General features: G+C 74.1%; 46 protein-coding genes (1 of these 46 running past the window's edge). 27 read left to right on the forward strand and 19 right to left on the reverse strand.

Translation table 11 applies throughout. From position 1 onward, the window contains the following. Positions 1-81 precede the first annotated feature (81 nt). Positions 82-447, forward strand: a complete 366-nt coding sequence (locus WA762_RS03215) for a Scr1 family TA system antitoxin-like transcriptional regulator (RefSeq protein WP_335932707.1) — start codon at positions 82-84, stop codon at positions 445-447. Between the two features lie 315 nt (positions 448-762). Beyond that, a complete protein-coding gene (locus tag WA762_RS03220; protein ID WP_335932708.1) occupies positions 763-1,332 on the forward strand; it encodes a type 1 glutamine amidotransferase domain-containing protein in 570 nt (189 codons plus the stop codon). 69 nt (positions 1,333-1,401) lie between these two features. Here the strand turns inward: WA762_RS03220 and WA762_RS03225 are convergent, their stop codons facing one another. The 3 genes from WA762_RS03225 to WA762_RS03235 all read right to left on the reverse strand — a co-directional run bounded on the left by WA762_RS03225 (position 1,402) and on the right by WA762_RS03235 (position 3,094). Beyond that, positions 1,402-1,668, reverse strand: coding sequence for a GlsB/YeaQ/YmgE family stress response membrane protein (locus WA762_RS03225; protein ID WP_335932709.1), 267 nt, complete (start codon positions 1,666-1,668; stop codon positions 1,402-1,404). A 201-nt stretch (positions 1,669-1,869) separates the two neighbouring features. Beyond that, the gene (gene hypB, locus WA762_RS03230) at positions 1,870-2,655 is read right to left on the reverse strand and encodes a hydrogenase nickel incorporation protein HypB (protein WP_335932711.1); all 786 of its coding nucleotides are present in this window, start codon (positions 2,653-2,655) and stop codon (positions 1,870-1,872) included. 109 nt (positions 2,656-2,764) lie between these two features. Then, on the reverse strand, positions 2,765-3,094 hold the full coding sequence (locus tag WA762_RS03235) for a hydrogenase maturation nickel metallochaperone HypA/HybF (protein ID WP_335932712.1): 330 nt from the start codon (positions 3,092-3,094) through the stop codon (positions 2,765-2,767). Positions 3,095-3,273: 179 nt separating this feature from the next. On the opposite strand from WA762_RS03235, the gene WA762_RS03240 reads away from it, so the two are divergent. The 14 genes from WA762_RS03240 to WA762_RS03300 all read left to right on the forward strand — a co-directional run bounded on the left by WA762_RS03240 (position 3,274) and on the right by WA762_RS03300 (position 17,605). After that, positions 3,274-4,329 (forward strand): NADH-quinone oxidoreductase subunit B family protein, encoded by a 1,056-nt coding sequence (locus WA762_RS03240; RefSeq protein ID WP_335932713.1) that lies wholly within the window; start codon positions 3,274-3,276, stop codon positions 4,327-4,329. A gap of 75 nt (positions 4,330-4,404) precedes the next feature. Continuing rightward, positions 4,405-6,177, forward strand: a complete 1,773-nt coding sequence (locus tag WA762_RS03245; protein ID WP_335932714.1) for a nickel-dependent hydrogenase large subunit — start codon at positions 4,405-4,407, stop codon at positions 6,175-6,177. A gap of 1 nt (position 6,178) precedes the next feature. Next, on the forward strand, positions 6,179-7,198 hold the full coding sequence (locus WA762_RS03250) for a NifU family protein (protein ID WP_335932715.1): 1,020 nt from the start codon (positions 6,179-6,181) through the stop codon (positions 7,196-7,198). Beyond that, positions 7,195-7,890 carry a DUF5947 family protein gene (locus WA762_RS03255; RefSeq protein ID WP_335932716.1) on the forward strand — a complete coding sequence of 232 codons (696 nt, stop codon included), beginning with the start codon at positions 7,195-7,197 and terminating at the stop codon, positions 7,888-7,890. The genes WA762_RS03250 and WA762_RS03255 overlap by 4 nt, the downstream gene beginning before the upstream one ends. Next, the gene (locus tag WA762_RS03260; RefSeq protein ID WP_335932717.1) at positions 7,887-8,573 is read left to right on the forward strand and encodes a DUF6084 family protein; all 687 of its coding nucleotides are present in this window, start codon (positions 7,887-7,889) and stop codon (positions 8,571-8,573) included. Before WA762_RS03255 ends, WA762_RS03260 begins: the two co-directional genes overlap by 4 nt. After that, entirely contained in the window at positions 8,570-10,168 is a 1,599-nt protein-coding gene (locus WA762_RS03265; protein WP_335932718.1) for a hypothetical protein, read from the forward strand. The genes WA762_RS03260 and WA762_RS03265 overlap by 4 nt, the downstream gene beginning before the upstream one ends. Then, positions 10,165-10,284: a DUF6893 family small protein gene (locus WA762_RS35625; RefSeq protein ID WP_443080504.1), complete on the forward strand. Its 120-nt coding sequence runs from the start codon at positions 10,165-10,167 to the stop codon at positions 10,282-10,284. Before WA762_RS03265 ends, WA762_RS35625 begins: the two co-directional genes overlap by 4 nt. Next, positions 10,281-10,940 carry a hydrogenase maturation protease gene (locus tag WA762_RS03270; RefSeq protein ID WP_335932719.1) on the forward strand — a complete coding sequence of 220 codons (660 nt, stop codon included), beginning with the start codon at positions 10,281-10,283 and terminating at the stop codon, positions 10,938-10,940. Before WA762_RS35625 ends, WA762_RS03270 begins: the two co-directional genes overlap by 4 nt. Before the next feature lie 2 nt (positions 10,941-10,942). Next, positions 10,943-13,519 (forward strand): carbamoyltransferase HypF, encoded by a 2,577-nt coding sequence (gene hypF / locus WA762_RS03275; RefSeq protein ID WP_335932720.1) that lies wholly within the window; start codon positions 10,943-10,945, stop codon positions 13,517-13,519. A gap of 136 nt (positions 13,520-13,655) precedes the next feature. Continuing rightward, the gene (locus WA762_RS03280) at positions 13,656-13,952 is read left to right on the forward strand and encodes a HypC/HybG/HupF family hydrogenase formation chaperone (RefSeq protein ID WP_335932722.1); all 297 of its coding nucleotides are present in this window, start codon (positions 13,656-13,658) and stop codon (positions 13,950-13,952) included. Next, positions 13,949-15,052: a hydrogenase formation protein HypD gene (gene hypD / locus WA762_RS03285; protein WP_335932724.1), complete on the forward strand. Its 1,104-nt coding sequence runs from the start codon at positions 13,949-13,951 to the stop codon at positions 15,050-15,052. Before WA762_RS03280 ends, hypD begins: the two co-directional genes overlap by 4 nt. After that, positions 15,049-16,176: a hydrogenase expression/formation protein HypE gene (hypE, locus tag WA762_RS03290; RefSeq protein WP_443080505.1), complete on the forward strand. Its 1,128-nt coding sequence runs from the start codon at positions 15,049-15,051 to the stop codon at positions 16,174-16,176. Before hypD ends, hypE begins: the two co-directional genes overlap by 4 nt. Next, positions 16,177-16,899 (forward strand): DUF6390 family protein, encoded by a 723-nt coding sequence (locus WA762_RS03295; protein WP_335932726.1) that lies wholly within the window; start codon positions 16,177-16,179, stop codon positions 16,897-16,899. A gap of 49 nt (positions 16,900-16,948) precedes the next feature. After that, positions 16,949-17,605, forward strand: coding sequence for a dienelactone hydrolase family protein (locus WA762_RS03300; RefSeq protein ID WP_443080506.1), 657 nt, complete (start codon positions 16,949-16,951; stop codon positions 17,603-17,605). An 85-nt stretch (positions 17,606-17,690) separates the two neighbouring features. Here the strand turns inward: WA762_RS03300 and WA762_RS03305 are convergent, their stop codons facing one another. From WA762_RS03305 to WA762_RS03315, 3 genes are all read right to left on the reverse strand, one after another. Continuing rightward, positions 17,691-19,022: an MFS transporter gene (locus tag WA762_RS03305; protein ID WP_335932728.1), complete on the reverse strand. Its 1,332-nt coding sequence runs from the start codon at positions 19,020-19,022 to the stop codon at positions 17,691-17,693. Between the two features lie 118 nt (positions 19,023-19,140). Continuing rightward, complete coding sequence (locus WA762_RS03310) at positions 19,141-20,496, reverse strand: 2-oxo acid dehydrogenase subunit E2 (protein ID WP_335932729.1); 1,356 nt, start codon at positions 20,494-20,496, stop codon at positions 19,141-19,143. Positions 20,497-20,533: 37 nt separating this feature from the next. Then, on the reverse strand, positions 20,534-22,720 hold the full coding sequence (locus tag WA762_RS03315) for an alpha-ketoacid dehydrogenase subunit alpha/beta (RefSeq protein WP_335932731.1): 2,187 nt from the start codon (positions 22,718-22,720) through the stop codon (positions 20,534-20,536). A 306-nt stretch (positions 22,721-23,026) separates the two neighbouring features. Between WA762_RS03315 and WA762_RS03320 the strand changes: the two genes are divergently transcribed. From WA762_RS03320 to WA762_RS03330, 3 genes are all read left to right on the forward strand, one after another. Beyond that, positions 23,027-23,839, forward strand: coding sequence for a GntR family transcriptional regulator (locus tag WA762_RS03320; RefSeq protein WP_335932733.1), 813 nt, complete (start codon positions 23,027-23,029; stop codon positions 23,837-23,839). Further along, positions 23,781-24,578 carry an SDR family NAD(P)-dependent oxidoreductase gene (locus WA762_RS03325; protein ID WP_335932736.1) on the forward strand — a complete coding sequence of 266 codons (798 nt, stop codon included), beginning with the start codon at positions 23,781-23,783 and terminating at the stop codon, positions 24,576-24,578. Before WA762_RS03320 ends, WA762_RS03325 begins: the two co-directional genes overlap by 59 nt. Positions 24,579-24,639: 61 nt before the next feature. Continuing rightward, a complete protein-coding gene (locus WA762_RS03330) occupies positions 24,640-25,443 on the forward strand; it encodes an SDR family NAD(P)-dependent oxidoreductase (RefSeq protein ID WP_335932737.1) in 804 nt (267 codons plus the stop codon). A 145-nt stretch (positions 25,444-25,588) separates the two neighbouring features. On the opposite strand, the gene WA762_RS03335 is transcribed toward WA762_RS03330, so the two are convergent. The 5 genes from WA762_RS03335 to WA762_RS03355 form a co-directional block, all read right to left on the reverse strand. Further along, entirely contained in the window at positions 25,589-25,825 is a 237-nt protein-coding gene (locus tag WA762_RS03335) for a phosphopantetheine-binding protein (RefSeq protein WP_335932738.1), read from the reverse strand. 5 nt (positions 25,826-25,830) lie between these two features. Next, positions 25,831-26,463, reverse strand: coding sequence for an isochorismatase family protein (locus WA762_RS03340; RefSeq protein WP_335932740.1), 633 nt, complete (start codon positions 26,461-26,463; stop codon positions 25,831-25,833). Positions 26,464-26,475: 12 nt separating this feature from the next. After that, positions 26,476-28,272 carry a (2,3-dihydroxybenzoyl)adenylate synthase gene (locus tag WA762_RS03345; protein ID WP_335932741.1) on the reverse strand — a complete coding sequence of 599 codons (1,797 nt, stop codon included), beginning with the start codon at positions 28,270-28,272 and terminating at the stop codon, positions 26,476-26,478. Continuing rightward, positions 28,269-29,483, reverse strand: coding sequence for an isochorismate synthase (locus WA762_RS03350; protein ID WP_335932742.1), 1,215 nt, complete (start codon positions 29,481-29,483; stop codon positions 28,269-28,271). The genes WA762_RS03345 and WA762_RS03350 overlap by 4 nt, the downstream gene beginning before the upstream one ends. A 133-nt stretch (positions 29,484-29,616) precedes the next feature. After that, positions 29,617-30,498 carry a 2,3-dihydro-2,3-dihydroxybenzoate dehydrogenase gene (locus WA762_RS03355; RefSeq protein WP_335932743.1) on the reverse strand — a complete coding sequence of 294 codons (882 nt, stop codon included), beginning with the start codon at positions 30,496-30,498 and terminating at the stop codon, positions 29,617-29,619. A gap of 118 nt (positions 30,499-30,616) precedes the next feature. On the opposite strand from WA762_RS03355, the gene fhuB reads away from it, so the two are divergent. Together fhuB and fes are read left to right on the forward strand one after the other, a co-directional pair. Then, positions 30,617-32,935, forward strand: coding sequence for a Fe(3+)-hydroxamate ABC transporter permease FhuB (gene fhuB / locus WA762_RS03360; protein WP_335932744.1), 2,319 nt, complete (start codon positions 30,617-30,619; stop codon positions 32,933-32,935). 102 nt (positions 32,936-33,037) lie between these two features. Next, complete coding sequence (fes, locus tag WA762_RS03365) at positions 33,038-34,273, forward strand: enterochelin esterase (protein WP_335932746.1); 1,236 nt, start codon at positions 33,038-33,040, stop codon at positions 34,271-34,273. A gap of 129 nt (positions 34,274-34,402) precedes the next feature. Here fes and WA762_RS03370 read toward each other — a convergent pair whose 3' ends face one another. The 3 genes from WA762_RS03370 to WA762_RS03380 form a co-directional block, all read right to left on the reverse strand. Further along, complete coding sequence (locus WA762_RS03370; RefSeq protein ID WP_335933015.1) at positions 34,403-35,884, reverse strand: DHA2 family efflux MFS transporter permease subunit; 1,482 nt, start codon at positions 35,882-35,884, stop codon at positions 34,403-34,405. 65 nt (positions 35,885-35,949) lie between these two features. Further along, complete coding sequence (locus WA762_RS03375) at positions 35,950-36,171, reverse strand: MbtH family protein (RefSeq protein ID WP_335932748.1); 222 nt, start codon at positions 36,169-36,171, stop codon at positions 35,950-35,952. A gap of 6 nt (positions 36,172-36,177) precedes the next feature. Continuing rightward, the gene (locus WA762_RS03380; RefSeq protein ID WP_335932749.1) at positions 36,178-43,575 is read right to left on the reverse strand and encodes an amino acid adenylation domain-containing protein; all 7,398 of its coding nucleotides are present in this window, start codon (positions 43,573-43,575) and stop codon (positions 36,178-36,180) included. Between the two features lie 151 nt (positions 43,576-43,726). Here WA762_RS03380 and WA762_RS03385 point away from each other — a divergent pair, with 151 nt between their 5' ends. Further along, the gene (locus tag WA762_RS03385; RefSeq protein ID WP_335932750.1) at positions 43,727-44,899 is read left to right on the forward strand and encodes a M20 family metallopeptidase; all 1,173 of its coding nucleotides are present in this window, start codon (positions 43,727-43,729) and stop codon (positions 44,897-44,899) included. A 74-nt stretch (positions 44,900-44,973) separates the two neighbouring features. Here the strand turns inward: WA762_RS03385 and WA762_RS03390 are convergent, their stop codons facing one another. Beyond that, positions 44,974-45,969: an ABC transporter substrate-binding protein gene (locus WA762_RS03390; RefSeq protein ID WP_335932751.1), complete on the reverse strand. Its 996-nt coding sequence runs from the start codon at positions 45,967-45,969 to the stop codon at positions 44,974-44,976. A gap of 382 nt (positions 45,970-46,351) precedes the next feature. Here WA762_RS03390 and WA762_RS03395 point away from each other — a divergent pair, with 382 nt between their 5' ends. Together WA762_RS03395 and WA762_RS03400 are read left to right on the forward strand one after the other, a co-directional pair. Next, positions 46,352-47,425, forward strand: coding sequence for a sporulation protein (locus WA762_RS03395; protein ID WP_335932753.1), 1,074 nt, complete (start codon positions 46,352-46,354; stop codon positions 47,423-47,425). Further along, on the forward strand, positions 47,425-47,643 hold the full coding sequence (locus WA762_RS03400; protein ID WP_335932755.1) for a twin-arginine translocase TatA/TatE family subunit: 219 nt from the start codon (positions 47,425-47,427) through the stop codon (positions 47,641-47,643). Before WA762_RS03395 ends, WA762_RS03400 begins: the two co-directional genes overlap by 1 nt. A gap of 190 nt (positions 47,644-47,833) precedes the next feature. Here the strand turns inward: WA762_RS03400 and WA762_RS03405 are convergent, their stop codons facing one another. Continuing rightward, positions 47,834-50,239, reverse strand: a complete 2,406-nt coding sequence (locus tag WA762_RS03405; protein WP_335932756.1) for a hypothetical protein — start codon at positions 50,237-50,239, stop codon at positions 47,834-47,836. A 290-nt stretch (positions 50,240-50,529) separates the two neighbouring features. Between WA762_RS03405 and WA762_RS03410 the strand changes: the two genes are divergently transcribed. Continuing rightward, on the forward strand, positions 50,530-52,164 hold the full coding sequence (locus tag WA762_RS03410; protein WP_335932757.1) for a chitobiase/beta-hexosaminidase C-terminal domain-containing protein: 1,635 nt from the start codon (positions 50,530-50,532) through the stop codon (positions 52,162-52,164). An 80-nt stretch (positions 52,165-52,244) separates the two neighbouring features. On the opposite strand, the gene WA762_RS03415 is transcribed toward WA762_RS03410, so the two are convergent. Beyond that, entirely contained in the window at positions 52,245-52,781 is a 537-nt protein-coding gene (locus tag WA762_RS03415) for a DoxX family protein (RefSeq protein ID WP_335932759.1), read from the reverse strand. 361 nt (positions 52,782-53,142) lie between these two features. Between WA762_RS03415 and WA762_RS03420 the strand changes: the two genes are divergently transcribed. Continuing rightward, on the forward strand, positions 53,143-55,158 hold the full coding sequence (locus WA762_RS03420; RefSeq protein ID WP_335932761.1) for an NADPH-dependent 2,4-dienoyl-CoA reductase: 2,016 nt from the start codon (positions 53,143-53,145) through the stop codon (positions 55,156-55,158). A gap of 152 nt (positions 55,159-55,310) precedes the next feature. Further along, positions 55,311-55,877 (forward strand): PadR family transcriptional regulator, encoded by a 567-nt coding sequence (locus tag WA762_RS03425; protein WP_335932762.1) that lies wholly within the window; start codon positions 55,311-55,313, stop codon positions 55,875-55,877. A gap of 117 nt (positions 55,878-55,994) precedes the next feature. Here the strand turns inward: WA762_RS03425 and WA762_RS03430 are convergent, their stop codons facing one another. Beyond that, positions 55,995-57,029 (reverse strand): DMT family protein, encoded by a 1,035-nt coding sequence (locus WA762_RS03430; protein WP_335932764.1) that lies wholly within the window; start codon positions 57,027-57,029, stop codon positions 55,995-55,997. Then, positions 57,026-57,671: the 3' portion of a phosphatase PAP2 family protein gene (locus tag WA762_RS03435; RefSeq protein WP_443080507.1), read on the reverse strand. 290 nt of this gene lie beyond the right edge of the window; the window shows 646 of its 936 coding nt (coding positions 291-936); its start codon lies off the right edge, out of view; its stop codon occupies positions 57,026-57,028. Before WA762_RS03435 ends, WA762_RS03430 begins: the two co-directional genes overlap by 4 nt.

Genomic DNA, 57,671 nt, shown 5'->3' on the forward strand with positions numbered 1-57,671 from the left:
CATCCTCACACCAGTCCATGAAAGTGCATGATGGGATTTCACGAGGCTTCTAGCTGCACGATCCCGCCGACGGACGCGGTGATGAAGCATCTGAAGACGGACGGGCCGAAGCGCCAGGAGCTGGAGCTGCTGCTGTCCCGGGCCCAGGAACCGGAGTGGTTCCAGAGCAGGTTCGGCGACTTCACAGCCGACTGCCTGCGGCGGCTCCTCGGCCTGGAGTCGATGGCCATCGGTCTCACCGTCTACGACGTCCGCCTGGTGTCGGGCCTGCTGCAGACACGGGACTACGCGAGTCGCGTCATCCGCACCGATCTGCGCCTCACGGAGTGGGACAGCCCGGCGATGGCGATGCGCGTCGCCCTGCGCCAGGAGCGACGGCATGCGGGCGAACGCGCCGGGGAATCCTCCCGAACGCGTGCGTTCAAAGGCGTCCGGGTCTGCTCTTGAGCGCTCGTTTGCGCTCATTGACGAGGGTGTGCGGACCGGCTTGTCCGGTCGTCATCGTGCATCCGAATCACACCATGGAGGCGGCTTTTCCGGCATTCGGCCCTCGAACGTATGCGAGACGCGACGCGCCGGAGCAGTGCCGGGCGGAGATGCGGGGGCCCGTGCGCGGGGCGAGCATCGAAGGAAGGGCGGGAAGGACCACGACGCCCCGGGGCACCGGAAGAGCCCGGGACGCGCGGACGCCTCGGGCCGCGTGGCGTGTCCGGCCGGGACGCCGTCTTCGACGGGCATGGGAGCGAAAGGGAGGTTCGGAACATGGCCGACAAAGAAGCGGGCACACGAAAGGTGCTGGCGATCGTCACGAACTACGGCGTCGAGCAGGACGAACTCCTCGTGCCCCGGGACCATCTCCGGGACGCCGGCGCCGAGGTGGACGTCGCCGCGGTGTCGGCGGGCGATGTCCAGACGCTCGTCCACGACAAGAACCCGGGCCGAAAGGTGCGGCCCGACCGCACTCTCGACGAGGTGGACCCGGATGACTACGACCTGTTGCTGGTGCCGGGCGGCACGTTGAACGCCGACACCCTGCGCCTCCAGAAGTCAGCGGTCGGCATCATCCGGTCCTTCGTCTCCTCCGGCCGGCCGGTGGCGGCCATCTGCCACGGGCCGTGGGCCCTGGTGGAGGCCGGTGTCGTCGAGGGGAAGTCGATGACGTCGTACCCCTCCCTCAGGACGGACGTCCGCAATGCCGGCGGTGAATGGGCGGACGAGCCGGTGATCAGGGACGATTCCCGCGGCTGGACCCTCATCACCTCGCGGCGGCCGGCCGATCTCAAGCCGTTTCTCCGGGAAGTGGACGCGGCGCTCGCCGTCGGCGCCCGGTGAACCGGCTCCGCGCGCCCCGGCCCGCCGGGCGCGGCGGGCCGGGGCGGCGGCTGTGGAGGGGCGGGCCGGTCAGCGCGTGTGGCGCCCGGTGAGAAGCCGGTAGAGGGCCAGAACGATGACGGACCCGACGACGGCGGCGATCCAGGTGGAGAGATGGAAGAAGCCGTTGATCGAGTGCACGCCGAAGATGACCTTTCCGAGCCAGCCGCCCAGCAGGCCACCGGCGATCCCGATCAGCATGGTGATCAGACACCCGCCGGGATCCTTGCCCGGCATCAACGCCTTGGCGATCGCACCGGCCAGCAACCCGATCACAGCCCAAGCGATGATGCCCATCGCACACGCTCCCTTCGTCAAAGCCTCTCGGTCGGCGGAACGCCGCCAACCCTCCTGGTGCCCCGTACCGGATTCCGCAAACTCGCTGGCCACCGCCCTGCCGGGGGCGGATCCGGCGGCGCCGCCGGGGCCCCTTCGCCCTGCCGGGCCGCCCCGACCGCCGTGACGGCGCCTCAGGCCGCCGCGCCCCCGCACCCCGGCTCACCGCGGGTCCCGGCACCGGCCCTCCAGCCAGTCGTACCAGTCCCGCATCCCCTCACCGGTGGTCGCCGAGACCCTGAGCACCCGCAGGTCCGGGTTGACGGACCGGGCGTACTTCTCGCACTGGTCGGTGTCGAAGTCGACATACGGCAGCAGATCGATCTTGTTGATGATCAGAAGGCCCGCGGCCGCGAACATATGGGGGTACTTGATCGGCTTGTCCGTTCCCTCCGTGACCGAGATGATCACGGCCCGTCCGCTCTCGCCGAGGTCGAAGAGGGCGGGGCAGACCAGGTTGCCCACGTTCTCGATCAGGAGCAGCGAGCCGTCCTCCGGCGCGAGCGCGGTGAGCGCGCCGCGCACCATCTCCGCGTCGAGGTGGCAGCCGGCGCCGGTGTTGACCTGCACGACGGAGCCGCCCGCGCCTCCGATGCGCTCCGCGTCGAGCATCGTCTCCTGGTCCCCCTCGATCACCGCGACCGGGCGGCCGTGGCCGGTCAGCTCCCTGATGGTGCGTTCGAGGAGGGTGGTCTTGCCCGCGCCGGGCGAGCTCATCAGGTTCACCGCCACGATGTCCCGCTCGGCGAGCCAGGAACGGTTCCGTGCGGCCAGGTCGTCGTTCTTGGCGAGCACCCGTTGTTCGAGCGTGATGGTGTCGCCGCCCTGCGGGCTCGGGCCGCGGCCGCGGCGGCCGGGCGCGTGACCGTCGTGCGCGTGGTCATGGGCACGGCCGCCGTGCGCGTGGCCGCCCCGGTCGTGGTGCTCGTGTTCGTGGTCCTCGCCCATCCGGTCCGGGCCGTGCGGGTGCGGGTGCGGCCGGGTGAGCCCCGTGATCCGGGGTCCGCCGCCGCCTTCGCCACCGCCGTCCGCGCAACCACACGTACCGCACATTCCGTCAGCCCACTCTCATAGAGACGATCTGCAGCTCCCGGCCCGACACGACGTCCACGTCGGAACTGCCGCACGGACACAGCAATACAAGATCGTCCAGGGAGAAGTCCTTCTCACACGCCCGGCAGTGCGCCCTTCCGGGGACATGGTCGATTTCGAGGACCGCGCCCTCAGCGACCGTTCCCGAGGTGGTGAGGTCGAAACAGAACCGCATCGAATCGGGCACCACGGCCGTCAGCCTTCCGACGCGGATCCGGACGGCGCGCACCGGCCTGCCGGCCGCGCGCTCGCACACCGCGTCCACCATGCTCTGGGTAATTGACAATTCATGCACTGCTGTCCCGTTTCCCGAATTTCACTCACGTGGACGCGGCCACCGAGAGGGAAAAGCCATCCTCGGAGAACCTCATGTTGACAGAGCTCTCCGGCTGCTTCTAGATGGTAACCAATCCGCATGACACCCCACACACTTGTTCACTCTCGGGCGGTTTCGACACCGGAAGGCAGCGGATTATGCCGACAGAAGCAGCGACAAAAGCAGAGAACACCCTCATCCATGTGCTGTGGATCAACGCGGGGCTGAGCTGCGACGGGGATTCGGTCGCACTGACCGCGGCCACGCAGCCCAGCATCGAGGAGATCGCGCTCGGCGCGCTGCCCGGTCTGCCGCAGATCGCCGTGCACTGGCCGCTCATCGACTTCGAGTGCGGCCCGGACGGGGGCGCCGACGATTTCCTCGAATGGTTCTTCAAGGCCGATCGCGGCGAACTGGACCCGTTCGTCCTGGTCGTCGAGGGGTCGATCCCCAACGAGCAGTTGCACGACGAGGGCTACTGGTCGGCCTTCGGCAACAATCCGGCGACCGGACAGCCGATGACCACCAGCGAATGGCTCGACCGGCTGGCCCCGAAGGCCACCGCGATCGTCGCGGCCGGCACCTGCGCCACGTACGGCGGGATCCACGCCATGGCGGGCAATCCGACCGGCGCGATGGGGGTGCCGGACTACCTGGGCCGGGACTGGAAGTCCAAGGCCGGGGTGCCGGTCGTGTGCGTCCCCGGCTGCCCCATCCAGCCGGACAACCTGTCGGAGACGCTCACCTATCTGCTCTACATGGCCACCGATCAGGCGCCGATGATCCCCCTCGACGAGGCGCTGCGCCCGACCTGGCTGTTCGGCCGGACGGTGCACGAGGGCTGCGACCGGGCCGGTTACTACGAGCAGGGTGATTTCGCGACGGAGTACGGCACGCCCGAATGCATCGTGAAACTCGGATGCTGGGGGCCGGCCGTGAAATGCAATGTGCCCAAGCGGGGCTGGATGAATGGAATCGGCGGGTGCCCCAATGTCGGTGGAATCTGCATCGGCTGCACCATGCCCGGATTCCCCGACAAATTCATGCCGTTCATGGACGAACCGCCGGGCGGCAAGCTCTCCACGAATGCCGTGGGTCTGTACGGCTCGACCATGCGGCGGCTCCGGAGCATCACCACCCACACTCTGGACCGTGAGCCGAAATGGCGGAAGCGCGGCCGGAGACTGACGACCGGCGCCACCCGCACCTGGTGATCCCGCGACCACGACCCACCGGGTGAGCACCGCGGCCCACCCGGTAAGCACCGAGACGGAAGAAGAGGCGGCCCCATGACGGCGATCAGCCAGGGCAAGGACGAACTGGTGGAGATGGCGTGGGACCCCATCACCCGTATCGTCGGAAGTCTGGGCATCTACACGAAGATCGATTTCAAGCAGAAGACCGTGGCCGAGTGCCACAGCACCAGCTCCATCTTCCGCGGCTATTCGGTCTTCATGAAGGGCAAGGACCCGCGCGACGCCCATTTCATCACGAGCCGGATCTGCGGAATCTGCGGCGACAACCACGCCACGTGCTCCTGCTACACGCAGAACATGGCCTACGGCGTGAAACCGCCGCACCTCGGCGAGTGGATCGTGAATCTCGGCGAGGCCGCCGAGTACATGTTCGACCACAACATCTTCCAGGAGAACCTGGTGGGGGTCGACTACTGCGAGAAGATGGTCGCGGAGACCAACCCCGGCGTCCTCGAACAGGCCAACCGCACGCCCTCCCCGCACGCCGGGGACCACGGGTACCGGACCATCGGCGACATCATGCGCTCGCTGAACCCCTTCAGCGGGGAGTTCTACCGCGAGGCCCTCCAGGTCAGCCGCATGACCCGGGAGATGTTCTGCCTGATGGAGGGCCGGCATGTGCACCCCTCCACGCTCTACCCCGGCGGGGTGGGCACGGTGGCGACGGTTCAGCTGATGACCGACTACATGACCAGGCTCCAGCGGTACGTGGAGTTCATGAAGAAGGTCGTGCCGATGCACGACGACCTCTTCGACTTCTTCTACGAGGCTCTTCCGGGGTACGAGCAGGTCGGCAACCGCCGCGTCCTCCTCGGCTGCTGGGGCTCCTTCCAGGACCCGGAGCACTGCAACTTCTCGTACGGGGACATGACCGACTGGGGCCGGAAGATGTACGTGACCCCCGGCGTCGTCGTCGACGGAAAGCTCGTCACCACCGACCTGGTGAAGATCAACCTCGGCATCCGCATCCTGCTCGGCTCCTCCTACTACCGGGACTGGGAGGAGCAGGAACTGTTCGTGACGCACGACCCGCTCGGCAATCCGGTCGACCGGCGGCACCCCTGGAACCAGCACACCAACCCGCAGCCGCAGAAGCGCGACCTGGACGGCAAGTACAGCTGGGTCATGTCGCCGCGCTGGTTCGACGGCACGGACTACCTCGCGCTGGACACCGGCGGCGGTCCGCTGGCCCGGCTCTGGGCCACGGCGCTGGCGGGCCTGGTCGACATCGGGTACGTCCGGGCCACCGGCAGCAGCGTGAAGATCAACCTTCCGAAGACGGCGCTCAAGGGCCCCGTCGAGCTGGAGTGGCACATTCCCCGGTGGAGCAACACCCTCGAACGCAACCGGGCGCGCACCTACTTCCAGGCGTACGCCGCGGCGTGCGCGCTGCACTTCGCCGAGAAGGCGCTCGCGGAGATCCGGGCCGGGCGGACCAGGACATGGGAGAAGTTCGAAGTGCCGGAGGAGGGCATCGGCTGCGGCTTCACCGAGGCCGTGCGCGGGGTGCTGTCGCACCACATGGTGATCAGGGACGGCAAGATCGCCAACTACCACCCCTATCCGCCGACCCCGTGGAACGCGAGCCCGCGCGACACCTTCGGGACGCCCGGACCCTACGAGGACGCGGTGCAGGGCCAGCCGATCTTCGAGGAGAACGACCGGGAGAACTTCAAGGGCATCGACATCATGCGCACGGTGCGCAGTTTCGACCCCTGTCTGCCGTGCGGCGTGCACATGTATCTGGGCAAGGGCAAGAAGCTGGAGCTGCTGCACTCGCCCACCCAGTCCGCGGGCAGTGAGTGACATGACGGAGCGGCAGACATCCGGGACGCCGTCCCCCGGGGCCCGGCGGGCGTCCGGCGAGGAGAGCTGGCGGACGGCCGGTGAACGCATCGAGAGCCTGCTCGCCGCGAGCGCGGCGGGAGGCGTCGCCGCCCGCGAGCGCGGCGAGGAACTGGTCCGGCTCGTCAGCGACTTCTACGGCGCCGGGCTGGAGCGGCTGCTCGACCTGATCCACGAGCACGGCGGACTGGACGACGAGGTCCTGGCCGCCCTGGCCGCCGACGAACTGGTGGCCGGCATGCTCCTGGTGCACGGACTCCACCCGTACGACGTGGAGGGCCGGATCGAGAGCGCGCTGGAGGGCGTGCGGCCGTATCTGGGCTCGCACGGCGGCGACGTGGAGCTGCTCGGCGTCACGGAGGACGGGACCGTGCGGCTGCGGCTGCTGGGCACCTGCGACGGCTGCCCGTCGTCGTCTGCCACCCTCGCGCTCGCCGTGCGCGGCGCGGTCGAGTCGGCGGCGCCGGAGATCACCGCCATCGAGGTCGAGTCCGGCGACGCGACCGGGGACGCCGGGGAGTCCCCGGCCGCGGGCGCGGCCGGGCCGCTGGTGCCGGTGGACGCGCTGTACACCCGGCTGCACGAGACGGATCCGCGCGGTGGGGGCGCCGACGGCGCGGGCGCGGCCTGGCAGCCGGCGCCGTCCCTGCTGGACCTGGCGGCCGGCGGCGTCGCGCGTCTGGACGCCGCCGGATTTCCCCTGGTGGCCTGCCGGATCGGCGCGGAGCTGTTCGCGTTCCGCGACCGGTGTGCCCGGTGCGAACGGCCCATGGAGGGTGCGACGCTGACCCGGCGCCTGGGCGGCGGCCCGGGCGACGGGGTGCTGCGGTGTTCCGCCTGCCGCGCGCACTACGACGTGCGGCGGGCCGGGGTCTGTCTCGACGCGGACGCCGGCTCGGCGCACCTGGATCCGCTGCCGCTGCTGACCGACGGCGCGTCGGTGTCGGTCGCCGTGCCGACCGCGACCGCGGGCGTCTCATGAGCGCGCCCGCGGACCGGGCCAGGTCCCCGGTCGGCGTGCTGCTCCGGGTCGGCCGCGACCGCCCCGCACCGGCCGCCGGGGAACGCTGCGACATGTGCGCCGTGCCGGTCGGCGAGGAGCACCGGCATGTGGTGGACCTGGAGAGCCGCGGCCTGATGTGCTGCTGTCCGGCCTGCCATCTGCTGTTCGCCGACGACGGAGCGCGGCTGCGGCACCGCGCGGTCCCCGACCGGTATCTGAGCTTCGACGGGGTCCCGCTGGACGCGCGGGCGTGGGACGAGCTGGGGATCCCGGTGGGACTGGCCTTCCTGTTCCACAACTCCGCGCAGGGCCGCACCGTCGCCTTCTACCCGGGCCCGGCCGGGGCGACCGAGTCCGAGCTGCCGCTCGACGCCTGGTCCGGGCTGGTGGCGGCGGCCCCCGGGCTCTCGACGCTGCGCCCCGACGTGGAGGCGCTCCTCGTCCGGCGCGCCGACGCCGGCGGCGCGGGCGTGACCTCGTGCCACCTGGTCCCGATCGACGCCTGCTACGAGCTGGTCGGCCGGCTGCGCACGCTGTGGCGCGGCTTCGACGGCGGCCGGGAGGCGCACGCCGCGCTGGACGCGTTCTTCGAACGGGTCGGGGCCCGCAGCCGGCCCGCGAGCGCCGACCGGACGCCCGCGCGGCCGACGGACCCGTGCGGCGCCTCATGACCGGGCCCGCCGCTCCCGGCCTGGAGTTCTCCGTGCTCCGGATCGTCGCCGAGCCGTACTCGGCGGCGCCGCAGCTGACCGCGCGGCTGAGGATCGAGGACGGCACGGGCGAACGGATCCATGCGATCGTGCTGCGCTGTCAGGTCCGCATCGAACCACAGCGCCGCCCCTACGACCGGACCGAACAGGAGGCGTTGCGGGGCCTGTTCGGCGAGCGGCGGCGGTGGTCGGAGACGCTGCGTCCGTTCCTGTGGATGCAGTGCGGCGCGACGGTGCAGGGTTTCACCGGCTCCACCGAGACCGATCTCGCGCTGCCCTGCAGCTACGACTTCGATGTGATCGGCTCCCGCTATCTGCACGCGCTGGGCGACGGGACGGTGCCGGTCACGCTGCTGTTCTCGGGAACCGCGTTCACCGAGGGGGACGGCCGCGGCGGGTTCCGCGTGCGGCCGGTGCCCTGGGACTGCGAGGCGAGGTACGAGCTTCCCGTCGGGGTGTGGCGGCAGCTGATGTCGTTCCACTTCCCGCACTCCGGCTGGATCAGGCTCGACCACGACGTCCTCGCCGCCTTCGCCGGGTTCCGGGAGCGCCGCGGGCTGATCAGCTGGGACGAGACGGTCCGTACGTTGTTGTCGGAGGCCGGCGGCGCGACCACCGGGGAGCTCGACGAGGTGATCCAGTGACCCGGGCGACCGGAGTGAATCCCGTGGACCTCGACCCGGTCCGTCAGGTCGCGGACGCGGTGCTGTACGAGGGCTATCTGCTCTACCCGTACCGGGCCGGCGCCCGCAAGAACCGGTCGCGGTGGCAGTTCGGGGTCCTCGGGCCGCCCTCCGCGGCGCCCGGGAGCTTCGCCGAGGAGCCGGGCATGGCGATGGAGTGCCTGCTCTCGGTCCCGTCCGGCGCGCGGGCCGGGGCCGGGGTGTCGGTCCGGCTGCGTTTCCTCCAGCACCAGGTACGCCGGGTGCGGCGGCGGGACGCGGACGGCGGACACACCGACGTCCCCGGGCTCACGGTGGCCGGTGTGCCGGTCCTGAGCTGGGACGAGGCGGTCGAGCGGGAGGTCGACCCGGGGCCGGTGCCGCTGGCCGGGCCGTCCGACCGGGTCTGCTCGGTTCCCGGCGGCGAGGAGACCGAACCTCTCGTGGACGCAGATGGAATGACGGTAGGTCAGATCGTCCGGCGGCGCGAGCGGCTGGCGTTCAGGGTCCGCACCCGCACGACGGAGGACGACGGGTTCCTGCGGCTGTCGGTGTCGGTCGACAACGAGCACGCCGGGACGCCCGCCGACAAGGAGTCCGCGCTCCGCGTCTCGCTGCTGGGCGCGCATCTGCTGCTCCGGGCCCATGGCGGAGCGGAGTTCGTCTCCCTGCGCGAGCCCCCGGAGGCGGCCGCCGCGGCCGCGTCGCGGTGCGAGCAGCGCCGGTGCTGGCCGGTGCTGGCGGGGCCGCAGGGCTCCGCGGACACGGTGCTCGGCGCGCCGATCATCCTCTACGACCACCCGGAGATCGCGGAGCAGAGCCCGGGCGCCCTGTTCGACTCGACCGAGATCGACGAGATCCTCACCCTCCGGATCATGACCATGACGGACGAGGAGAAGGCCGAGGCCCGGGCGACCGATCCCCGGGCCCGCGAGATCGTCGACCGCTGCGACGCGATGACGCCGGAGGAACTCCGGCTGCTCCACGGGCTGTTGCGCGACCCCGGCGGCAACGGCGGCCCCCGTGGCACTGGCAGTCCCCGTGGCCTCGGTGATCCCGGTGGCCCCGACGGCGTCGACTGCTTCGACGGCCCCGGCGAGCTCGACGGTCCCGTCGGCCCCGGCGATCCCTCGCTCCTCCGGGACGGGACGCCGCCGCCCCCGGCGGTCGCGGCCGGGGAACGGCATGAGGCGGGGCCGGACGCCTCCGCGGCCGGCGGCGCGCCCTGGTGGGATCCGGCGGCCGGCGCCGACGGGCCGCCGGGGACCGACGCCGTCGTGATCGACGGGGTGCGCGTGGCCCGGGACAGTCTCGTGCGGGTCCGCCCCTCCCGCCGCGCCGACGCCCAGGACCTGTTCTTCGCCGGCCGGGTGGCGCGCGTGACCAACGTGCTGCGCGACGTCGACGGCGGAACGCATGTGGCCCTGCTCCTCGTCGACGACCCGGCGGCCGACCTCCACGACTGGTACGGCCGCTCCCTGTACTTCGCCCCCGACGAACTGGAGCCGCTGCCTGCCGGCGACACCGGTCGGGGCGTCGCCCGCCCATCGGAAGCCCTGAAGGAGAGCCCCTCGTGAAAGCCCTTGGAATCGTCACCGCGGGTGTGGCCGCCGCCGTCGCGGTGGCCGCCGTCGTCGTCGGTGTGCGGTCGATCCCCGACATCCGCAGGTACCTCAGAATGCGCTCCATGTGAGCGCGCCGCTCGACGACGAGGAAGAGGAATACGCCCGGTCCGGCGCGGCCGGGCGGCCGGCGCCCCCGGAGGAGTCCGGGACGACCGGCCGGCCGGGGACGCCTGAACGGCCCGGCGCGGCCGGGCGCGTGCTCGTGGCGGGCGTCGGCAATCTCTTCCTCGGCGACGACGGCTTCGGGCCGGAGGTGGTGCGCCGGCTCGCCGCCGCCCCCGGCCCGGAGCCGTTTCCCGCCGGGGTGCGGATCGTCGACTACGGCATCCGGGGCATGCATCTCGCGTACGACCTGCTCGACGGCTACGACGCGCTGGTGCTGGTCGACGCCTGCCCGGGCGGCGGGCCGCCCGGTGAGCTGACGGTGCTGGAGGTCGGTCCGGAGGACCTGGGAACCGGCCAATTCGACGCACATGGAATGAATCCTGTCGAAGTGCTGGCAAATCTGGATCAACTAGGCGGTACGCTTCCGCTGACTCACGTCGTGGGCTGCACGCCCGCCGACATCGGCGAGGGCATCGGTCTCAGCGCGCCCGTGGCCGCGGCCGTCCCCCGGGCGGTGGCGGCGGTCCGCGCGCTGGTCGGCCGGCTGTCCCCGCCCGCGCCCGCCCGCGAAGCCGCTCCCGCCTCACGCCCTCGCCCCGCCCCTACCCGGAGGTCCTGATCATGTGTCTCGGCATCCCCGGACGCGTCGTGGAGATCGTCGAGGGCTACGCGGGCCAGCTCGCCCTCGTCGACGTGGAGGGCGCCCGGCGCCGCGTCAACATCGGGATGCTCGACGAGCCCCCGGCCGCCGACGACTGGGTGCTGCTCCACATGGGCTTCGCCACGCAGGTCATCGACGAGGCCGGGGCGGCGGCCGCGCTGGCCGGACTGGAGCTGATGGGCAGCGGCCCCCGCGAGGCCGGCGGCGCGGACCGCGAACGGGGCCGCGTCCGCCGCCGGTTCGAGGTGCGCGGCGTCGTGCAGGGCGTGGGCTTCCGGCCCTTCGTCCATGTCACCGCCACCGAGCTCGGCCTCGTCGGCTCGGTGGCCAACACCGGCGACGGGGTGGTCGCCGAGGCGGAGGGCGAGGCAGGGGCGGTCGCGGAGTTCGCGCGGCGGCTGCGGTCCGATCCGCCGCCGCTCGCGGTGGTGGAGTCCGTCACGGAGACGGACCGGCCGCTCTCCGGCGGCTCCGGGTTCGCCATCGAGGACTCCCGCGCGACCGGCCGGGCCCGCACCCTGGTCTCCCCCGACGTCGCGACCTGCCGGGACTGCCTGGCCGAAGTCCGCGACCCGGCGAACCGCCGTCACCGCCACCCCTTCATCACCTGCACCCACTGCGGGCCCCGGTTCACCATCGTCACCGGCCTGCCCTACGACCGCCCGGCCACCACCATGGCGGGGTTCGCGATGTGCGACGCCTGCCGCGCGGAGTACGAGGACCCGCGCGACCGGCGCTTCCACGCCCAGCCGATCTCCTGCCACGCCTGCGGCCCGCGTCTGGAGCTCGTCCGCAAGGACGGCGCGCCGCCGCTGCACCGCGAGGAGGCGCTGCGCGCCGCCCGGCGGTCGCTGGCCGAGGGACGGATCCTCGCGGTCAAGGGGCTCGGCGGCTACCACCTCGCGTGCGACGCGCGCGACGAGGAGGCCGTCGCCCGGCTGCGCCGTCGCAAGCACCGGGGCGGCAAGCCCTTCGCCGTGATGGTCGGCGGTCCCGAAGCCGCCGCCGAACTGGTGACCATGACGGAGGGCGAGCGGCGTCTGCTCACCGGCGCCACCCGGCCCATCGTGCTGCTGCCCCGCCGCGCCGACGCGCGCTCCGCGGGCGTCGCGGACTCCGTGGCGCCCGGCAGCCCGGACCTCGGCCTGCTGCTCCCGTACACCCCGCTGCACGTTCTCCTCCTGGGCCTCGACGGCGACGAACCCGGCCCCGACGCGCTGGTGATGACCTCCGGCAACCGCTCCGGCGAGCCGATCGTCACGGACGACGCGGAGGCGCTGACCGAACTCGCGCCGCTGGTCGACGCCTGGCTGCGGCACGACCGGCCGATCCGGGTGCCGTGCGACGACTCGGTCAGCCGCTTCGTCGCGGGCGCCGAGCTCCCCGTGCGCAGATCGCGGGGGTACGCCCCGCTCCCCCTCGCCCTGCCCTTCGAGGTGCCGCCGACGCTGGCCGCCGGCGCCGACCTGAAGAACACCTGCGCGCTGGCCGAGGGCTCCCACGCCTGGGTCAGCCAGCACGTCGGGGACATGGACGAGCTCGCCACGATCGAGGCGCTGACCCGCACGGCGGACCATCTCGCGCTGCTGACCGGCGTCGAGGCCGGGCGGTTCGCCGCCGACGCCCACCCCGGCTACCGCAGCGGCGCCTGGGCCCGCGCCCGCGCCGGGGGGCGGCCCGTGCGGACCGTGCAGCACCACCACGCGCACATCGCGTCCGTGATGGGCGAGCACGGACTCGGTCCCGCCAACCGGGTCATCGGCTTCGCCTTCGACGGCACGGGCCACGGCCCCGACGGGGCGGTGTGGGGCGGCGAGGCGCTGGTCGCCGGCTACGCGTCGTACCGGCGGGCGGCGCATCTGTCGTACGTGCCGCTGGCCGGCGGGGACGCGAGCGTGCGGCGCCCGTACCGGATGGCGCTGGCCCATCTGCACGCGGCGGGGGTCGGCTGGGACGAGGACCTGCCCCCGGTCGCGGCCTGTCCGGCGACCGAACGCGGCGTGCTGGCCCACCAGTTCGCCACCGGGCTCGGCTGCGCTCCGACGTCCAGCATGGGGCGGCTCTTCGACGCCGTGGCGTCGCTGGCGGGCGTGCGCCACGAGGCGGCGTACGAGGCCGAGGCCGCGACGGCGTTGGAGGGTCTGGCCCGGTCGGCGCCGCCGGAGCCCGCCGCGAGCGCGTACGTCTTCGGCGTCCGGTCCGCCCCGGGGGACGGCGAACCGGTGCTCGCGGACCCCGGCCCGGTGATCCGGACGGTGGTGTCGGACGTGCGGGCGGGCGTGCCGCCGGAGACGGTCGCCGCACGCTTCCACACGGCCGTCGCCCGCCTCGTCGCGGCTCTCGCCGAGCTGTGCCGGAGACGGACCGGGATCGGTGTGGTGGCCCTGGGCGGCGGCGTCTTCCAGAACGCCGTCCTCCTCGACGCGACCCGCAACGCCCTGGCGGAGAAGGACTTCACCGTGCTCCGCCCCCGGCTGCTGCCGCCCAACGACGGCGGTCTCGCCTTCGGGCAGCTGCTGGTCGCGGCGTCCGGCTGACCTCCCGGGGCCGGGCCCGACCCGCCCCGGAGAGCGGCGGCCGCGGCCGGCGGGCCCCGGGAACACACGATCCGCACAGAAGCAGGACCCGAAGAGAACCCGCGGTGCAGCGGGACCCGCAGAGAAGGAAGACACCATGTGCCTGGCAGTCCCGGGGCGTGTGCTCCATACCGTCGAGGTCGACGGCGTCCCCATGGCGCAGGTCGACTTCGGCGGCGTACGGAAGGAGGTCTGCCTCCAGTACGTGCCCGACGCGGCGACCGGTGAGTACGTCATCGTCCATGTCGGCTTCGCGATCCAGCGGCTCGACGAGGCGTCGGCGCTGCGGACGCTGGCCGAGTTCGAGCGGCTCGGGCTGCTGGAGGAGGAGTTCGGCGACGGCCTGGAGGCGGCCGCCGCCCGGCGGTCCCCGGAAGAAGGAGCGGTGCGATGAAGTATCTGGACGAGTTCAGCGACCCACGCCTGGCCGAGCGGCTCCTCGACCAGATCCACGCGGCCGCCACCCGGCCGGCGGTGATGATGGAGGTCTGCGGCGGCCAGACCCACTCGATCATCCGGCACGGCATCGACCAACTGCTGCCCGACTGCGTGGAGATGATCCACGGACCCGGATGCCCGGTCTGCGTGACGCCGCTGGAGATCATCGACCGGGCGCTGGCCATCGCCGCCCGCCCCGAGGTGATCTTCTGTTCCTTCGGCGACATGCTCCGGGTGCCGGGCAGCGATCGCGACCTGTTCTCGGTGAAGAGCGCGGGGGGCGATGTGCGCGTCGTCTACTCCCCGCTCGACGCGCTGAGGCTGGCCCGGGAGAACCCCGACCGGGAGGTCGTCTTCTTCGGCATCGGCTTCGAGACGACCGCTCCCGCCAACGCCATGACGGTGCATCAGGCACGGCGGCTGGGCGTGCGCAACTTCTCTCTGCTCGTCTCGCACGTCCTCGTGCCTCCCGCGGTGGCGGCCGTCATGGAGTCGCCCGACTGCCGGGTGCAGGCGTTCCTGGCCGCCGGGCACGTGTGCAGCGTGATGGGGACCTCGGAGTACCCGCCGCTGGCCGAGAAGTACCGGGTCCCCATCGTCGTCACCGGCTTCGAGCCGCTCGACATCCTGGAGGGCGTGCGCCGGGTGGTCCTCCAGCTGGAGGAGGGACGGCACGAGGTGGAGAACGCCTATCCCCGCGCCGTGCACGAGGCGGGGAACCTCCCCGCGATGGCGATGCTGCGGGACGTCTTCGAGGTCACCGACCGGACGTGGCGCGGCATCGGGACGATTCCCGGCAGCGGCTGGCGGCTCGCCGCGAAGTACGCCGGCTTCGACGCCGAGCGCCGGTTCGACGTCGAGTCGATCCGGACGGCCGAGTCCTCGCTGTGCCGGTCCGGCGAGGTGCTCCAGGGGCTGATCAGACCGCACGCCTGCGAGGCGTTCGGCAAGGAGTGCACGCCGCGGAATCCGCTGGGCGCCACCATGGTGTCGTCCGAGGGCGCGTGCGCCGCGTACTACGCGTACCGCCGCCTGGAACTGGTCGACGCGCGATGACCGGGGCGACGAAGCGCGTGCCCTCCCCCGCCCCGGCCCTCGGCTCTCCCGTGCCGGACGGCGGGCAGGAGGCCGGACCGGACTTCGAGGGCCGGGTCTGCCCGGTCCCGCTGCGGGAGACCGCGACGGTGGTGATGGGCCACGGCGGCGGCGGGGCGATGTCCGCCGAACTGGTGGAGCAGCTGTTCCTGCCGGCGTTCGGCGCCGCGGCCGCGTCCGGTCTGGGCGACTCGGCCGTGCTCACGGTCGGCGGCGTCCGGCTGGCCTTCTCGACCGACTCGTTCGTGGTGAAGCCGATGTTCTTCCCCGGCGGGTCCACCGGTGACCTCGCGGTGAACGGAACGGTCAACGACCTGGCGATGTCGGGCGCGGTGCCGCTCTTCCTGTCCTGCGGGTTCATCCTCCAGGAGGGGACCGCGCTGACCGACCTCGAACGGATCGCGCGGGACATGGGCGCCGCGGCCGAGGCGGCCGGGGTCCGGCTGGTCACCGGCGACACCAAGGTCGTCGACCGCGGCAGCGGCGACGGCGTCTACGTCAACACCTCGGGCATCGGCCTGGTCCCGGAGGGCGTCGACATCGGCCCCGGCCGCGCGCGGCCGGGCGACGCCGTCCTGATCAGCGGGGACATCGGGGTGCACGGCATCGCCGTGATGAGCTGCCGGGAGGGTCTGGAGTTCGGCACGGCGGTGGAGAGCGACACCGCGCCGCTGCACGGCCTGGTCGCCGCGATGCTCGCGACCGGGGCCGACGTGCGCGTGCTGCGCGATCCCACGCGGGGCGGCGTCGCGGCCTCGCTGAACGAGATCGCCCGTGCGTCGGAGGTCGGCGTCGAGCTGGTCGAGCGCGAGCTGCCGGTGCCGGACGCCGTGCGCGACGCCTGCGGTCTGCTGGGGCTCGATCCGCTCCAGGTGGCGAACGAGGGCAAGCTGATCGCGTTCGTGCCCGCCGAGTCCGCCGAGCGGGTGCTGTCGGCGCTCGCGGCGCATCCGCTGGGCCGGGCGGCCCGCCGGATCGGCACCTGTGTGTCCGACCATCCCGGCATGGTGGTGGCCAGGACCGGTCTCGGCGGCTCGCGGGTGGTCGGCCTGCCGGTCGGCGAGCAGCTCCCGAGGATCTGCTGAGTGAGCGCGCGCGGCGCCGTCCTCTTCGCCCGGTACGCCTATCCGCCCAACGAGCTCGGCTACTGCGGTCCCGCCGACGCCTCGGCCCTGCTGCGTCCCGAGGACACCGAGGCGATCGAGCGGCACGCCCGCCGGTTCGAGGGGGCCTGGTGCTATCTCGAACTGCTCGCCGAGGCGGCCGGTCTCTCCGACCCGCTCGACGAGCGGGTGGTGGAGGCGTACTGGCTCGGCAACGAACTGCTGGACCTGCCCGACCCCGCCGCCCTGCTGGCCCGGCTGCGCGAGCGCTTCCGGGGCCAGCGGGGCGGCAGTTGGCGGGACGCGGCCGGCCGGGTCCGGGCGCATCACAGCTTCCAGGTCTTCGAGGTGTACCCGTGGGCGGGTCTCCTGACCGGCTCGGGCCGTCGGACGGCCCTGTCGGTGCTGGACCGATGCCGCATCCGCACCGGTGTGGTGCGTTCGGTGAGCGGTGAGTGCGCCGTGGTCGAGTCCCGGCCGCTGCGGTGGGCGGACGGCCGTCTGGTGCACGGGGCGCCCTGCCGGGAGTCCGTGCGCTGGTCGGCGGGCGGGCGGGCGCTGATCGCGGGGCCGGCCCGGGGCGACCTGGTGGCGCTGCACTGGGACTGGGTGTGCGACGTGCTCACGGAGCCGCAGGCGGCCCGTGTCGAGGCGGCGGAGGCCCGTCAGCTGGCGTCGCAGGGACTGACCGGGCCGGCCGGGTGACCGGCCGGGAGCGCCGGCGGCCGGGCCGCCGGGAAGGGAGAGAGCGACGATGGTGGCCTCAAAGGCCGTTTCGGTGCCCGTCGACGGGTCGGTGATCGCCGGTGACCTGGTGGTCGGGCCGGGGGCCGAGGGCGTGGTGCTCTTCGCCCACGGCAGCGGCAGTTCGCGTCACAGCCCGCGCAATCGGGCGGTGGCCGCGCGTCTGCGGGAGGCGGGTCTGGGCACGCTGCTGCTGGACCTGCTGACCGTGCGGGAGGAGCGGGACGACGCGGTGACCGGGCAGTACCGGTTCGACATCGGGCTGCTCGGCCGGCGGGTGGTGGCGGCGGTGGACTGGCTGGCGGAGCGGCCGGAGGCGGCCGGGCTGCCGCTGGGGCTCTTCGGGGCCAGCACCGGGGCGGCGGCCGCGCTGCTGGCGGCGGCCGAACGGCCCGGCCGCGTCGAGTCGGTGGTGTCCCGCGGCGGCCGCCCCGATCTGGCCGAGGAGGCCCTGGAGCAGGTGCGGGCCCCGGTACTGCTGATCGTGGGCGGGGCCGACCAGGAGGTGCTGCGGCTCAACGAGGAGGCCGCCGAACGGCTGAGCGCGCCGCACCGGGTCCATGTGGTCCCGGGGGCCACGCATCTCTTCGAGGAGCCCGGGGCCCTGGAGGAGGTGGCCGAGGCGGCGAGCCGCTGGTTCCTGCGGCCGGGAGAGCCGGAGGGCTGAGGCGCGGGCGGCGCCCCGCCGCGTCCGTGGCCGTACGTGTCCGGCCGTGTCCGGGCCCTGTGGCGTTCCGGACACGGCCGGGGCCTCAGTCCTTCGGCGAGAAGCGGAGCCGGGTGGCCGCCAGGGCGCCGAGGGCCAGCAGCACGATGGACACCCACAGCCCGGACAGGTGGTTGCCGGTGGCGTCCTCGGCGTAGCCCATGATGTACGGGCCGACGAATCCGCCCGTGATGCCGACCGTGTTGAGCAGGGCCAGGCCGCCCGCGAGGGTCTTGCCCTCCAGCCGGGTGCCGGGGAAGTTGAACAGCAGCGGCTGCACGACGAAGAACGCCAGACCGGTGAAGCAGAAGCCGAGCAGGGCGATCACGGGGCCCGAGATCGCGGCGACGACGAGACCGGTGAACATCATCAGCAGACCGGTCACCACGAAGTTGCGGGAGCGCCGGGGCGTGGTCGCGCGCGGCGGCACGACGATGGCGCCGACGGCCGCGGTGAGCCAGGGCAGCCCGGTCAGCAGACCGATGGTGAAGGGCGAGAGGTGGCCCCAGCCGCCGATGATGCCGGGCAGGAAGTAGACCACGGAGTACAGGGCGACCTGGTGCGTCCAGTTGGCGAAGATCGCCAGCAGCATCTGCTTGTCGCGCAGCACGGACAGCAGGGAGCCGGAGTCGTTGCCGGCGGCCTTGGCGCCCTCGCTCTGCTCGCGGCTGACGGCGTCCTGGACGAGCCGGGCCTCCTCCTCCGTGAGCCACGGCGCCTTGGCCGGGCTGTCGGGCAGGAAACGGAAGATGACGAAGGCCAGGAAGAGGCAGGGGATGCCTTCGATGAGGAACATCCACTGCCAGCCGTGCCAGCCGCCCATGCCGTCCATCTCCATGAGCAGGCCGCCCAGCGGGTTGCCGACGACGCTGGCGATGGAGGCGCCGAGCAGGAGCAGGCCGATGGCCCTGCCGCGGGTCTCGGAGCGGAACCAGTACGTGAAGTAGAGCAGGATGCCGGGGAGCAGACCGGCCTCGGCCGCGCCCAGCAGCAGCCGCATGGCGTAGAAGGACTTCTCGCCCTGGACGAAGGCCATGCAGGCGGAGATGATGCCCCAGGTCAGCATGATCCTGGTGATCCACCAGCGGGCGCCCACCCGGTGCATGATCAGGTTGCTGGGCACCTCGGAGGCCGCGTAGGTGAGGAAGAACAGCCCCGCGCCGAGCCCGTAGGCGGCGGCGGAGATGCCGAGATCGACCTCCAGGCGCTCCTTGGCCAGGCCGATGTTGGTCCGGTCCAGGAACGACATGATGTAGGCGGCCAGCAGCAGCGGCATCAGCCGCCGCATGTTGCGGCGGTCCAGGTCGCCGAGCGCGTCGCCCGGGGTTTCGTGTGGCGTGGCCGCACCGGGGGTGCGGGATCCGCGGATCAAAGACATCGGTGTCCTCTTGGAGTGCTCTGGCAGCCGACGGGCGCGGGCGCGCCCGAGGGGTCGGGGCGGGACGGCCCGTGACGGTGGTCGCCGTCACGGGCCGTCCGGCCGCCGTGGTGTGGGGTCAGACGACGAGCCGGACCGGGTTCTCGACGGCCTCGGTGAAGGCCGCGAGCCAGCGCGCCGCCACGGCGCCGTCCACCGGACGGTGGTCCACGGACAGGACCACGCCGAGCACCTTGGCCACGGTGACCGCGCCGTCGCGGACCACCGCCTCGTCGCGTGCCGCGCCGACGGCCAGGATCGCGGCCTGCGGCGGGTTGATGATGGCGGCGAACTCCTCGACGCCGTACATGCCGAGGTTCGACACGGTGATCGAACCGCCTTCGAGGTCGGCGGGGCGCAGCGATCCGGAGCGCGCCTGCTCGGCGCAGGCCCGGGTGCGGGCGGCGATCGCCGACACCGACAGGTTCTCGACGCCGCGCAGGACCGGGGTCACCAGTCCGGTCTCGGTGGCGACGGCGACCGACACGTCGACCGCGGCGAAGCGGCGGACGGCGTCCGGCGTCCAGATCGCGTTCATCTCCGGCACCTGGGTGTGCGCCGTGGCGACGGCCTTGATCAGCAGGTCGTTGACCGAGACCTTGACCGGGCTGACGGCGTTGATCCGCTGCCGCAGGGCGAGGAGTTCGTCCACGGCGCAGCTCGCCCGCAGGTAGAAGTGCGGGATGTGCTGCTTGCTCTCGGTCAGGCGCCTGGCGATGGCCCGGCGCATCCGGCTGTGCGGGATGTCCTCGTAGTCGCCGGTGGTGCCGGTGGTGCCGGTGGTATCGGCGGCGACGGGGGCGGGGGCGGTGCCCGGCGTGCCCGTGGCGGGGGCGGCCGGGACCGGCGCGGCGGGGGCCTGCGGCGCGGCTTCCCGGGTGTCGCGGGCCGCGACGGCGGCCTCGACGTCCCGCCGCACGACGCGTCCGCCGGGTCCGGTGCCGGTGAGGACCGTGAAGTCCAGTCCGGCCTCCCGGGCCAGTCTGCGGGCCAGCGGGCTGCTGAAGACGCGCCCGCCGCGGTCCGGCCCGGTCCGCGCCGTCGGAGCGGTGGGCTGCGGGGCGGCGGCCGGGGCCGGGACCTCGGGGGCCGGTTCCTCCGGCACGTCGCGGCGGACGGCCTGCGGGGCCTCGCCGGGCGCCGCGACGGCGACGCCCAGTTCGGCCAGCAGCGCGTCGAGGTCGCCGGTCTGCTCGCCGGCGGCGCCGAGCACGGCGATGGGGTCGCCGACCTCGATCTCCACGCCGGCCTCGTAGAGCGCCTTGAGCAGCACGCCGTCGCGCTCGGCGGAGACGTCCACCTCCGCCTTGTCGGTCTCGATGGAGACCAGCGCGTCGTCCTTCGTGAACGCCGCGCCCTCGGCCACCAGCCAGGCGGACAGCACCGCCGTCGGCGAATCGGCGGCGACCGCGGGCATGCGGAACAGTTCGGCCATGATCAACCCTCCTGGGTGTTCTGTCGTACGGGGAGGGTCAGTTCTCGGTGACCCGCTTGAGCGCGGACACGACCTCTTCGGTCCGCGCGATGGCGGCCCGCTCCAGCACCTTGCTGATGCTGGGCGAGGACTCGCCCGCGTGGACGCGCTGGACCGGCTGGTCGAGCCAGTCGAACCAGCGGCGCTGGATCTCGTCGGCCAGCCAGCCGCCGTAGGAGGTGCCGGCGGGGCCCTGTTCGGCGATGAGCACGTTGTTGGTCTTGCGGATGCTCTCGCCCAGGGTGTCCCAGTCCAGGCTGGCCCGGTCGAGCCAGCGCAGGTCGATGACCTCGGCGTCCAGGCCGAGCTGCTCGACGGCCTCCAGGACGTAGTTGGTCATCGCCAGGTACGACACGATGGTGATCTTGGATCCGGTGCGGCGCACGGCCGCCCGGCCCACGGGCAGACAGTAGTCGAAGTCGTCGGCCGGGCCCTGGCCCACCGTGTTGTACAGGTCGGTGTGCTCCAGCACGACGACCGGGTCCTTGCAGGTCAGCGCGCTGTTCATGAGCCCCACGTAGTCGAAGGGCGTGGACGGCGCGACGATCCGCCAGCCGGGGGCGGTGGCGAAGATGCCGGCCGGGTCCATGGAGTGCTGGGAGCCGTAGCCGGTGCCCATGGCGACCTTGCTGCGCAGGACGAGGGGGACGCCGGTCCCCTGCCCGTCGCCGCCGAACATGTGCCGGGCCTTGCCGATCTGGTTGAAGATCTGGTCGGCCGCGACCCACATGAAGTCGGCGTACATGAACTCGACCACCGGCTTGTACCGGCCGTCGAGGGCGATGCCGCCGGCGAGACCGGCGAAGGCGTTCTCGCTGATGGGCGTGCCCAGGACGCGGTCGGGGTGGGCCTCGGCCAGGCCCTTGGTGGCGCCGTTGGTGCCGCCCTTGAGGCGGTGCACGTCCTCGCCCATGACGACGACCGAGTCGTCCTCGGCCATGCGGCGGCTCATCACCTCGGCCACCACGTCGATGAACTTGCGCTGTTCCAGGCGGCCTTCGAAGGTGTCGGCGTCCGCCAGGCGCACGCCGTCGAACTCGCTGAGATCGCCGCGCACGCCGACGTCGCGGAACGACGCGTCGGGCCACTCGGCGGGCTTGATGCGGCGGGTGCCGGGCTTGCCGTCGGGGTCGGGCTCCAGCAGTTCGTCGCCGACGGCGGCCATGAGCGCCTTGGCGCGCGCGGTGCACTCCTCGATCTCGTCGGCGCCGAGGATCCCGTTCTCGACGAGCTGCCGGGAGACGAGGGCCAGCGGGTCGCGGGCCCGCCACTCCTTCTCCTCGTCCTTGGTGCGGTAGCCGAAGGCGCTGCCGGGGAACGGGCCGTTCTGGTGGAAGAAGCGGTACACCTCGGCCTCGACGACGGTCGGCCCGTTGCCCGCCCGCATGTGGTTCACGGCCTCGCTCATGGCCAGGTACACGGCGAGCGGGTCCATGCCGTCCACCCGCCAGCTGGGGATGTTGAAGCCCAGGCCGCGCGCCGAGAGCCGGGGCTCCGCCGTGGCCTCGTCGACGTGGGTGGAGACGGCGTACTTGTTGTTCTCGATGAAGAAGCAGACCGGGAGCTTCCAGGCCGCGGCGAGGTTCATCGTCTCCAGCACCGAGCCGATGTTGACCGCGCCGTCACCGAAGTAGGTCACCGAGACGGCGTCGGTGCCGGCCTGCCGCGCCGACCAGGCGAACCCGGCGGCCTGCGGCACGCCGCCGCCGACGATCGCGTTGGTTCCCATGGCCCCGGCCTCGGCCCACTGCAGGTGCATGGATCCGCCCCGGCCCCGGCAGAAGCCCCGGGCCAGACCGCAGATCTCGGCGAGGCTGCGGAGCAGGACGGTGCGCACCTCGTCGTCGACGGGACGCCGCAGGTCGATGCCCGCGGGCGCCACGTAGCCCAGCGCCTTGGCGAGGAACTGGTGGTGGCCCCGGTGCGAGCCGCCCACGAAGTCGGCGGCGGTCAGCGGGAGCACGGAGCCGACGGCGCCGCCCTCCTGGCCGATGCTGGAGTGCGCCGGGCCGTGCACCAGACCCTGCCCCGCGAGGTCGAGGACGTACTCCTCGAAGGTCCTGATCAGCAGGGTCTGGGTGAACATCGAGGTCAGCAGCCGCGGGTCCGCGCCGTGCCAGTCCTTCTTGGTCGCCGTCACCTCGGTCCAGGGGGACGCGGGGGCCAGTTTCCGGTGTGTGGGCATGAGCACTCTCCTGTGTGATTCGGTGAGCACTGTCGCAGCGAATGGATCCATAACCAATACCCGTTACTGGAACGTTACGTTCAAGTTTCCGACATTTCCATTGACTACGCCCCTCGCAGCGGCGCAATGTGAGACCCATGGCAAGCAGATGGATCCATTCGACAGCGGACGGTGAACGGCGGACATCCGGCCCGGCCGGTGCGGGACCCCTCGGCTTCGCCGCGTCCGGCGCGCCGACGGCGCTGTGGCAGCCTTCCGTGTGAACACGCCGCCGTATCAGCGCACCGCATCGCACCAGGGAGAGCCATGTCACGGAAGCCGTCCACCGGGTCGAGCACGCCCGACTCCGGCGCGTCCGGATCCAGTACGCCCGGATCGGGTGCGTCCAGGGCCAAGGCGTCCGGACCGCGGGCCGCCGCCGTCGCCAGCCAGCGGGTCGCGGACCATCTGCGGGCCGCCATCCTGAGCGGGGAACTGCGCCCCGGCGCGCGGATCATGCAGGAGCAGGTCGCCGCGCAGCTCGGCGCCAGCCGGATCCCGGTGCGCGAGGCGCTGCGGATACTGGCGGCCGAGGGCCTGACCGTCGTGAAGTCCAACAGCGGCGCCTGGGTGTCCCGGATGGACATGGCGGAGTGCGAGGGGGTCTACAAGATCCGCGAGCGCCTGGAACCGCTCGCCCTGAGCGAGAGCATCCCGAACCTCTCGGCCGAGCAGGTGGCCGAGCTGGAGACGATCGCGCGGCAGATCGAGCTCACCGCCGACGTGGACCGCTTCCTGACCCTCGACCGCCGGCTGCACCTGCTCACCTACGCCGGATGCGGGGTCGCCCAGATCACCGCCATGGTCGACCGGTTCTGGAACACCACCCAGCACTACCGGCGCGCCTTCGCCCGGCTCGCGGGCGACAGCGGCTGGGAGCTGATCCACGCCGAGCACCGACTGATCATCGAGGCGATCAAGCGCCGCGACGCCGTCGACGCCGAACGATTTCTCACCGGCCACATCCGCCGCACCCGGCTGGAACTGGCCCAACATCCCGAACTGTTCACCGAGGACGACCATGACAACGAACGCACAGCCGACGCAGCCGACGCGAGGAACGCGGGAGGCGCGGGCTGACGCCCGCCCCTTCGAGGGCCGCACCCTCCTCCTGTCGGGCGCGGGCGGCGGCATCGCCCGCGAGGTGGCCCGCCAGTTCCACGCCGCGGGAGCCAACCTGGTGCTGGGCGACCTGAACGCCGCCGCGCTGGAGGAGTTCGCCGCGACGCTCGACCCCAGCGGCGAGACCGTGCTCACCCGGGTGCTCGACGCGGCCTCGCCGGAGAGCAACAACGCGTTCGTCGCCGCCGCGGTCGAGAGGTTCGACTCGGTCGACTTCCTCGTCCCCGCCGCCGGGATCTACCCCGAGCAGACGGTCGCGGACATGACCGACGAGCAGTGGAACACCGTCATCTCGGTCAACCTCAACGGCGTCTTCTACCTCACCCGCGCGGTGCTGCCCCACCTCAACGAGGGCGGCAGCATCGTCAACCTCACGTCCATGGCCGGTCACCGCGGCAGCGTCGGGCACGCGCACTACGCGGCGACCAAGGGCGCCCTGCTCGCCTTCTCCCGCAGCCTCGCCTGGGAGCTCGGTTCCCGGGCCCGGATCAACATGGTCTCGCCCGGCATCATCGAGACCTCCATGACCCGCGACTACGTGGCCGCCCGCGGCGACTCCGCGCTCGCCACCACTCCCCTGGGCCGGCTGGGCAGGCCGGAGGAGGTCGCCTCCGTGGTCGTCTTCCTGTGCTCGCCCGCCGCGAGCTTCGTGCAGGGCGAGGTCATCCACGTCAACGGCGGCATGCACATGGCCTGACCGGCCGGCGGGCACGGGCGGGGAACACGCGAGGACGAGCGGGAACGGAACGGAACGAGAGATGACGACGGAAGCGGCGATCTACCCCGACCTGCGCGGCAGGTCCGTATGCGTCACCGGCGCGGCGCGCGGCCTGGGCCTGGCGATGGCCGAGGCGTACGCCGACGCGGGATGCCATGTGCTGCTGCTCGACCTCGACGGCGACGAGCTGGACCGGGTGCGCCCGGCGCTGGCCCGGGGCCGGGCGGAGCAGCTGATCAGGACCGCCACGGCCCCGGTCGACGACGAGGACGCCGTGACGGAGGCGCTCAGCGGCTTCACGGCCCGGACGGGAGGGCTGTCCGTGATGGTCGCGAACGCCGGGGTGTCCGCCAACGCGCCCTCGCTCGACCTCGGGCTGGACCGCTGGAACACCGCGCTGGACGTCAACCTCACCGGCGTCTTCGTCTGCGCGCGGGCCGCCGCCCGCGTCATGCGCGAGGGCGACGGCGGCGTGGTGCTCACCACCTCGTCGATGTACGGGGTGACCGCCGGCCCCGAACGCGCGGCGTACTGCGCCACCAAGGCCGGCGTCGCCGCCCTCACCAGGGTGCTGGCCGTCGAGTGGGCCCCGTACGGCATCCGCGTCAACGCGCTGGCGCCGGGGTACGTCGAGACGGATCTGGTGGCCCGGCTCGCCGAGGACGGGCGGCTCGACACGGAGGCGCTGCGCCGCCGCACCCCGCGCGGCCGGCTCGGCCGCCCGGCGGACATCGCCCACCTCGCCCTGTTCCTGTCGTCCGACGTCTCCGCGAACGTCACGGGCCAGGTGGTGGTCAGCGACGGGGGCTGGACGGCCGACGGCTACGGGGTGACGACCGGCTGACGGCCCGTCATCCGGAGGCCGGGCCCTGCCGCCCGGCCGGCGGTCCGCCCCGCGCTCGCGGGGCGGACCGTCTCGTTCGTGCGCCGCGCACCGGACCGGAACGGGCCCGCCCGGCGTGCCGCCCGTCGAGGAGCCCCGGCCCCGGTCAGCGGCGGGAGTCGACCTTCAGCAGCGCGGCCCACTCCTCGACGGCCGGGCGCTCGGCCAGGTCCGCGACGGCGATGTCGAGGCCGTGCGCCTCGCGCCAGCGGCCGACCAGCGTCATCAGCCGGACGGAGTCGAGGCCGTGGTCGACGAGGTTCTCGTCGTCGGGTAGGTCGTCGACGGATTCGCCGAGGACGTCCGCGATGTCGTCGCGCATCTCTTGCAGGGTGAGTGCCACGGTGTTCAGATCCCCTCGAGAACGGCGTCGGCGGTGGTGACGGCGGCGCACCGGCCGGCGGCCCACTTCAGGGCCATGGCGTGGTCCTCGGCGGAGAAGTCCGCCACGGCGTCGGCCACGACGAACGCCTCGATGTCCCGCATCCACGCGTCGCAGGCGGTCATCAGCACCCCGATGTGGGCGTAGACGCCCGTGATGACGAGCTGGTCGCGGCCGAGCGCGGCCAGTCGGTCCGCCAGGTCGGTGCGGGCGAACCCGCTGTACTTCCACTTGGTGACGACGGTGTCGTCCGGGCCGGGCGCGACGGCGTCCGCGATCGCCCCGGCCGCCGGGTCGGCGGGCAGGCCGGGTCCCCAGAAGTCCTGTTGCAGTCCGCGCTGGGCCGGGGTCTGCCCGCCGGGCTGGGCCGTGTAGAAGACGGGGATGCCCAGCTGCCCGGCGCGTTCCCGGAGAGCGGCGACGTTCGCCAGGAGGCGGGGGATCAGATCGGTCCGGTCGTCGTAGGCGGAGAGGAAGTAGTGCTGGAGGTCGTGCACGAGCAGGACCGCGCGGGACGGGTCGACCTTCCAGTCGACCCGGTTCGCGGGCAGGCCGGCCTTGTCGGGCATGGGGTAGGAGGTGATCTGGGGCAGGGCCATGGAAGTGTCCGTTCAGTCCTGTGCGGGAGCGGGCCGCCGGGTGGCGGCGGGCGCGGCGGCGGGGCGGGAGCCCGTCGGTACGGGCGCGGCGGGTGCCGGGGCTTCGGCGCCGTCGCCGGGGCCGGCCGGGCCGTCGGGCCCGGGGGCGTCGGTGGCGGCGGCGCGGAGGTCCTTCTTGGAGATCTTGCCGACGCCCGTCTGCGGGAACTCGGTCACGAACTCGACGCGGTCGGGCACCTTGTAGGCGGCCAGGCCCCGGCCGCGGACGAAGCGCTTGATCTCCACGGGCTTCAGCGGTCCCGCCCCGGCCCGCAGGATGACGTAGGCGAGGCTGCGTTCGCCGAGGTAGGGGTCCGGTTCGCCGACCACGTTGGCGTCGTGCACGGCCGGGTGGGCGAGGATGTGGTTCTCGACCTCCTCGGCGGCGATCTTCTCGCCGCCGCGGTTGATCTGGTCCTTGGCCCGGCCCTCGACGATCAGGTGTCCGGTCCCGGTGCGGCGGACGATGTCGCCCGTGCGGTAGAACCCGTCGTCGGTGAACGCGCGGGCGTTGTGCCGGGGCGCGCGCCAGTAGCCCCGGATGGTGTACGGGCCGCGGGTCAGCAGATGGCCGGAGGCGCCCTCGGGCACGTCCTCGTCGGCGTCGTCGACGAGGCGGATCTCGTCGTCCGGGGAGATGGGCCGCCCCTGGGTGGTGACGATCGTCTCCGCGGGGTCGTCGAGGCGGGTGTAGTTGACCAGCCCCTCCGCCATGCCGAAGACCTGCTGGAGCGTGCAGCCCAGGGCGGGGCGGACGCGGCGGGCGGCCTGTTCGCTGAACTTGGCGCCGCCGACCAGCAGGACGTCCAGGCTGCTCAGGTCGTACGGGGTGTTCGGGCCCGCCTCGGTCCAGACCAGGGCCAGCGGCGGGACCAGGCCGGTGATCGTGACCCGTTCCCGCTCGATCAGGGGGAACGCCGTCTCCGGGCTGGGCTGCGGGCAGAGCACGACCCGGGCGCCCGCGTACAGCGCGCCGAGCGTGCCGGGCGAGGAGAGCGGGAAGTTGTGGGCGGCGGGCAGCGCGCACAGATAGACGCTGTGTTCGTCCACCGCGCAGATCTCGTTGGAGCCGCGCAGCGAGTAGATGTAGTCGTCGTGGGTGCGCGGGATCAGCTTCGGGACGCCGGTGCTGCCGCCGGAGAGCTGGAGGAAGGCCAGGTCGCCGGGTTCGGGGCCGTCGACGTCGACGGGTTCGGCGTGCACCGCCTCCAGCGGCTCGAACGCGCCCGCGTCGGGTCCGGCCACGAACACGTGCCGCAGGGTGGGGACTTCGGCGCGGACCGCGGCGGCCAGCGCGCGGTAGTCGTAGCCGCCGTGCTGCCCGGCGATCACATAGGCGGCGGCCTCGGTGAACTCGCAGAAGTAGCGGATCTCGGTCTCACGGTGCGCGGGGAGCGCGAAGACGGGCAGGGCGCCGATCCGGAAGAGGGCGAAGATCACCTCGAAGAACTCGGCGATGTTGGGGAGCTGCACCACCACCCGGTCGCCCCCGACGATGCCCCGGGCCAGCAGTCCGGCGGCCAACCGGTCGGCGCGGGCGTCGAGTTCGGCATAGGTCCAGCGGCGTTCGGGGCCGCCATCGGCGCCCGGGTCGACGATCGCCACGCGGTCGGGGTGGGCGGCGGCCCGCTCGCGGAGCATGGCGCCGAAGGTCTCGCCGCGCCAGTGCCCGGCGGCCCGGTAGCGCTCGGCGAACTCGGCGGGCCAGGTGGGGGGCGTCGGAACCGGAGCCGGGTTCGGGTTCGGGTTCGGGGACGTCGTCGCGGTCACAGCCGGGCCCCCACGGCGCCGAGGAAGGTGCGGAACTTGGCGGCGGTCTCGGCGGTCTCCGCCTCGGCCTCGGAGGCGGCCACCACCCCGGCGCCCGCGTACAGGCGCAGCGAGGACGGTTCGGCCTCGGCGCAGCGGATGGTGACGACCCATTCGCCGTCGCCGTCGGCGTCGCCCCAGCCGACCATGCCGGTGAAGAAGCCTCGGTCGAAGGGCTCGCTCTCGCGGATGACGCGGCGGGCGGTGTCGGTGGGGGTGCCGCAGACGGCGGGGGTCGGGTGCAGCGCGCAGCCCAGTTCGAGGGCGGTGGTGTCCTGGGAACGAAGGACGCCGGTGACGGTGGTCGACAGGTGCCACATGGTCGCGGTGCGGACCAGGGTGGGCTTGGCGGGCACGGTCAGGCCGGTGCAGTAGCGGGCCAGGCTCTCCTGCACCGCGTTGACGACGACCGCGTGTTCGTGCAGGTCCTTGGGCGATTCCAGGAGGGCCGCGGCGCGTCGGACGTCCTCGGCGAGGTCGTCGCTGCGGGGGACGGATCCGGCGAGCGGGTTGGCGACCACACGGCCGCCGTGCCGGGACACCAGCAGTTCGGGGCTGGCGCCGAGCAGGGTGCGGTCGGGCCCGGTGGGCACGGCGAAGGTGTAGCCGGAGGGGTCGCGTCGGGCCAGCCGCTGGAGCATGGCCGGGAGGTCGAAGGGGCGGTCGGCGTCGACCCGCAGGGTGCGGGCGAGGACGACCTTGCTGTACTCGCCCCGCCACATGCGCTCGACGGCGGCGGCCACGGACGCCGCGTACTCCTCGGGCGCCGGTTCCTGATGCACCGTCATGCCGCGTGTGTCGGCCGGGGACGGCGGGTCGGCGGGAAGGGCGACCAGCGGGTCGGCGGTCAGCGGGGGCGCGGTGCGCAGGACGGCCGGCACGGCGAGCGCGGCGGGAGCGTCCTGGTCGAAGGGTATCGCGCCCATGACCACGGGGGCGGTGTGACCGGCGGCGCGGGCCTCGGCGAGGGCGGCGGCCACCCGCACGGCCGGCGGACGTCCGTCGTGCGGCACTTCGCTGTGCACGCCCTCGCCGAGGAGCGTGCGCGTCGGGGTGCCGAGGAAACGGGCCCCGGGGACGAAGGAGTTGAGCAGGCCGGTGGCCGCGCCCACGGCTGGGTGGACCGGCTCGGCGGTGGTACGGGGTGCGGCGACCTGGGGTGCCGTCGACACGATGGCTCCGTTTCTCGCACGTCCGGCGGCGGGCGCGGGCGTGCGGTGCGGGTGTGCGGGGAGGGTCGGGTCCGAAAGGGGCGTACGGGGAGTCGGAAGCGCGGGCGGGACGGTGGGGCGGGGTGTCCGGCGGTCAGCGGAGGGTGGCGCCGCCGTCCACGTAGAGCTCCTGCATGGTGATGTGGCGGGCCAGGTCCGACGCGAGGAAGACGACCGCGTCGGCGATGTCGGACGGTTCGGCGATCCGGCCGAGCGGAATGCCCGTGCGGTAGACGGCCGGGTCGCCGTCCAGGACCCGGGCGCGGGCGTCCGGGTCCTGCCACAGGGCGCGTTGCATGGCCGTGTCGGTGGAGCCGGGCGCGACCACGTTGCAGCGGACGCCGCTGCGGGCCAGTTCCAGCCCGAGGCACTTGGTGTACATCGCCGCGGCCGCCTTGGAGGCGGCGTAGGCGCCCAGGTGTACCCGGGGCACACCGGCGGCGTTGGATCCGACGGTGACGATGCTCCCGCCGCCCCGGGCGGCCATGCCCGGGGCGGCGGCGCGGGCGGTGTGGAAGACGCCCGTGGTGTTCACGGCGAAGGTGTCCGCCCAGTCCTGGTCGGAGAGTTCGGCCGCCGGGCCCGGGCGCAGGATGCCGGCCACGTTGACCAGGACGTCCAGCGGCCCGTGCCGGGCGGTGACCTTCTCCACCACGTCGCGCACGGCGGCGGCGTCGGTGACGTCCATGGCGTACGGCGTGAGGGCGCCGGCCGGCTCAAACGCCTCCGCGGGTCCGGCGTGTCCGGCGTGTCCGGCCGCGAGCGCCTCGACGCCCTCGGCACGCCGGTCGGTCGCCACCACATGGGCGCCCCGGGCGGCGAGCGCGCGGGCGACGGCCGCGCCGATGCCCTGGCCCGCCCCGGTGACCAGGGCCCGTCGGCCGGCCAGCAGGCCGCCCCCGCCCGGGGATTCGTACCGGACCGGGGACCGCCGCGCGGTCGTGGAAGCGGATGCGTCGGATATGACGTCGGACATGCCTGACCCCCAATTTCGTAAGGTAAGCCTAACCTTATTCAACTGTCGCGGACAGCTACCCGGCAGCCCGTCACCGACCAGGCGACTCCATCTTCTATGGTTAGGCTAACCTCACTTCATGCAGATGCGGCATTCCGAGGTCCGAAGGCCCCACGGCCAAGTGCGCGAGTACGCGGGGACGTTGACGGCCGGATCCGGCGAACCCGGCGGGGCGTCCCGGGCCGGGCACGAGGACCGTCCCGCGTCCGGCCCGTCCCGTCGCCGCGTCTGGCCGGTCGTCGCCGGGTTCGCGGCCCTCGTCGTACTGCTCTGCGGCGTCTCGCTGTCCGTCGGCGCGGGCGAGGTCGGCCCGGGCGGGGCGCTCGACTACCTGCTGAATCGTCACGGCGCCCGTGCCGACAGCCGGCTGTCCCTGGTCGTCGGGGACCTCCGGCTGCCGCGCACGCTCACCGCCGTGCTCGTCGGCGGGGCCCTCGGCGTCGCCGGCAGCCTGCTCCAGGCCGTCACCCGCAATCCACTGGCCGAGACCGGACTGCTGGGCGTCAACGCGGGCGCCTCGCTGGGCGTGGTGGCCGGGATCGCGCTGCTGGGGCTGGACTCCGGTTACGCCTATCTGGTGTGCGCGTTCGTCGGCGCGGTGACCGCCAGCGGTCTGGTCCTGCTCATCGCGGGGCGCGGCCGCGGCGGCTCTCCCATGCGGCTGGTGCTCGCCGGTTCCGCGCTGGGCGCGACCTTCGGCGGGCTCACCAGTGTCATCGTGGTCAACTCGGCCGAGACCTACGACCGGTTCCGGTTCTGGGTTCTGGGGTCGCTGGCGGGCACGGAGGGGTACGACGAGCTGTCCCGCCTGCTGCCCGTGCTCGTGGTCGGCTTCGTGATCGCGCTGCTGGTGACCCGGCCGCTGTCGGCCCTGGCGCTGGGCGACGACCTGGCGCGCGGCCTGGGCCACCGGCCCTCGGCCGTCCGTACGACGGTGGCGGTGGCGGTGACGCTGCTCACGGCAGGCGCCGTGGCCCTGGCCGGTCCCATCTCCTTCCTCGGGCTCCTCTCCGGCTTCCTGGCCCGCGCGCTGGCCGGGACCCGCCCCGCCGCGCGGCTCGTGCTCGCCGGGCTCGTCGGCGCCGCGGTGCTGGCGGTCGCTGATGTGGCCGCCCGGGTGGTGTCGCGGCCGTTCGAGGCGCCGGTGTCGGTGATCGTGGCGCTCATCGGCGCACCGGTCCTGATCGGCATCGTGCGTTCCCGCCACCTGGCCGCGACGGGCATGACCGAGCCGGACGCCGGCGCCGCCCCGCCGTCCCGCGGCCGGACCCCGCTCCCCGCCCGTCTCGGGCGGGTCCTGCGCCGCGCGCGTACCGGCCGCCCGGTGGAGCAGACGGCCGGCGGCACGAAGGTCCGGGACCTGACCCCCGGGACGACCGTGCTGCGACGCGGTCCGCTCTCGCTGCTGGTGCACCGGCGGCCGGCCCTCGCCGTGCTCGCACTCCTCGTCCTGGCGACGGCGGCCGTGGTGTTCTCGGCGTACGCGGGCCAGAGCGACATGGGGGTGGCCCGCACGTTCCGGGCCGTGCTCGGGCAGGGCGACCGCTTCGACGTGCTGCTGGTGCGGAAGTTCCGGCTGGGCCGGATCGTCGCCGGGCTGGTGGCGGGCGCGGCCCTGGGGCTGGCGGGCTGTCTGACCCAGACCCTGGCGCGCAACCGGCTCGCCACCCCCGAGCTGCTCGGGGTCAACGACGGCGCCACCGCGGCCGTTCTGCTGTCCGTTTCCCTCAGCGCCACCGGCACGTTCGGCTCCTGGTGGGCCGGCCCGCTGGGCGCCCTCGCCGCCGTCCTCGTCGTCACGACCGTCTCCGGCGGGCTCGGGCAGCGCGGCTACCGGGTGCTCGTGGTCGGCCTCGCCATGTCGGCGCTGGCCTCGGCCGTCACCCAGGTGGTGCTGTCCCGCCGATCGCTCAGCTCGGCCGGTTCGCTGTACGTGTGGACCTCCGGGAGCCTCAACGGGCGCGGCTACTCCGTCGCCGTGCCGGTCCTGATCGGGCTCGCCGTGCTCGTTCCCGCCGCGCTGATCGTGGCCCGGCAGCTGGCGGTGCTGCGCTTCGACGACGCGACGGCCGCCTCGGTGGGCGTCCGCCCGGACCGGGTCAGGCTGCTGTGCATGCTGCTGGCGGTGGCGCTGGCCGGACTCGCGGTGGGCGTGTGCGGGCCGGTGGCGTTCGTCGCGCTGGCCTCCCCGGTCATCGCCGCGCGGCTCGCCGGGCCGCTCAGGGTGCCGCTGCTCGGCTCGATGCTGACCGGGGCGGTGATGGTGGTGGTCGCCGACGCCGTGGGGCGGATCGCCTTCTCCGGCTCCGAACTCCCCGTGGGCGTGGTGACGACCGTCCTCGGCGGGCCCTTCCTGCTGTGGGTGCTGCTGGGCCGGTCGTCCGCCACCCGGCTCTGAGAGCCGGCGGGCGGCGGACCCCCGCCCGGTGTCCAGCCGGTTCCCCGCAGCTCGCGCTCCCCCCACCGACGTACCGAGGATCAACACGAAAGGCGGACCACCGTGACCGCTCTCCCCAGCCCCGCCCTGAACGCCCTGCGCGACGGGGTCCGGGCCCGGACGCCGGGCGCCGAGGCCGAGTTCTGGCTGCGCGCCGAGCGGGCGGGCACGCCCCTCGTCGAACCCGACCCCGAGGGCGACCCGGCCCACCGTCTGGTCACCTTCCTGTGGCGGGAGGCCCCGGAGCGGCCCGCCGCCGACGTGCTGCTCCTGGTGCACACCGTCACCGACCGGGACCGCCACGGCGGCGATCTCACCCGCCATCTGATGCGCCGCGTCGAGGGCACGGGGGTCTGGGCCCTCTCGCACCGGATGCGCGCCGACCACCGCGCCTCGTACCAGTTCCTGCCCGGTCGCGGCGCCCGGGAGGAACTGCTGCGCACCGACCGGGACTCCTGGCGGGCGGCGCTGGACCGGGCGGCGCCGGACCCGCTGAACCGGACGCCCGTCCTGCCGTCGTACGGGGGACGCCGTCCCGCCTCGGTGCTGTCCCTGCCCGACGCCCCGCCCCAGCCCTACGCGGGCGGCGACGGCGCCGCCCCGCCGCGCGGGACCACCAGGGAACGGGAGCTGGACGGCCGCCGGGTGACGGTCCATCTGCCGCCGGGGCACGGCCGGCCCGCGGCGTCGTACGCCGTCGCGGTGCTGCTCGACGGGGAGATGTGGGGGCCGGTGCTCGACGCGGGCTCCATGCTGGACCGGATGCACGCGGACGGGGCCCTGCCGCCGACGGTGGCCCTGCTGGTGGACACGATGGACCACCGGATGGACGAGCTGAGCTGCAACGGCGCGTTCGTGGACTGGCTGGCGGACGGTCTGCTGCCGTGGGCGGCGGCGGAGTACGGCACGGAGTCCCGGCCGGAGCGGACGCTGATCGCGGGGCAGAGCGCGGGCGGACTGACCGCGGCGTTCGCCGCCCACCGGCGCCCCGACCGGTTCGGTCTCGCGGTGTCGCAGTCGGGGTCCTTCTGGTGGCCGGAGAACGACCCGGAACGCGGGGAGGAATGGCTCACCCGGCAGTACGCGACCGGCGAGCGCCGCCCGGTCCGGCTCTGCCTGGAGGTGGGCCTCCAGGAGTGGATGCTGCTGGCGGAGAACCGCCGGCTGCGCAACGTCCTGCGGGCCCGCGGCTACGACGTCTCGTACCGGGAGTTCAACGGGGGCCACGACTACGCCTGTTGGCGGGGCGGACTGGCCGACGCGCTGACCGAGCTGCTGGGGCGGGCGGGGAGGCGGTGACCTCCGGCCCGCGCGCCGCGCCCCCGGTGGTGCCGGCGGGCCGCCGGACGACATGCGAGACGCCAGGGCGCTCAGGACCGCGGAGGGCGCCGCGCGACGGGCCGCGCGACGCCCTCGCCTCGGACGTCCTCAGGGTGCGCCGGTGCGCTCGGCGGCCCCCGCTCCCCCGGGGCGCTCCGCCGGTTCCCCGTCGGCCGGTTCCCCGTCCGCCGTCGACGAGCCGTCCGGCGACGCGTCGTCCGACGGCGGCGGTTGCGGCGCGGTGCGCGGCAGGCGCAGAGCGAACGCCGCGGACAGCGCCACCAGCGCGGCCGAGGCCCACACCGCCGCCCGGAAGGGCCCGGCGTCCATCGCCGTCCCCGCCGGGTGCGCGCCGCCGCCCACCAGCGCGGCGCACAGGGCGATGCCGAGGGCGCCGCCCAGCGTGCGGACGATCTGGAAGAGGCCCATCGCCTGTCCCATGTCGGACGGGGCGACGGTCTCGAACCCGGCGATCTGCACGGTCAGCACGGCGGTGCCCAGCACCAGCCCGATCAGGAACATCAGGACGCGCACCGCCCACGCGTTCTCCGCCGTGCCCGGCAGCGCCAGCGCGCCGAACACCACCGCCGCCGCGAGCAGCGCGGTCACGGCCAGGCGGCGCGGCCCGAGCCGTGGCAGCAGCCGGTCCACCGCCTGCGAGGCGAGCATCAGGCCGAACGCCTCGGGGAAGACGCTCAGTCCGGCGTCCAGCGCGGTGCCGCCGAGGGCCGCCTGGAACAGCAGCGGCACCACGAACAGCACGCCCATGAGCCCGGCGGCGGTGAGCGCGGCCAGCGCGGCGGCCGGCCCGTAGTACCGGTCGGCGAACAGCCGCAGCCCCAGCAGGGGTGCCGTCGCCCGGCGTTGCTGGGCGACGGTGGCCGCCAGCAGGACGGCGCCCGCGGCCGCGCTCACCGCCACGGCGGGGTCGGTCCAGCCGCGCGCCGGGCCGAAGCCGAGCGCGTAGGCGAGCAGCCCCAGGGCGGGCGTGGCGAGCCAGAAACCGGCCCGGTCGAACGGCCCGGCGGCGCCCTCCACGTGCTCGCGCAGCCCGATCACGCCCAGCAGCACGGCCGCCGCGCCGACCGGCACGTTGACGAAGAACAGCCAGTGCCAGGAGAGGTGTTCGGTGAGCAGGCCGCCGAGCGGCGGGCCCAGCGCGGGCATCAGCGCCGTCGGCACGATCAGGATCTTCGACAGTCCGGCCCGCTCGGGCGGGGCGAACGCCCGGAACAGCAGGGTCATCCCGACCGGGGTCAGCAGTCCCCCGGCCAGGCCCTGGACCGCCCGCGCCACGACGAGTACCGGCAGGTCCCAGGCGAGTCCGCACAGCGCGGACGCCGCGGTGAACACGGCCAGCGAGCCGAGGAAGACCCGTTTGACGCCGTACCGGTCGCCGAGCCAGCCCGCCACCGGCAGCGCGAGCGCCAACGCGACCAGGAACGCGGTCTCCACGGTGTTGGCCGCGGAGAGAGGCCGGCCGAAGTCCTCCGCGATGGTGTAGAGGGCCGGGTTGACGATGGTGGAGTCGAGGCCGTTCATGCACATCGCGGCCACGTGGACGAGGACCACGGCGACCCGGGGCCGGATGCGCGGCGGCGGCCGACGGCCTTGTCCGGTACGGGACTCCGTCCCCGCGCCGGAGTCGGGCGCGGTCACCGGGACAGCAGCCCGGCGTCGTGCGCGACGACCCAGTCCAGCGCGTCCTGGCGCCGGCAGGGCCCGTGCGCGACGGTCCAGCCGGCCGGCACGTCGGCGAAGTCGGGCCAGAGCGAGTGCTGACGCCGTTCGTTGACGAGGACGAGGAAGGCGTCGCTCTCCCCGTCGGCGTCGAAGGGGTTGACGGGGGCGGCGTCGTTCGCGGTGTTCGCGGCCATCGGGGGTCACTTCTCCAGGTCGGTCAGGCGGTCGGCGATCACGCGGGCGATGTGCGCGATCGGTTCGGGCAGGGTCATGTCCTTGTGCGAGCAGGCGACGTCCGTGTTGTCGATGCGCCCGCCCACGTACGGGGCCCAGGTGTCGGGGGTGAGTGCGTCGTCGACGGTGTCGACGGTGGCGCGGAAGAACAGCACGTCGCCGTCGAAGCGCCGGTGGTCGAAGTTCCGCACCAAATGGTTGATGTGGAGGTAGATCTCCGCCAGCGCCTCCAGGGTGTCCGTGCCCAGGGCGGCGAGCGGGCTGCCCTCGCGCCGGAGCACCTCGGTCACATGGGCGGTGGTGAGCGGCCTGCCCTCCAGGACGTCGGGCCCGTGACCGCCCATCGCCAGCAGGGACTCCATCGCCTCGGCGTGATCGGGCGCCGGCAGCTCGCGGAAGCCCTCGGCGGGGTAGGCGTCGAGCACGGCGAGGAGCTCGACCTCCTCGCCCAGGTCCTGGAGGCGGGTGGCCATGGCCTGGGCGATGATGCCGCCGGTGGACCAGCCCAGCAGCCGGTACGGTCCGGCGGGCCGCACCTCCCGCATCCGGGTCACGTAGTGCGCGGCCAGCTCCTCCAGGGTGGCGGGCAGCGGCTGTCCGGCGGTGGCGGGGCCGACGCCCCGCGCCTGGAGGCCGTAGATGGGCACGTCGGCGGGGAGGTGCCGGATGAGTCCGGCGTAGCACCAGCTCAGTCCGCCCGCCGGGTGGACGCAGTAGAGGGGTGCGCGGTCGCCGTCGCGGGCCGGGCGGAGCGGCAGGAGCACGTCGAGCGGGTCGTCGCCGCGGCCGTCGGCCACCGCGGTGTCGAGGGCGGCGGCCAGGGCGGCGGGGGTCGGGGACCGGAAGACGGTGCCGATGGAGACCTCGGCCCCGAAGGCGGCCTTGACGCGGGCGGCGAGCCGTACGGCGAGCAGCGAGTGGCCGCCGAGTTCGAAGAAGTTGTCGTCGACGCCGGCCCGGTCCGTGCCGAGCACCTCGGCGAAGATCGCGCACAGCTGCTCCTCGCGCGGGCCCCGGGGGGCGCGCGAGGCGGTGGCGGCGGGGCGGCCGGGGGCGGGCAGGGCCTTGCGGTCCAGCTTGCCGTTGCCGGTGAGCGGGAGCCGTTCGAGGGCGACGACGGCGGACGGGACCATGTGGGCGGGCAGGTCGCGGGCGGCGTGCTCGCGCAGGAGCGCGGCGAGGTCCTCGTCCTCCGTGCCGCCGGGGGCGGGCACGGCGTAGGCGACGAGCCGCTTGTCGCCGGGGACGTCCTCGCGGACCACGACGGCCGTGTCCGCGACCCGGGGGTGGGCGGCGAGGACCGCCTCGATCTCGCCGAGTTCGACACGGAAGCCCCGGATCTTGACCTGGTGGTCGGCGCGGCCGAAGTACTCCAGGGCGCCGTCCGCGCGGCGGCGCGCGAGGTCGCCGGAGCGGTACATCCGGGCGCCGCTCTCCCCGAACAGGTGGGCGTGGGGGTCGGCGACGAAGCGGGTCGCGGTCAGGTCGGGGCGGCCGAGATAGCCGGCGGCGACGCCCTGTCCGGCGACGTACATCTCCCCCGTGACGCCGGGCGGCACCGGCTGGAGCCGTTCGTCGAGCACATAGACCCGCAGGTCGGGGATGTTGACGCCGATGGCGGAGGAGGTCGCGGTGGCGGCGGTCCGCCGGTCCAGGGGGTGGTGGGTGACGTGCACGGTGGTCTCGGTGATGCCGTACATGTTGACCAGCCGGGGCGCGTCGTCGGGGTGGCGCGCGTACCAGTCGTCCAGGCGGCCGAGTTCGAGGGCCTCGCCGCCGAAGACGACGTGGCGCAGGGCGAGTTCGTGTCCGGGTTCCTCGCGGTCGGCGGCGGCCAGCTGGTAGAAGGCGGACGGCGTCTGGTTGAGGACGGTCACCCGCTCCGCGGCCAGCAGCCGCAGGAGGGCCGCCGGGTCACGGCTGGTCAGATGGGGTACGACGACGACCTTGCCGCCGTACAGCAGCGCGCCCCAGAGCTCCCAGACGGAGAAGTCGAAGGCGTACGAGTGGAACAGGGTCCAGGCGTCCTCCGGTCCGAAGCCGAACCAGTGGTCGGTGGCGGTGAACAGCCGGGTGACGTTGTGGTGGGTGACCACGACGCCCTTGGGGCGGCCGGTGGAGCCGGAGGTGTAGATGATGTACGCCGGGTCGTCGGGGGTCAGCGGTCGGACCCGGTCCGTCTGGCGCAGCGGGGCGCGGTCGTACGCCGCGGCGGCGTCGCCGTCGACGGTGATCAGCGGCAGGTCGTGGGCGGGCAGCCCGGGCGCGGTGGCGGTGTCCGTGACGACGGCCGCGGGGCGGGCGTCGGCGAGCATGTATGCCAGCCGGTCGGCCGGGTAGTCGGGGTCCAGCGGCAGGTAGGCGGCGCCCGCGAGGGAGACCGCGAGCAGGCCGGTGACCAGGTCGAGGGAGCGCGGCAGGGCGAGGGCCACGACGGAGCCGGGGCCGATCCGGCGGTCGGCCAGCAGCCGGGCCAGTCGGTGGGCGCGCTCGGAGAGTCCGGCGTAGGTGAGGGTGGCGCCCTCGTGGGTGACGGCGATCCGGTCGGGGTGCCGGCGGGCGGCCTCCTCGTAACGGTCGGCGAGCGTGGCGGGCGCGTTCATCGCCCGGGTCGGGGCGGTGGCCTGGGTGACCGGGGCGGTCGGGGCCGGGCCGGGCCGCTCGCCGTCGGCCCGGGCGGTCGTGGCCGGGGCCGGGTGCTCGGCGTCGGCCGGGCCGCCGGGGAGATTGACGTCGACCAGGGCGCGGCGGCGCTCCCCCTCGCTCAGCAGCGGCAGCAGGCCGAGCGGGGTGTCGGGGGCCTCGGCGGCCGAGGTCAGCAGCCGGGCCAGGCGGTCGGCGAGGGCCTGGGCGGTGGCGCGGTCGAACAGGTCGGTGCGGAACTCCAGGAAGCCGCCGATGCCGCCGCCCGCCCGCTCGCCCGCGTTGAGGGTGAGGTCGAACTTGGCGGTGCCGGAGGTCATGGTGGACAGCCGGGCGGTGGCGCCGGGCCCGAGCGGGAAGGCGGCGTCCGGCACCGACTGCCAGGCCAGCATGGTCTGGAAGAGGGGATGACGGGCCGGTGAACGGGCCGGGTTGAGGGCTTCGACGAGGTGGTCGAAGGGCAGCGCCTCGTGCTCGAAGGCGTCCAGTGCGGTGGTCCGCGCGCGCCCCAGCAGCTCCCGGAAGGTGGGGTCGCCGGAGGTGTCGGTGCGCAGCACGACGGTGTTGGCGAAGAAGCCGACGAGGCCGGCGGTGGCGTCGTCGTCGCGTCCGGCGACGGGCGTGCCGAGCGGGATGTCGGTGCCGCAGCCGTGCCGGGTGAGCAGGGCGGCCAGCCCGGCCTGGACGGTCATGAAGACGCTCGCGCCCGTCTCCCGGGCGAGCCGGGCGAGCGCGGCGTGCGCGCCGGGCGCCACCGCGAACGGGACGTTGTCGCCGTCGGCGCCGGCGACGGGCGGCCGGGGCCGGTCGGTGGGCAGGTCGAGCTGGTCGGGCAGGCCGGCCAGGGTCCGCTTCCAGTGGTCGAGTTGAGCTGTGGCGAGGGCGGTGGGCGCGGCGGGTGTGCCGAGCAGGCGCAGCTGCCGGGCCGTGTGGTCGGCGTACCGCAGGGGCAGCGGGGCGAACTCCGGCGCCCGCCCGGCGAGCCGGGCCCGGTAGGCGGTGGCGAGGTCGTCGGCCAGCGGGGTGGTGGAGGCGCCGTCGCCCGCGATGTGGTGCAGCACCAGGAGCAGGGTGTGCCGGTCCTCCGCCTCGGTGAACAGGGTGGCGCGCAGCGGGATCTCGCCGGCCAGGTCGAAGGGGTGGCGGGCGGCGGCCGTCAGGTCGTCGCCGTCGGCGGCGCGGCGCAGCGGGGGCCTGGCCGCCGGGTCGTCGGGGGCGAGGAGCCGCTGGCGGGGCAGGCCGTCCGGGCCGTTCCCGGGGACCGGGTAGACGGTCCGCAGCATTTCGTGACGTTCCGTCAGGTCGCCGAGCGCGGCGGCGAGGGCGTCCTCGTCCAGCGCTCCCTCGACGGTGAGCGCGAGCGGGATGTTGTACGTCGGACCGGGCCCCTCCAGCCGGTGCAGGAACCACAGCCGCCGCTGGGCCGGGGACAACGGCGTCCCGTCGGCGCGGAATTCGGGTTCCGGGTCCGGCGCCGCGTCGCCGGCGGCCGCGGTCCCGGAGGCGTCGGCGTCGCGGGCGCGGACCAGGGCGGCGAGGGCGGCGGGGGCGGGTGCGCGGAACACGTCGGCGACGGAGGCGGGCACGTCGAAGGCCTCGCGCAGCCGGGCGGCGAGCCGGGCCGCGAGCAGGGAGTGGCCGCCCAGGTCGAAGAACGAGGCGCCGGGCGCGGGGGCCGTGTCCAGGCCGAGCAGGTCCGCGAAGAGTCCGGCGACGACGCCGGTGCGCGGGTCGTCGGCCGCCCCGGCGGGGTCCGCGGCCCGCGGGGCGAGCGGGGCGGGGTCGGGCAGGGCGCGGTGGTCGAGCTTGTCGTTGGCGGTGCGGGGCAGCGCGTCGAGCAGGGTCACGGCCGCCGGCACCATGTGCGCGGGCAGCGCGGCGACGAGGTGGGCGCGCAGGGCGTCCGGGCCGGCGTCCGCGCCGGGGCGGAGCACCGCGTAGGCCAGCAGCCGCTTGCCGCCCGCCGCGTCGCGGGCGATGACGGCGGCCCGGGCGACGGCGGGGTGCGCGGCCAGCACGGCCTGGATCTCGCCGGGTTCGACGCGGAAGCCCCGGATCTTGACTTGGTCGTCGGTGCGGCCGAGGAACTCGACGGTGCCGTCGGGGCGGCGGCGCACCAGGTCGCCGGTGCGGTACATCCGGCCGCCCGGGTCGCCGTGCGGGGAGCCGAAGGGGTCGGCGACGAACCGCTGCGCCGTCAGGTCGGGGCGGCCGAGGTAGCCGCGGGCGAGGCAGGCGCCGGCCACGTACAGTTCGCCGGGCACGCCGTCGGGGCACGGGCGCAGGGCGGTGTCGAGGACGTAGAGGCGGGTGGCGCGCACGGGGCTGCCGTCGGAGCCGGGGCCGGTCCAGTGGCAGGCGTCGACGGTGGTCTCGGTGGGGCCGTAGAGGTTGAGCGGGTGGACGCCCTCGGTGGCGGCGAGGCGGTCCCACAGCGGCGCGGGGACGCTCTCGCCGCCGACGACGAGCACGGCGGGCCTGTGGTGGCCGTCGCCGAGCAGTCCCTCGGCGAGGAGGGCCTCGGCGTAGGAGGGGGTGACGTCGAGGTAGTCGATTCGGTGCGCGTCGACGTAGGCGGTCAGGGCGGCCGGGTCGCGGTAAGCGGCGTCGTCCAGCAGGTGCAGTTCGTGGCCGTGGACCATCCACAGCACCGGGTCCCAGGAGGCGTCGAAGGCGAACGAGGCGCTGTGCGCGACCGCGAGCCGGGTGCGGCCGGTGCGCGCGACGGCGGGCGCGATGTGGTCGGTGCCGTGGCCGGCGTACAGGTTGGCGAGGGAGGCGTGGGTGACGACGACGCCCTTGGGCCGCCCGGTGGAGCCGGAGGTGTGGATGATGTACGCCGCGTCGGCGGGCGCCGGGGTGGCGGCGGGCCGGTCCGCGGGGGCCTGCGCGAGGGCGGCGAGCGTGCCGGGCTCGTCGACGGCGACCACCGGCAGTCCGTGCTCGGGGAGCCCGGCGAGGGCCTCGGCGGTGCCGAGGACGCAGGCGGGGCGGGCGTCCGCCAGGACGGCGAGGGTGCGGGCGGGCGGGTGGCCGAGGTCGAGGGGCTGGCAGACGCCGCCCGCCTTGAGGACGGCGAGCAGGGCCGTGACCGTACCGGTGGAGCGGGGCAGGGCGAGGGCGACCGGGGTCTCGGGGCCGACGCCGTGCGCGGCGAGGTGGTGGGAGAGGCGGTTGGCGGCGGCGTCGAGTTCGGCGAAGGAGAGGGCGTCGTCGCCGCAGCGGACGGCGGTCGCGTCGGGGGTGAGCGCGGCGCGTGCGGCGAACTCCTCGGGCACGGTGGCGGGGTGGGGCGGCTCGGAGCGGCCCGCGGTGACCCGGCGGATCTCGTCCTCGGTGAGCAGGTCGAGTGCGGCGAGCGGGCGGTGCGGGTCGGTGAGCAGCAGTGCGGTGAGGCCGTCCAGGCAGCGCCGGAAGGTGGCCGCGTGGCGCGCGGCGTCGGCCTCGGTGTAGCGGCCGGCGTGGGCCTCCAGGACGAGGGCGAGGCCGTCGTCGGGGCGGGGCCGGGCGCCGAGGGCGAGGTCCTCGACCGGTCCGGCGGCGAGGTTGCGGACGGCGCCGGTCAGGCCGCCGAAGTCCAGCGGGCCGCCGTCCTGGGGCTTGATGTTGACCAGCGGACCGGTGAGCGGGGCGGCGGGGGAGGTCAGGCCCAGGTCGCGGCGCAGGTCGGCCTGTGGGTAGCGCTGGTGGCGGCGGACCCGGCGGATCTCCAGCACGACCCGGCGCAGCAGTTCGGCGGCGGTGTCCCGGGGGCGGACGGCGACGCGCAGCGGGAGCACGTTCACGGCCATCGCCGGGGTGCGCAGGGCGGCCGGGCCGCGGCGGTTGGTGACCGGCAGGCCGAGGACGACGTCCTGGGAGCCGGTGAGCCGGTGCAGGTGGACGGCGCCGGCGGCGACGACGAGTTCGGCCCAGGTGGCCTTGGCGGCCTCGGCGGCGCGGCCCAGGCGGTCCAGCGCCCCGGCGGGCAGATCGACGGCGTGCCGCAGCGGGCCGTCGGGGGCGGCGGGCGGCGCGTCGGCCGCCGACCGGGGGCTCGATTCCGGCACGTGTACCACCGCGGGCGTCTCGGCGGCGGGCGGCGCGGGCGGTGCGAGGGTGACGGGGACGGCGCCGGCCATCCGCTCGGTCCAGAACGCCCGGTCGACGGCGTACTGTTCGCTCGCCAGATACTCCCGCTCCTCCTCGACCAGCCGGTGCAGCGGAGCGAACCGGCACTCCGGCGCGGTCCGGCCGTCGGCCGTGTACAGCTCCGCGACCCGGCGGCCGATCAGCGTCAGGGCGTAGGCGTCCACGGCGATGTGGTGGACGCGCTGGTACCACCAGTACGCCGTGTGGCCGACCCGCAGCAGCGCCTGGCCCATCAGCCCGTCCGCCGCCCGGAGTCCGGCGGGGCGGGAGAGGTCGGCGCGGATCCGGCGCTCGGCCTCCCGGCGCGGGTCCCCGCTCCCCCGCAGGTCGATCCGGTGCAGGGTGACGCCGGCGCCGGGGGCGACGTGCTGGACCGGAGTCCCGTCCTCCTCGGTGAAGCGCAGCCGCAGCGTCTCGGCCTCCTCGACCGTGCGGCGCAGGGCGCGCTCGAAGCGGTCCTCGTCGAGGGCTCCGTCGATCTCCACGACGTCCGCCGTGTGGAACTCGGTGCCGCCCGGGGCCAGCTGTTGTGCGTAGTGGATGCCGCTCTGCGCGGTGAGCAGGGGGAACGACTCCGGACGCTGGTTCATCAGGGGGACAACTCCTCGGTTGTGAAAGCCTTGCCGCACACGGGGCCGCCAACGACTTAGGCAAGCCTAAGCTAAATTCTCGTACGGCACGCCCCCCGTGTGACCTTCACGACGGAGGGCGGCCCGCTCGCACCCACCGGAAGAGGAGTCGATGACCGACCAGCGCGGCGACGCCGCACCCGACCTTCAGGACGTCAAATCCCGTATACGGCAAGCGATCGAGGAGCGGCGGGAGACCCTGCTCGGCCTCAGCCGCAGGATCCACGGCCACCCGGAGACGGCGTTCGCCGAGCACCGGGCCGCCGCCTGGTGCGCCGAACCGCTGGGCGCGCGGGGCTTCCTGGTGACCGCCCCGGCGTACGGTCTGGACACCGCCTTCGAAGCCGTCGTCGGCGACGGCCCGTTGACGGTCGCGATCGTCTGCGAGTACGACGCCCTGCCGGAGATCGGGCACGCCTGCGGACACAACCTCATCGCCGCCGCCGGGGTCGGCGCCGCCCTCGGCCTCGCCCCGCTCGCGGACGAACTCGGCCTGCGCGTACGGGTGCTGGGGACTCCGGCGGAGGAACGGGGCGCGGGCAAGGCGCTGATGCTGCGGGAGGGCGCCTTCGACGGCGTGGACGCCGCGATGATGGTGCACCCCTGCCCGTTCGAGGTGGCGGACTTCCGGTCCTTCGCGCTCGGCACCCTGTCGGTCACGTACACGGGGCGCGGCGCGCACCCCAGCCTCAATCCGCACGAGGGGCGCAACGCGGCCGACGCGCTGACGGTGGCCCAGGTGGCCGTCGGCCTGCTGCGTCAGCAACTGCCGCCGCAGTGGCGGGTGCACGGCATCACGACGGAGGCCGGCAGCGCGCCCAACGCGATCCCGGAGCGGGCCCGTGCGGAGTACGAGCTGCGCGCGTCGGCCGCCGAGGACCTCGGCGAGCTCCGCGCCCGGGTGGAGGCGTGCTTCCGGGCGGGCGCGCTGGCGACCGGGTGCGAGGTGACCCTGGAGCGGCCGGAGCCCGACTACCTGGACTTCCGGGGCGATCCCGGACTGATCCGGTTGTGGACGGCCAACGCGCGAGCCCTGGGCCGCCCGGAGCCCGTGGAGAGACCGCCGTTCGCCTGCACCGACATGGGCAATGTGTCGCATGTGGTGCCGTCCATCCACCCGGTGCTCGACATCAGCGGGGGCGCCTGCGGTCCGCACGAGGCCGCCTTCGCCGACGCCGCCGTCTCGGCGAGGGCCGAACAGGCCCTGCTGGACGGGGCGACGGCGATGGCCTGGACGGTCGCGGACTTCGCGCGGGGCCGCCGGGCGGACCCCGCCCCCGCCTGACGGGCGGAGGGCGAACGGGGGTGCGGGGCAGCCGGACGGCCGCCCCGCACCCCCGCCGGTGGGCCGGACCGGCGTCAGGAGGCGCCCAGCGCCTTGCTGAAGTCGTTCATGACCGCGTCGGCCGCGAGCGGGCCGCCGCGGGTCGACCAGACCGACCCGTCGACCGTCACGGCGTGACCGTTCTTCACGGCCTTCAGCTCCTTGTACGCGGCCTTCGTCCGGACGTCCTGGAGCGCCTTCTCGCCGTCGGAGGTGAGGGTCGAGAGGAACAGCCAGTCGCCGTCGATCTCGTTGATCCTCTCCAGGCTCAGCGACGGGGTGTGCGCGTTGCCGTCCTTGTTCTGCGACTTGGGACGCTTCAGGCCCATCTCCAGCGCGATGCCGCTGGCGAACTGCTTGTTCTCCATCCAGCTGGGGCCGTCCGGGTTCCACCGGACGATGGACACCTCGGCGCCCTTGTTCGCGCCGAGCTTCTCACCCGCGGCCCTGGCGGCGCTCTCGTGCTCGGTGATGAGCTTGTTCGCGGCGTCGAGCTTGTTGACAGCGTTTCCGATGCCGCGCAGCGACAGCTTCCAGTCGTCGGTGGGCGCGGTGGTGACGAGCGTGGCCGGGGTGATCTCGCGCAGCTGCTTCAGCACCTGCTCGTCCTGCATGTCACCGGCGAGGATCAGGTCGGGCTTGGCGGCGACCACCTTGTCCATCACCGGCTGGAGCAGATTGCCGACGATGTCGATGCCCCGGACCTTGTCGGCGAGGTAGGCGGGCGGCTTGTCCAGCCCCTGGCCGTTGGTGATGCCCACCGGCTTCAGACCGAGCGCGAGGACGGCGTCCAGGTCCTCCTGAGTGAGCGTCACGATCCGCTCGGGGTCGGCGGGAACCTCGACGGCCCGCCCGGTGGCGTCCTTCACGGTACGGGTGGCCGACGCCGCGGAGCCCTTGCCCGCGTCGCCCTTCGCGTCGTCGGAGTCCGTGCCGCAGCCGGTCATGAGCAACGTGGCCGCCGCCGCCACGGCGGCGGCCCGCACCGCGCGGTGCGACAGGAACGAGGAAGGACGGCTGGGCAGGGACATGGGTGCTCCATGGTTCACGGGGACGTGCAAACAGTGCGGAGGGCAGGCCGACGACTCGCGTCCGCCTCACAGCCGGGCCGCAATACTAAGGTTAGCCTTACCTCTCTCCTTGCGGGCAGGAGGAGCCCCGAACGGCCGCACACGCCCGCGACGCGACCCGTCGGCCGACGGTAAAAGCACGGCAAAACCCGCTCGTCAAGCGGCCGAAAGGACGGACGGACGATCCGTTTCGGACTTTCCCGCTCCGCACGGCCGCGCGTCACCCGGAGGCGGGTCGGCGGCCCTATGCTTCTACGCGCCTGTAGAGCGCGGGAGTCCGTCAGTCACCCTGGCACGGAACGCCCGCGCTCCCTCGTACGCGTGTAAGGGAGTGAACGCCTCGATGGTGTTCAAACGACTGCTCGGCTCACTCGGTGTGGGCGGACCCACCGTCGACACGGTCCTCGCCCCCGGGGCGGCCGTGCCCGGCGGCCCCCTGTCCGGCCAGGTCCGCCTCCGGGGCGGCGGCGCCGACTTCGACATCGAGCACATCACACTGGAACTGGTCGCGCGGGTGGAGGCCGAGCACGAGGAGGGGGAACGGGAGGGCGTCGTGGCGTTCGAGCGTTTCACCGTCGGCGGCGGCTTCCGGCTGCACGAGGGCGAGCAACGCGACGTGCCGTTCTCGGTCGCGCTGCCGTGGGAGACACCGGTCACCGAACTGTACGGACAGGGCCTGGGCATCGTCCTCGGTGTGCGCACCGAGCTGTCGGTGGCCGGGGCCAAGGACAAGGGCGACCTCGATCAGCTCGCCGTGGGCCCGCTGCCGGCGCATGAGGCGATCCTGGAGGCGTTCGGCCGGCTGGGGTTCGGCTTCAAGTCCGCGGACCTGGAGTACGGCCGCATCGGCGGCGCCGACCAGCGGCTCCCCTTCTACCAGGAGATCGAGCTGACCCCCGCGCCCCCGTACGCGGACCGGTTCAACGAGATCGAGGTGACCTTCCTCGCCTCCCCGGGCGGCATGGACGTGGTCCTGGAGGCGGACAGGCGCGGCGGGTTCCTCACCGCCGGGCACGACGCGCTCACCCGGTTCACGGTCGCCCATGACACGGTCCGTCAGCAGGACTGGCCCGCGGTCGTGGACGGCTGGCTGCGGCAGCTGATGGAGCACCGGTCGGCCGTCGCCCCGGGCCCGGCGCACGGCGGGTACGACCACGGCGCGCCCTACGGCGCGTACGACCACAACGCGCCGTACGCCGCGGGTCACGGCGGCGGGTACGGCCACGGCGGACACGGCCACGACGGCGGCCACCACCACGACGGCGGCGGCCACCGCTCCGGACCGGGCATCGGCACCGCCGTCGCGGCGGGCGCGGCCGGGCTCGCGGTGGGCGTCGTCGGCGGCATGGTCGCCGCCGAGGTCATCGACGAGGTCGGGGACTTCTTCGAGGGCGACGACGAGGACGGCGACGACTGATGTTCGGACTCAGTGAGCTCGCGGTCATCCTGATCGTGGTCATAGTCGTCGTGGGGATCAGGAAACTCCCCGAACTCGCCCGTTCCGCGGGCAGGTCGGCCCGCATCCTCAAGGCCGAGGCGAGGGCGGCGAAGGAGGGCCCGGACGACCTTCCGGCCTCCGACGGGCATCGCGTGATCCGCGGCGAGACCGTCACCCGGACGGACACCGGGAACTGACAGAACGTCACGCCCTGTCCCTCCGACGGGGTGTGACGCCCGCCCCGGCCGACCGCGCCCGGTGCACCGGCCGTTCGACGACGTCTCGCCCACGCCTCGGCGTCGCGTCCGGCCGGGACACCGGCACACTGTCCCGGCCCGTACACCTCGAACGGGTCCCGGCGGACGGCGCCGGCGCGCCCGGGGGGGCTCAGCCGCCGGGCGTTCTCTCCCGCAGCCAGGGCGCGAAGATCTCCGGAAGCCGGTCCAGGTCCGCGGCCGTGAGGGTGACGAGGCGGATGCCCGCCACGCGGGCCAGCTCGATCTTGCGCTGCGCCTTCTCGTTGTACCGCGGCTGCTCCATGAGCCCCAGCGCCTCGACGAACGTGCCGTCGCCGAGCCGCCAGTCGGCCCGCAGCCCGGTGGTGTTCAGCTCGGCGTGCCGGGGATAGTGCGGTTCGGGTTCGTGCTCCACCCGCCAGTGGTGGAAGAAGTCGTCGATGTGCCGCTCCAGCATGGACCGGCACAGGTGTCCATCGGTGGCGACGGTCAGAGTGCCGCGCGCCCGGCGCACTCCGTCGTCGAGCACCCCGGCCAGCTGGAGCCACTGCGCCCAGGACCGCGCCGCCCGGGCGGGGCGGGCGGTCAGCAGCCTGGCGGCGGGCCGGGGGATCAGGAACCGGCACAGCATGGCCTCGTCGGCGACCCGGGGGTCGGTGACGGTCACCCGGTCCAGCTGCGCGAGGGACGGCGGTCCCGAGAACTCGATCCGGACCAGGCGCCGCAGCGCGTGGATCGTGGCATCGGTCCACGGGCCGTCCGTGCCGTTGTCCCTCAGCACGCCGCGCCGGGCGAGCCGGCAGCATCCGAAGCAGTACGCGAGCCGGTCGCGCGCCTCCAGGGCGGGGCGCCCGCAGAGCCGGCACGGCGCCGTCCGGTCCGGCACGAGGGGGGCGCCGAACATCTCCCCCAGTTCCCGCCGGTAGTAGGCATCGCTGCCGTGTGCCGCGAAGTCCCTGCCGCGACCGGTCGCGGCCGGCGGCTCCACCGGCAGCGCGTTGAGCCACTGCCGGTGGGGGCGCGGCACGAGGCCGAGCGCCCGGGGCGTGAGCCGGCAGGCGGACCGGAGCGGGCCGGCGTATCCGCCTCCCGAAGCGGCCCGGCGGTTCAGCGCCTCGGTGTCCGCGTCCGGCGCCGCCCACGTCACCCGGGCCGGCTCGACCCCGTGCCGGCGCAGCAGCGCGGTCATCGGTTCCGCGTACGGGCGGGCGTGGACGGTCAGGGTTCCCGTGCCGGGGTCGTAGCTCGCCGCCTGCGGCAGGTCTCGCGCGGCCACCGCGTCCTCGATCAGCCGGATCGACCACACCGGTCCGGGAACGACGGTCGCGTCGGGATAGCCGTCGAGTGCCGCGAGTTCCCCGGGCGCCAGCGGCTCCGCCGGTTCGACGCCGTGCCGGCGCAGCGCGGCCAGCGCCTCGCGGCGCACCCGTTCGTCGAACAGCGTCAGCGGCCCGTCCGGCAGGTGGTACTCCCCGATCTCCACCCCGGCGCGGTCCGTCACGAGGACCTTCCGGGCGCCGTGGACCGTGCGGCTGACGGCCCGCACGTCCTCGTACGGATGGGCACGGCGGCGGTAGCGCGCCCATGTCCGCAGCTCGGTCTCCGCCCGCTCGTCGCGGCGGGCCTGCGCCCGGTCCCGGGCCGTCTCCCGCCCCCGGGCGCCAGAGGCGGCCCCGACCGCGAGCGCCGAGCGCAGACGTGCGGCCAGTTGCCCGTGGAGGGCTTCCCGGAGGCCGGGTTGCGTCGGGGTGACGCCGGACGCCCGTGCGCCGGCCGGCTTCCCGGCGGCGCCGACGGCGGGTATGTCGGTGGACGTGTCAGCGGACGGCTCCGCGGGCACGTCGGCGAAGGCGTCGGCAGGCGGCCCGGCGGGCACGTCGGCCGGCGGGCCGGCGGGCGCCGGTCCCGGCGCGGAGCCCTCGGCCGCGGGGGCCGCTTCGAGGAACTCCGTGACGAGCGAGCGCAGTTCGTCCGCGTCGGGCAGGTTCAGCCGTACGCCTCCGATCCAATAGCCCGCTTCGAGCTGCTCGGTCCGGGTGAATGGCCGGCGCCGGCCGGGGGGCCGGCTCTCCTCCGCGCCGGACGGCGGGCCGTCCCCGTACGCGTCGTCGCCCTCGTCGTCCTCGTACTCGTACGCGTCGACGCGGCCCAGCTCGATCCAGCCGTGGCAGCCCACCGCGGTGCCGGCCACCTCCGCGAGACGGTGGATCTCCGCCCCGTGGAAGTGGAGGGAGCTGTCGTACAGATAGCCCATGTGACGGTCCAGCACCGAACCGCCCTGCCGGGGCGGCGCGGTCACCGACACGGCTCGCGGGTTGTGCGAGTTGTCCGGCCGCGGCACAAGGCCGACCACGACGGGGATCAGCGCGTCGCACTTCGCCGCCCTCGGCGCGGGGACGACGGCGCCGCGCCGCCCCAGACGGCCGAGCACGAACGCGCGCAGCGCCCCCACCGAGTCGTCGAAGACGGCGAACCCCGTCGACGTTCCGGGAGCGCCCGGCGGAATCACCGTCAGCTCCTCATCCGGGAGGTACTGGATCCGGCCCGCCTCACGCATACGGGGATTATGCCATTGAAATATGACAAGCCGTTGACCAGGTGCTGCGCGGCCGAGAAAACCACCCTGGCGCGCGCGGCATGCCTCGGCGGGCGCCGCCCCGGAGGGGGTCCGCCCAGACGTTCACGATCGCTTCACCGGGAAGTCGACCGGTTCGCACCGCCTCCTGACCCGCGACACCTACTTTCTTCGGTACAGACCGGTTACCGATCCGTTATGCGAATGGTCGGGCCGGTCCGGCAGCCCGGGCACCGAACTCCCGGGCCGAAGAGAAGAGAACAGGGATCCCCGTGAGACTCACCCCTCTCGTCATCGCCGCGACGTCCGTCGCGCTCGTCTCCCCGGCCGTCGCGCAGACGTCCCCCGCCGCCCACACGCCCGCCGCCGCCCCCGCCGCCCCTGCCGCGCCCGCCGTCAGCGTTCCGGGCGGGCGGTACGACCACCCGGTCGAGCTGAGGTTCCGCGCCGAGCGCGGCACCACCGTCCGCTACACGCTGGACGGCACGACCCCGACCCGGAACAGCCCCGTCCACTCCCCCGGACGCCCGCTGCGGATCACCAAGGACACCAACGTCACGGCGGTGGCCTTCCACGGCAACCGGAGCAGTGTGCCGGTGTCGTACGGCTATCTGATCAAGTCCCGCGAGAAGCCGCTGGCGAAGCTCGTCGTCATGTCCGACGTCCACGTCGGCAGCCACGCGACCGCCGACAAGAAGTACGAGAGCTTCTTCGACACCATCGGGTCGATCTTCCCGCAGCCGGACGCGATCCTGTCCAACGGCGACATGATCAACGACAACGGCGACGGCAAGGGCCCCGACCACCGGATCGTCTCCGAGATCTTCCAGGCCAACCTCGCCCGCAAGGGCATGAAGAACACCCAGCTGCTGATCTCCAACGGCAACCACGACGCGAGCCTGGCCGCGATACGCGCCGGCTACCCGAAGGCGTGGTTCCCCGACTCGGGCGGCGGCTACTACGAGTCCGTGGTCAAGGGCCTGCGCGTCCTCACCGTCAACGCCGAGACGTACGACTCCGACGGCGCCCAGCGCGCCTGGCTCAAGGAGCGGCTCGCCGCGATCACCGCCGACCGCGCCTACGCGGGCAAGCCCGTCCTGGTGCAGGGTCACCGCCCCACCACGGGCACGACCATGGACGGCCAGCAGGCCGCGAACCCGCGGCTGGCGGAGGACCTCGCCGCCTTCCCGCAGGCCATCCTGTTCTCCGGGCACTCCCACCTGAACGTCAACGACGACCGCTCGATCCACCAGCGCGACTTCACCTCGGTCAACGACGGCTCGATGAGCTACATCGAGATCGACCGCGGCTACCAGATGGTGACCGACAACGGTCTCGCCGACCGCTTCGAGTCGCCGACCGCGCAGGCCCTCTTCGTCGAGGTCTACAAGGACCGCACGGAGATCGCGCGGGTGAACATGGCGGCGGACAAGCACGACATCTACACCGGCGGCAAGTGGACGGCTGACTGGCAGCCGCCGTACGCCAGCGCCGGCACCCTGAGCGGGGACACCTGGACGGTCCGGCTGAAGGGCTCGACCAGCCAGCAGATCAAGAACAACTTCCGCTACACGGACGCCGCCCGCAACAGGGTGGCGCCGCGCTTCACCACCCGCACGCCGCTGTCCCGGGTGAGCGACGGCAAGGGCGGCACGGCGCTGCGGATCGCCCAGGCCGTGGACGACCAGATGGTCCACCACTACGAGGTCGCCGTCACCGACGCCGCGACGGGCGTCCCGGTCGTCTCCTCCAAGGTCCTCTCGGACTTCTACTTCATGCCCCGCCCGAACTCCCTCGACGTCCCGGTGCCGGGCACGGTCGCGGGCAAGCGGTACGTGGCACGGGTCGTCGCGGTCGACGCGTACGGGAACGCCTCCCCGGCGGCGTCGCTGACGTTCCGCAAGTAGCTGCCGCCCGCCCCCGGGCGGCGTCCGGCCGGACGGCTCCCCCTCCCCGGGGCGCCGCCCGGCCCCGTCCCGGCGGTCCGTCAGGTCGCCTCGGGGTCGACGACGGTCCGGCCGGTCCGGCCCCTGGCCCGCCGGCCGACGACGGCCGCAGCGGCGACCGCGCTGCCCGCGAAGGCCAGGCCGGCCATCCAGGGCCGGGCGAAGCAGTACCGGGTGGCGTGGTCGACGGAGTAGCGGCCGGGCCCGGTCAGCCCGATCACCGCCGAGGTGAAGCCGAGGAAGGCCGGGTACTCGTAGCCGCCGCCCTGCGCGAAGAACCCCGCCGGCGTGTGGACGGCCACCGCTCCCGCCATGGCCCCGGCGGCTGCCGCACCGGCGGCCGGCGTCGCCAGGCCGAGGGCCAGCAGCACGCCGCCGCCCGCCTCGCCGAGTCCGGCGGCGACCGCGCTGTGCTTCGCCGGGTGGAAGCCCATGGCCTCCATCGCAGCGGTGGTCCCCTCGATGCCTCCGCCGCCGAACCAGCCGGCCAGCTTCTGGGCGCCGTGCGCGGCCAGCACCGCGCCGGTGCCGACGCGCAGGACGAGCAGGCCGAGGTCACGCGAGTCGGGACGGTACATGGCACTCTCCGCGGGGTTCGGGGACGCGACGATTCGAGGTTCGGGGCCCGCCCGGTGCGAGGTCTGCCCGGTTCGGGGTTTCCCCCGTTCTCGGGCCTCCCCGGCTCGGGGTCTTCCCCGGTCCGGGACCTCCCGGTCCTCCGAGGACCGCCCCGGAGCGGACCGGCCGGAGCGCGGCGCGGGTCGGCCGGGCCCGGCTCCCACTCTCCGTGCCGCGGGCCGCCGACGCGTCGCGGTCATACGCCGTTCGGGGGACGCGCCGCGCGCCGCACCACACCGCCCAACCTTTATGCAACTTGTTGCACAAAGACCTTCCGGTGGGCTACAACTGGCGCGACGACATCGCGCGAGGAGCCGCCGCATGAGCCCGTACCCGAATCTGCTGAGCCCGCTCGATCTCGGTTCCACCACCCTGCCCAACCGGGTGGTCATGGGGTCCATGCACACCGGCCTGGAGGAGGCCGAGCACGGTTTCGAGCGGTTGGCCGCCTTCTACGCGGAACGCGCCCGGGGCGGCGTCGGCCTGATGGTCACGGGCGGCATCGCCCCGAACGCCCGGGGGTGCTCCGTGCCCGGCGGGGCCATGCTGACCACCGGGGCGGAGGCCGAGCGGCATGCGGTCGTGACCGCCGCGGTGCACGCGGCGGGCGGCCGGATCGCCCTGCAGATCCTGCATTTCGGCCGGTACGCGCACCACGCCGGTCTCGTGGCGCCGAGCGCGCTCCGGGCGCCGATCAGCGCCTTCACCCCGCACGCCCTCACGGACGACGAGGTCGAGGAGACCGTCGAGGACTTCGTCAGGGCCGCGGTTCTGGCACAACGCGCCGGGTACGACGGCGTCGAGATCATGGGCTCCGAGGGCTATCTCGTCAACGAGTTCGTCGCGCCCGCCACCAACCGCCGCACGGACCGCTGGGGCGGCTCGTACGAGAACCGGATGCGGTTCCCCGTGGAGATCGTGCGCCGGGTCCGCGAGCGGGTCGGCGACGACTTCGTGCTGATCTACCGGCTGTCGATGCTGGATCTGGTGCCCGGCGGTTCCTCGCCCGCGGAGGTCGTGCGGCTGGCGCGCGCGGTCGAGGCGGCGGGGGCGACCCTGATCAGCACGGGGATCGGCTGGCACGAGGCCCGGGTCCCCACCATCGCCACGTCCGTGCCGCGCGGCGCCTACACCTGGGTGACCGAGCGGCTGCGCGGGGCCGTGTCCGTACCGCTGGTCACGGGCAACCGGGTCAACACGCCGGAGCTCGCGGAGGAGATCCTCGCCTCGGGCCGGGCGGATCTGGTGTCGATGGCCCGGCCGTTCCTCGCCGACCCCGATTTCGTGGCCAAGGCGGCCGGAGGCCGCGCCGACGCGATCAACACCTGCGTCGGCTGCAACCAGGCGTGCCTGGACCATGTCTTCAGCGGCCGGATCACCTCCTGCCTGGTCAATCCGCGGGCCTGCCACGAGACGGAGCTCGTCCTGTCGCCGGCCCGCGCGGTGAAGCGGGTGGCGGTCGTGGGCGCCGGGCCCGCCGGTCTCGCCTGCGCCGTCACGGCGGCCGAGCGCGGGCACCGGGTCACGCTCTTCGACGCAGCCGAGGGGATCGGCGGTCAGCTCGACGTGGCCCGCAGGGTTCCAGGCAAGCGGGAGTTCGACGAGACGCTGCGCTTCTTCCGCACCCGGCTCGCGGAGGAGAAGGTCGAACTGCGGCTGGGCACACGGGCCGCGGCGAAGACGCTGGAGGGCTTCGACGAGATCGTGCTGGCCACCGGCGTCACCCCTCGCTCCCCCTCGATACCGGGCCTCGACCACCCCAGCGTGGTCGGCTACCTCGACGTGCTGCGCGACGGCGCCCGGGCCGGCGACCGGGTCGCGATCATCGGGGCGGGCGGCATCGGCTTCGACGTGGCGGAGTTCCTGACCGACCCGGGCGACGGGGCCGGCAGCGACCCGGAGGCGTTCTTCCGGCGGTGGGGCGTCGACACCGCCTACCGGGAACGGGGCGGCCTGTGCGCCCCGGACCGCCCGAGGAGCGTGCGCACCGTCCATCTGATCCAGCGGGGAACCGGCAAGGTCGGCGCGCGGCTGGGGAGGACGACCGGCTGGATCCACCGGACCGAGCTGCGGCGCCGGGGCGTGACGACGATCGCGGGCGCCTCCTACGACCGGATCGACGACGAGGGGCTGCACCTCACGGTCGACGGCGAACCGCGCCTGCTGCCGGTCGACACGGTGGTGGTCTGCGCGGGCCAGGAGCCGCGACGCGACCTGTACGAGGAACTGCTCGCCGCGGGCCGCCGGGCGCATCTGATCGGGGGCGCGGACGAGGCCGCCGAGCTGGACGCCAAGCGCGCGATCCACCAGGGGACGGAGCTCGCGGCCTCGTTGTGAGGCGCTCGCGCCGACGGTCGCCGCGGCGTGGGGGCGTGGCCGTGGCCGTACGGGAAGCGCGGCCGCGCTCGCGCCGACGGCCGCGGCCGGCCGCCCCGGTCGACGTGGACGTGGACGCGGCCATGCCCGTGACCGTCCCTAGGATGCACCCCATGTCACTCCCGCACGCGATCCTGACCGCCCTGCTCGAAAAACCGTCGTCGGGGCTGGAGCTGACCCGCAGGTTCGACCGGTCGATCGGCTATTTCTGGTCCGCCACGCACCAGCAGATCTACCGCGAGCTGGGGAAGCTGGAGCAGGCCGGGCAGATCCGGGCGCTGCCACCGAAGCAGCCCGCCCGCGGCCAGAAGAAGGAGTACGAGGTGCTGCCCGCGGGACGGGAGGCGCTGGCCGCCTGGGTGGCCCGCTCCGAGGATCCCCGGCAGGTCCGCGATCCGCTGCTGCTGCGGATCCGGGCGGCGGCGGTCGTCGGGGCTCCCGGACTGGACGCGGAGCTGCGCCGTCATCTGGAACTGCACCGGCGGCAGCTGGCGGAGTATCTGGAGATCGAGGAGCGGGACTTTCCTCCCGAGCGGAATTCCGAGCAGGACCGGTTGCGGCATCTGGTGCTGCGCGGCGGGATCGATCTGGAGAACTTCTGGATCGGGTGGCTCACCCGGGCCCTGGGCGAGGACGCGGGCGGGGCGGCGGGTCGGGACCCGGCGGCGCCGGTCGGCTGAGAGGCCTCCGGGCCGGCGACACGCGGCCGGTGGCGGTCCCGGCCTGAACCCCGGCACGCGCCCGGTGGCGGTCCCGGCCTGAACCCCGGCCGGGACCCCGCACCGGGCAGGACCACCTCAGCGGCCGCCGACCGGCTCCCGGCCCGGCCCCGGCTCCAGCCCGAGTCCCGGCCCCGGCCCCGCTTCCCGTTCCGGTTCCCGTTCCAGTTCCCGTCGCGGTCGCGGAAGGAGACGCTCCGCCGGCTCCCGGCTTCCGGCCACGACCCGGGTCGGCGAGCCGGCCGGGAACCGCGCCCCGGCTCTCGCCCGTTCGGCGGCGGTCGCGGTCTCCGCCTGCGCGCGGCAGAGCAGGATCACCCCGCGGACCGCCGCCGCGGTGCCGAGGGACGCCGGGAGCAGGGCGGTCGCGCCGCCGTGGAGGTGTTCGCCGAGCAGGACCAGGCCGATGCCCGCCGCCGCCACCGGGTTCGCGAGGGTGACCACGGCCAGCGGGGCCCCCAGACCGCCCCGGTACGCGGTCTGGGACAGCAGCAGCCCTCCCGTCGCGAACGCGGACACCAGGACCGCGACGACCAGCGGACGGGGGCTCAGCAGCGGGTCGGTGTGATCGGTGAGGGAGACGGTCAGGGTCTGGGTCAGCGCGGACGCGACGCCGGAGGTGAGCCCGGACGCCGCCGCGTGCCGGAGACCGGGGCGGGCCCCCGGCCGGACGAGCCCGGCGACGACGGCCGCGGTCCCGGCCCCGACGGCCAGCGCCTCGGGCAGGCTGAGGGTCTCGTCCGGCGCGGAGCCGCCCGTGACCGTCAGCAGGGCGCCGAGGCCGAGCAGGGTCAGGAGCGTGCCGCGCCACTCGATCCCGGTGACCCGGCGTCCGGCCGCCCTGGCGCCCAACGGCACGGCGGCGACCAGGGTCAGGGCGCCGAGCGGCTGGACCAGCACCAGCGGGCCGTATTCGAGCGCCGCGACGTGCAGCAGGGCCCCGCCGGCGTTCAGACCCACCGCCGACCACCAGGCCCCTCGTCCCAGCAGCCGCAGCAGCCCGCCGCCGGACGCCTCATCACGCGCGGCGAGCCCGGCCTGTGCCACGGCCGCCGCCGCGTACGCGCCGACGGACAACAGCGACAGCAGGACGGCCGCCGCCGTGGCGTTCATCGCCGGGCCGCGGACGGGGCGTACGAGGAGACGACGCCCGGCGTCGGCACGGTACGGCCCACGGGCGGAGCATGGACGGCGGGCACGGCATGGGCGGCGGCCACCGCGTGCGCGGCGGGCGCGGCGGCTCCGGCGGCCCGGGCAGCGGCCGTCGGCGTCGGCGCACCGCCCGTCGCGGGCCCGGTGCGGCGCGCCGCACCCGCCGGACGCACGCTCCGCAGCGGCAGCACCGCGCAGGCCACGGCCAGGAGCGCCGCGACCACGATCGAGTCGAGCCAGTAGTGGTTGGCCGTGCCGACTATCACCAGCAGCGTCACGAGCGGATGCAGCAGCCACAGCAGGCGCCACCGGCCGCGGGTGGCCGCGATCAGGCCGATCGCGACCATCAGCGCCCAGCCGAAGTGCAGCGAGGGCATCGCGGCGAACTGGTTCGCCAGCGAGTCGGAGGCCGGTTCCGCCCCGTACACCGACGGTCCGTACACCCGGGCGGTGTCGACGAGGCCGGTGGAGGCCAGCAGCCGGGGCGGGGCGAGCGGGAACAGCAGATGGAGCGCGAGCGCGGCTCCGGTGAGCGCGGCGAGGATGCGCCGCGACCAGACGTAGTGACGCGGGCGGCGCCAGTAGAGCCAGGCCAGGAACAGC

This window comes from Streptomyces tyrfis, from assembly GCF_037034285.1.
In the GTDB taxonomy this organism is placed as follows: Bacteria; Actinomycetota; Actinomycetes; order Streptomycetales; family Streptomycetaceae; genus Streptomyces.

Bases quoted from the DNA above. Each gene is read 5' to 3' on its own strand.
- WA762_RS03215 (WP_335932707.1), top strand. From the start codon at position 82: ATGAAGCATCTGAAGACGGACGGGCCGAAGCGCCAGGAGCTGGAGCTG.
- WA762_RS03220 (WP_335932708.1), top strand. From the start codon at position 763: ATGGCCGACAAAGAAGCGGGCACACGAAAGGTGCTGGCGATCGTCACG.
- WA762_RS03225 (WP_335932709.1), bottom strand. From the start codon at position 1,668: ATGGGCATCATCGCTTGGGCTGTGATCGGGTTGCTGGCCGGTGCGATC.
- hypB (WP_335932711.1), bottom strand. From the start codon at position 2,655: ATGGGCGAGGACCACGAACACGAGCACCACGACCGGGGCGGCCACGCG.
- WA762_RS03240 (WP_335932713.1), top strand. From the start codon at position 3,274: ATGCCGACAGAAGCAGCGACAAAAGCAGAGAACACCCTCATCCATGTG.
- WA762_RS03245 (WP_335932714.1), top strand. From the start codon at position 4,405: ATGACGGCGATCAGCCAGGGCAAGGACGAACTGGTGGAGATGGCGTGG.
- WA762_RS03250 (WP_335932715.1), top strand. From the start codon at position 6,179: ATGACGGAGCGGCAGACATCCGGGACGCCGTCCCCCGGGGCCCGGCGG.
- WA762_RS03255 (WP_335932716.1), top strand. From the start codon at position 7,195: ATGAGCGCGCCCGCGGACCGGGCCAGGTCCCCGGTCGGCGTGCTGCTC.
- WA762_RS03260 (WP_335932717.1), top strand. From the start codon at position 7,887: ATGACCGGGCCCGCCGCTCCCGGCCTGGAGTTCTCCGTGCTCCGGATC.
- hypF (WP_335932720.1), top strand. From the start codon at position 10,943: ATGTGTCTCGGCATCCCCGGACGCGTCGTGGAGATCGTCGAGGGCTAC.
- WA762_RS03280 (WP_335932722.1), top strand. From the start codon at position 13,656: ATGTGCCTGGCAGTCCCGGGGCGTGTGCTCCATACCGTCGAGGTCGAC.
- hypD (WP_335932724.1), top strand. From the start codon at position 13,949: ATGAAGTATCTGGACGAGTTCAGCGACCCACGCCTGGCCGAGCGGCTC.
- hypE (WP_443080505.1), top strand. From the start codon at position 15,049: ATGACCGGGGCGACGAAGCGCGTGCCCTCCCCCGCCCCGGCCCTCGGC.
- WA762_RS03300 (WP_443080506.1), top strand. From the start codon at position 16,949: ATGGTGGCCTCAAAGGCCGTTTCGGTGCCCGTCGACGGGTCGGTGATC.
- WA762_RS03305 (WP_335932728.1), bottom strand. From the start codon at position 19,022: ATGTCTTTGATCCGCGGATCCCGCACCCCCGGTGCGGCCACGCCACAC.
- WA762_RS03310 (WP_335932729.1), bottom strand. From the start codon at position 20,496: ATGGCCGAACTGTTCCGCATGCCCGCGGTCGCCGCCGATTCGCCGACG.
- WA762_RS03315 (WP_335932731.1), bottom strand. From the start codon at position 22,720: ATGCCCACACACCGGAAACTGGCCCCCGCGTCCCCCTGGACCGAGGTG.
- WA762_RS03320 (WP_335932733.1), top strand. From the start codon at position 23,027: ATGTCACGGAAGCCGTCCACCGGGTCGAGCACGCCCGACTCCGGCGCG.
- WA762_RS03325 (WP_335932736.1), top strand. From the start codon at position 23,781: ATGACAACGAACGCACAGCCGACGCAGCCGACGCGAGGAACGCGGGAG.
- WA762_RS03330 (WP_335932737.1), top strand. From the start codon at position 24,640: ATGACGACGGAAGCGGCGATCTACCCCGACCTGCGCGGCAGGTCCGTA.
- WA762_RS03340 (WP_335932740.1), bottom strand. From the start codon at position 26,463: ATGGCCCTGCCCCAGATCACCTCCTACCCCATGCCCGACAAGGCCGGC.
- WA762_RS03355 (WP_335932743.1), bottom strand. From the start codon at position 30,498: ATGTCCGACGTCATATCCGACGCATCCGCTTCCACGACCGCGCGGCGG.
- fhuB (WP_335932744.1), top strand. From the start codon at position 30,617: ATGCAGATGCGGCATTCCGAGGTCCGAAGGCCCCACGGCCAAGTGCGC.
- WA762_RS03375 (WP_335932748.1), bottom strand. From the start codon at position 36,171: ATGGCCGCGAACACCGCGAACGACGCCGCCCCCGTCAACCCCTTCGAC.
- WA762_RS03380 (WP_335932749.1), bottom strand. From the start codon at position 43,575: ATGAACCAGCGTCCGGAGTCGTTCCCCCTGCTCACCGCGCAGAGCGGC.
- WA762_RS03385 (WP_335932750.1), top strand. From the start codon at position 43,727: ATGACCGACCAGCGCGGCGACGCCGCACCCGACCTTCAGGACGTCAAA.
- WA762_RS03390 (WP_335932751.1), bottom strand. From the start codon at position 45,969: ATGTCCCTGCCCAGCCGTCCTTCCTCGTTCCTGTCGCACCGCGCGGTG.
- WA762_RS03395 (WP_335932753.1), top strand. From the start codon at position 46,352: ATGGTGTTCAAACGACTGCTCGGCTCACTCGGTGTGGGCGGACCCACC.
- WA762_RS03400 (WP_335932755.1), top strand. From the start codon at position 47,425: ATGTTCGGACTCAGTGAGCTCGCGGTCATCCTGATCGTGGTCATAGTC.
- WA762_RS03405 (WP_335932756.1), bottom strand. From the start codon at position 50,239: ATGCGTGAGGCGGGCCGGATCCAGTACCTCCCGGATGAGGAGCTGACG.
- WA762_RS03415 (WP_335932759.1), bottom strand. From the start codon at position 52,781: ATGTACCGTCCCGACTCGCGTGACCTCGGCCTGCTCGTCCTGCGCGTC.
- WA762_RS03420 (WP_335932761.1), top strand. From the start codon at position 53,143: ATGAGCCCGTACCCGAATCTGCTGAGCCCGCTCGATCTCGGTTCCACC.
- WA762_RS03425 (WP_335932762.1), top strand. From the start codon at position 55,311: ATGTCACTCCCGCACGCGATCCTGACCGCCCTGCTCGAAAAACCGTCG.
- WA762_RS03430 (WP_335932764.1), bottom strand. From the start codon at position 57,029: ATGAACGCCACGGCGGCGGCCGTCCTGCTGTCGCTGTTGTCCGTCGGC.